Annotated in this window: 52 protein-coding genes and 4 pseudogenes (2 of these 56 only partly in view); 22 read left to right on the top strand and 34 right to left on the bottom strand. The window is 55.9% G+C overall.

Annotation, left to right across the window (positions count from 1 at the left end):
* Both F7R06_RS30975 and F7R06_RS02495 read left to right on the top strand, forming a co-directional pair.
* Window positions 1-95: pseudogene (locus F7R06_RS30975) on the top strand (SAM-dependent methyltransferase); its annotated part reaches 125 nt to the left of the window's first position; the annotation flags it as partial.
* 207 nt (window positions 96-302) lie between these two features.
* Window positions 303-1,034, top strand: coding sequence for a purine nucleoside phosphorylase YfiH/LACC1 family protein (locus F7R06_RS02495; protein ID WP_090321813.1), 732 nt, complete (start codon window positions 303-305; stop codon window positions 1,032-1,034).
* Window positions 1,035-1,213: 179 nt separating this feature from the next.
* On the opposite strand, the gene F7R06_RS02490 is transcribed toward F7R06_RS02495, so the two are convergent.
* Window positions 1,214-2,143: a LysR family transcriptional regulator gene (locus F7R06_RS02490; RefSeq protein ID WP_090321816.1), complete on the bottom strand. Its 930-nt coding sequence runs from the start codon at window positions 2,141-2,143 to the stop codon at window positions 1,214-1,216.
* A gap of 102 nt (window positions 2,144-2,245) precedes the next feature.
* Here F7R06_RS02490 and F7R06_RS02485 point away from each other — a divergent pair, with 102 nt between their 5' ends.
* Entirely contained in the window at window positions 2,246-2,572 is a 327-nt protein-coding gene (locus tag F7R06_RS02485; RefSeq protein WP_090321819.1) for a nuclear transport factor 2 family protein, read from the top strand.
* Window positions 2,569-3,351 carry an SDR family oxidoreductase gene (locus tag F7R06_RS02480; RefSeq protein ID WP_090321822.1) on the top strand — a complete coding sequence of 261 codons (783 nt, stop codon included), beginning with the start codon at window positions 2,569-2,571 and terminating at the stop codon, window positions 3,349-3,351. Before F7R06_RS02485 ends, F7R06_RS02480 begins: the two co-directional genes overlap by 4 nt.
* 315 nt (window positions 3,352-3,666) lie before the next feature.
* On the opposite strand, the pseudogene F7R06_RS02475 reads toward F7R06_RS02480, so the two are convergent.
* Window positions 3,667-5,097: pseudogene (locus F7R06_RS02475) on the bottom strand (aldehyde dehydrogenase family protein).
* 122 nt (window positions 5,098-5,219) lie between these two features.
* On the opposite strand from F7R06_RS02475, the gene F7R06_RS02470 reads away from it, so the two are divergent.
* From F7R06_RS02470 to grxC, 5 genes are all read left to right on the top strand, one after another.
* Entirely contained in the window at window positions 5,220-6,122 is a 903-nt protein-coding gene (locus tag F7R06_RS02470) for a LysR family transcriptional regulator (protein ID WP_162842374.1), read from the top strand.
* A gap of 417 nt (window positions 6,123-6,539) precedes the next feature.
* Window positions 6,540-7,007, top strand: coding sequence for a cyanase (gene cynS, locus F7R06_RS02465; RefSeq protein ID WP_075944500.1), 468 nt, complete (start codon window positions 6,540-6,542; stop codon window positions 7,005-7,007).
* Window positions 7,008-7,110: 103 nt separating this feature from the next.
* Window positions 7,111-7,359, top strand: a complete 249-nt coding sequence (locus F7R06_RS02460; protein WP_075944499.1) for a DUF2790 domain-containing protein — start codon at window positions 7,111-7,113, stop codon at window positions 7,357-7,359.
* Between the two features lie 36 nt (window positions 7,360-7,395).
* The gene (locus tag F7R06_RS02455; RefSeq protein WP_085702112.1) at window positions 7,396-8,058 is read left to right on the top strand and encodes a carbonic anhydrase; all 663 of its coding nucleotides are present in this window, start codon (window positions 7,396-7,398) and stop codon (window positions 8,056-8,058) included.
* A gap of 30 nt (window positions 8,059-8,088) precedes the next feature.
* On the top strand, window positions 8,089-8,352 hold the full coding sequence (gene grxC, locus F7R06_RS02450) for a glutaredoxin 3 (RefSeq protein ID WP_085702113.1): 264 nt from the start codon (window positions 8,089-8,091) through the stop codon (window positions 8,350-8,352).
* A 17-nt stretch (window positions 8,353-8,369) separates the two neighbouring features.
* On the opposite strand, the gene F7R06_RS02445 is transcribed toward grxC, so the two are convergent.
* From F7R06_RS02445 to gorA, 8 genes are all read right to left on the bottom strand, one after another.
* A complete protein-coding gene (locus F7R06_RS02445) occupies window positions 8,370-10,442 on the bottom strand; it encodes a 2Fe-2S iron-sulfur cluster-binding protein (RefSeq protein WP_090321827.1) in 2,073 nt (690 codons plus the stop codon).
* Between the two features lie 250 nt (window positions 10,443-10,692).
* The gene (locus F7R06_RS02435) at window positions 10,693-11,238 is read right to left on the bottom strand and encodes a cysteine hydrolase family protein (protein WP_085702114.1); all 546 of its coding nucleotides are present in this window, start codon (window positions 11,236-11,238) and stop codon (window positions 10,693-10,695) included.
* Window positions 11,239-11,282: 44 nt separating this feature from the next.
* On the bottom strand, window positions 11,283-11,906 hold the full coding sequence (locus tag F7R06_RS02430; protein WP_075944494.1) for a DJ-1/PfpI family protein: 624 nt from the start codon (window positions 11,904-11,906) through the stop codon (window positions 11,283-11,285).
* A gap of 158 nt (window positions 11,907-12,064) precedes the next feature.
* Window positions 12,065-12,976, bottom strand: coding sequence for a LysR family transcriptional regulator (locus F7R06_RS02425; RefSeq protein WP_075944493.1), 912 nt, complete (start codon window positions 12,974-12,976; stop codon window positions 12,065-12,067).
* A complete protein-coding gene (locus tag F7R06_RS02420; RefSeq protein ID WP_075944492.1) occupies window positions 12,976-13,896 on the bottom strand; it encodes a LysR substrate-binding domain-containing protein in 921 nt (306 codons plus the stop codon). Before F7R06_RS02420 ends, F7R06_RS02425 begins: the two co-directional genes overlap by 1 nt.
* A gap of 205 nt (window positions 13,897-14,101) precedes the next feature.
* Window positions 14,102-14,728 (bottom strand): glutathione S-transferase family protein, encoded by a 627-nt coding sequence (locus F7R06_RS02415; protein ID WP_085702115.1) that lies wholly within the window; start codon window positions 14,726-14,728, stop codon window positions 14,102-14,104.
* 142 nt (window positions 14,729-14,870) lie between these two features.
* Window positions 14,871-15,755, bottom strand: coding sequence for a transcriptional regulator CynR (gene cynR / locus F7R06_RS02410; protein ID WP_075944490.1), 885 nt, complete (start codon window positions 15,753-15,755; stop codon window positions 14,871-14,873).
* A 326-nt stretch (window positions 15,756-16,081) separates the two neighbouring features.
* Window positions 16,082-17,443, bottom strand: coding sequence for a glutathione-disulfide reductase (gene gorA, locus F7R06_RS02405; protein WP_075944489.1), 1,362 nt, complete (start codon window positions 17,441-17,443; stop codon window positions 16,082-16,084).
* Window positions 17,444-18,021: 578 nt separating this feature from the next.
* On the opposite strand from gorA, the pseudogene F7R06_RS02400 reads away from it, so the two are divergent.
* A pseudogene (locus tag F7R06_RS02400) lies at window positions 18,022-18,305 on the top strand (aldehyde dehydrogenase family protein); the annotation flags it as partial.
* A gap of 77 nt (window positions 18,306-18,382) precedes the next feature.
* Here F7R06_RS02400 and F7R06_RS02395 read toward each other — a convergent pair.
* The 3 genes from F7R06_RS02395 to F7R06_RS02385 form a co-directional block, all read right to left on the bottom strand.
* Entirely contained in the window at window positions 18,383-18,640 is a 258-nt protein-coding gene (locus F7R06_RS02395; protein ID WP_083659280.1) for a DUF2790 domain-containing protein, read from the bottom strand.
* Window positions 18,637-19,212, bottom strand: a complete 576-nt coding sequence (rclC, locus tag F7R06_RS02390; protein ID WP_085702117.1) for a reactive chlorine resistance membrane protein RclC — start codon at window positions 19,210-19,212, stop codon at window positions 18,637-18,639. Before rclC ends, F7R06_RS02395 begins: the two co-directional genes overlap by 4 nt.
* Before the next feature lie 174 nt (window positions 19,213-19,386).
* Window positions 19,387-19,728 (bottom strand): carboxymuconolactone decarboxylase family protein, encoded by a 342-nt coding sequence (locus tag F7R06_RS02385; protein WP_075944486.1) that lies wholly within the window; start codon window positions 19,726-19,728, stop codon window positions 19,387-19,389.
* A 111-nt stretch (window positions 19,729-19,839) separates the two neighbouring features.
* Here F7R06_RS02385 and F7R06_RS02380 point away from each other — a divergent pair, with 111 nt between their 5' ends.
* On the top strand, window positions 19,840-20,736 hold the full coding sequence (locus F7R06_RS02380; RefSeq protein WP_085702118.1) for an AraC family transcriptional regulator: 897 nt from the start codon (window positions 19,840-19,842) through the stop codon (window positions 20,734-20,736).
* A 367-nt stretch (window positions 20,737-21,103) separates the two neighbouring features.
* Here F7R06_RS02380 and F7R06_RS30970 read toward each other — a convergent pair whose 3' ends face one another.
* The 3 genes from F7R06_RS30970 to F7R06_RS02370 are packed head-to-tail and all read right to left on the bottom strand — an operon-like array spanning window position 21,104 to window position 22,437.
* Window positions 21,104-21,355: a hypothetical protein gene (locus F7R06_RS30970; protein WP_331717017.1), complete on the bottom strand. Its 252-nt coding sequence runs from the start codon at window positions 21,353-21,355 to the stop codon at window positions 21,104-21,106.
* Between the two features lie 29 nt (window positions 21,356-21,384).
* On the bottom strand, window positions 21,385-21,522 hold the full coding sequence (locus F7R06_RS30965; RefSeq protein WP_231977881.1) for a hypothetical protein: 138 nt from the start codon (window positions 21,520-21,522) through the stop codon (window positions 21,385-21,387).
* Window positions 21,523-21,525: 3 nt separating this feature from the next.
* On the bottom strand, window positions 21,526-22,437 hold the full coding sequence (locus tag F7R06_RS02370; protein ID WP_425530738.1) for a DNA-binding protein: 912 nt from the start codon (window positions 22,435-22,437) through the stop codon (window positions 21,526-21,528).
* Between the two features lie 100 nt (window positions 22,438-22,537).
* On the opposite strand from F7R06_RS02370, the pseudogene F7R06_RS02365 reads away from it, so the two are divergent.
* Both F7R06_RS02365 and F7R06_RS02360 read left to right on the top strand, forming a co-directional pair.
* Window positions 22,538-23,633: pseudogene (locus F7R06_RS02365) on the top strand (site-specific integrase).
* A gap of 980 nt (window positions 23,634-24,613) precedes the next feature.
* Window positions 24,614-25,048 carry a DNA-binding protein gene (locus F7R06_RS02360; protein ID WP_090321830.1) on the top strand — a complete coding sequence of 145 codons (435 nt, stop codon included), beginning with the start codon at window positions 24,614-24,616 and terminating at the stop codon, window positions 25,046-25,048.
* 19 nt (window positions 25,049-25,067) lie between these two features.
* Here the strand turns inward: F7R06_RS02360 and F7R06_RS02355 are convergent, their stop codons facing one another.
* On the bottom strand, window positions 25,068-25,895 hold the full coding sequence (locus F7R06_RS02355) for a hypothetical protein (protein WP_139204785.1): 828 nt from the start codon (window positions 25,893-25,895) through the stop codon (window positions 25,068-25,070).
* A gap of 250 nt (window positions 25,896-26,145) precedes the next feature.
* On the opposite strand from F7R06_RS02355, the gene F7R06_RS30700 reads away from it, so the two are divergent.
* The 5 genes from F7R06_RS30700 to F7R06_RS02330 are packed head-to-tail and all read left to right on the top strand — an operon-like array spanning window position 26,146 to window position 30,695.
* The gene (locus F7R06_RS30700; protein ID WP_159437798.1) at window positions 26,146-27,135 is read left to right on the top strand and encodes a hypothetical protein; all 990 of its coding nucleotides are present in this window, start codon (window positions 26,146-26,148) and stop codon (window positions 27,133-27,135) included.
* Entirely contained in the window at window positions 27,087-27,989 is a 903-nt protein-coding gene (locus tag F7R06_RS02345; protein WP_159437800.1) for a Mu transposase C-terminal domain-containing protein, read from the top strand. Before F7R06_RS30700 ends, F7R06_RS02345 begins: the two co-directional genes overlap by 49 nt.
* A gap of 1 nt (window position 27,990) precedes the next feature.
* On the top strand, window positions 27,991-28,884 hold the full coding sequence (locus tag F7R06_RS02340) for a TniB family NTP-binding protein (protein ID WP_090321838.1): 894 nt from the start codon (window positions 27,991-27,993) through the stop codon (window positions 28,882-28,884).
* A gap of 1 nt (window position 28,885) precedes the next feature.
* A complete protein-coding gene (locus F7R06_RS02335) occupies window positions 28,886-29,731 on the top strand; it encodes a hypothetical protein (protein ID WP_139204786.1) in 846 nt (281 codons plus the stop codon).
* On the top strand, window positions 29,697-30,695 hold the full coding sequence (locus F7R06_RS02330; protein ID WP_139204787.1) for a hypothetical protein: 999 nt from the start codon (window positions 29,697-29,699) through the stop codon (window positions 30,693-30,695). The genes F7R06_RS02335 and F7R06_RS02330 overlap by 35 nt, the downstream gene beginning before the upstream one ends.
* A gap of 2,306 nt (window positions 30,696-33,001) precedes the next feature.
* On the opposite strand, the gene ppsA is transcribed toward F7R06_RS02330, so the two are convergent.
* The 10 genes from ppsA to F7R06_RS02275 all read right to left on the bottom strand — a co-directional run bounded on the left by ppsA (window position 33,002) and on the right by F7R06_RS02275 (window position 44,703).
* Window positions 33,002-35,437: a phosphoenolpyruvate synthase gene (ppsA, locus tag F7R06_RS02325; protein WP_245706691.1), complete on the bottom strand. Its 2,436-nt coding sequence runs from the start codon at window positions 35,435-35,437 to the stop codon at window positions 33,002-33,004.
* Window positions 35,438-35,450: 13 nt separating this feature from the next.
* A complete protein-coding gene (locus F7R06_RS02320) occupies window positions 35,451-36,032 on the bottom strand; it encodes a Spy/CpxP family protein refolding chaperone (RefSeq protein WP_090327318.1) in 582 nt (193 codons plus the stop codon).
* Window positions 36,033-36,192: 160 nt separating this feature from the next.
* Window positions 36,193-36,963 (bottom strand): ABC transporter permease, encoded by a 771-nt coding sequence (locus tag F7R06_RS02315; protein ID WP_090327323.1) that lies wholly within the window; start codon window positions 36,961-36,963, stop codon window positions 36,193-36,195.
* A 5-nt stretch (window positions 36,964-36,968) separates the two neighbouring features.
* A complete protein-coding gene (locus F7R06_RS02310; protein ID WP_245706692.1) occupies window positions 36,969-37,739 on the bottom strand; it encodes an ATP-binding cassette domain-containing protein in 771 nt (256 codons plus the stop codon).
* 304 nt (window positions 37,740-38,043) lie between these two features.
* Complete coding sequence (locus F7R06_RS02305) at window positions 38,044-39,240, bottom strand: MFS transporter (protein ID WP_090321853.1); 1,197 nt, start codon at window positions 39,238-39,240, stop codon at window positions 38,044-38,046.
* Between the two features lie 132 nt (window positions 39,241-39,372).
* On the bottom strand, window positions 39,373-40,422 hold the full coding sequence (locus tag F7R06_RS02300) for an NAD(P)-dependent alcohol dehydrogenase (protein ID WP_090321855.1): 1,050 nt from the start codon (window positions 40,420-40,422) through the stop codon (window positions 39,373-39,375).
* A 276-nt stretch (window positions 40,423-40,698) separates the two neighbouring features.
* Window positions 40,699-41,598, bottom strand: coding sequence for a LysR family transcriptional regulator (locus F7R06_RS02290; protein WP_090321857.1), 900 nt, complete (start codon window positions 41,596-41,598; stop codon window positions 40,699-40,701).
* Between the two features lie 114 nt (window positions 41,599-41,712).
* Window positions 41,713-42,855: an FAD binding domain-containing protein gene (locus F7R06_RS02285; RefSeq protein ID WP_090321860.1), complete on the bottom strand. Its 1,143-nt coding sequence runs from the start codon at window positions 42,853-42,855 to the stop codon at window positions 41,713-41,715.
* 53 nt (window positions 42,856-42,908) lie between these two features.
* On the bottom strand, window positions 42,909-44,021 hold the full coding sequence (locus tag F7R06_RS02280; RefSeq protein ID WP_090321862.1) for an alkene reductase: 1,113 nt from the start codon (window positions 44,019-44,021) through the stop codon (window positions 42,909-42,911).
* Window positions 44,022-44,058: 37 nt separating this feature from the next.
* Window positions 44,059-44,703, bottom strand: a complete 645-nt coding sequence (locus tag F7R06_RS02275) for a DsbA family oxidoreductase (RefSeq protein ID WP_090321865.1) — start codon at window positions 44,701-44,703, stop codon at window positions 44,059-44,061.
* A gap of 286 nt (window positions 44,704-44,989) precedes the next feature.
* Here F7R06_RS02275 and F7R06_RS02270 point away from each other — a divergent pair, with 286 nt between their 5' ends.
* The 3 genes from F7R06_RS02270 to F7R06_RS02260 are packed head-to-tail and all read left to right on the top strand — an operon-like array spanning window position 44,990 to window position 48,977.
* Entirely contained in the window at window positions 44,990-46,255 is a 1,266-nt protein-coding gene (locus tag F7R06_RS02270; RefSeq protein WP_090321868.1) for a cytochrome c, read from the top strand.
* Window positions 46,256-46,260: 5 nt separating this feature from the next.
* On the top strand, window positions 46,261-46,725 hold the full coding sequence (locus F7R06_RS02265) for a (2Fe-2S)-binding protein (RefSeq protein ID WP_090321871.1): 465 nt from the start codon (window positions 46,261-46,263) through the stop codon (window positions 46,723-46,725).
* The gene (locus F7R06_RS02260) at window positions 46,722-48,977 is read left to right on the top strand and encodes a xanthine dehydrogenase family protein molybdopterin-binding subunit (RefSeq protein WP_090321874.1); all 2,256 of its coding nucleotides are present in this window, start codon (window positions 46,722-46,724) and stop codon (window positions 48,975-48,977) included. The genes F7R06_RS02265 and F7R06_RS02260 overlap by 4 nt, the downstream gene beginning before the upstream one ends.
* Window positions 48,978-49,206: 229 nt before the next feature.
* Here F7R06_RS02260 and F7R06_RS02255 read toward each other — a convergent pair whose 3' ends face one another.
* From F7R06_RS02255 to F7R06_RS02225, 7 genes are all read right to left on the bottom strand, one after another.
* Window positions 49,207-50,544, bottom strand: a complete 1,338-nt coding sequence (locus F7R06_RS02255) for an OprD family porin (protein ID WP_090321877.1) — start codon at window positions 50,542-50,544, stop codon at window positions 49,207-49,209.
* 136 nt (window positions 50,545-50,680) lie between these two features.
* Window positions 50,681-52,336 (bottom strand): cation acetate symporter, encoded by a 1,656-nt coding sequence (locus F7R06_RS02250; RefSeq protein ID WP_090321879.1) that lies wholly within the window; start codon window positions 52,334-52,336, stop codon window positions 50,681-50,683.
* The gene (locus tag F7R06_RS02245; protein ID WP_090321882.1) at window positions 52,333-52,695 is read right to left on the bottom strand and encodes a DUF485 domain-containing protein; all 363 of its coding nucleotides are present in this window, start codon (window positions 52,693-52,695) and stop codon (window positions 52,333-52,335) included. Before F7R06_RS02245 ends, F7R06_RS02250 begins: the two co-directional genes overlap by 4 nt.
* A gap of 31 nt (window positions 52,696-52,726) precedes the next feature.
* The gene (locus F7R06_RS02240; protein ID WP_090321885.1) at window positions 52,727-53,947 is read right to left on the bottom strand and encodes an FAD binding domain-containing protein; all 1,221 of its coding nucleotides are present in this window, start codon (window positions 53,945-53,947) and stop codon (window positions 52,727-52,729) included.
* Window positions 53,944-54,435, bottom strand: coding sequence for a VOC family protein (locus F7R06_RS02235; RefSeq protein WP_090321888.1), 492 nt, complete (start codon window positions 54,433-54,435; stop codon window positions 53,944-53,946). Before F7R06_RS02235 ends, F7R06_RS02240 begins: the two co-directional genes overlap by 4 nt.
* A 288-nt stretch (window positions 54,436-54,723) precedes the next feature.
* A complete protein-coding gene (locus F7R06_RS02230; RefSeq protein WP_245706693.1) occupies window positions 54,724-55,329 on the bottom strand; it encodes a TetR/AcrR family transcriptional regulator in 606 nt (201 codons plus the stop codon).
* 242 nt (window positions 55,330-55,571) lie between these two features.
* Window positions 55,572-56,783: an MFS transporter gene (locus F7R06_RS02225; protein WP_090321894.1), complete on the bottom strand. Its 1,212-nt coding sequence runs from the start codon at window positions 56,781-56,783 to the stop codon at window positions 55,572-55,574.
* A gap of 263 nt (window positions 56,784-57,046) precedes the next feature.
* Here F7R06_RS02225 and F7R06_RS02220 point away from each other — a divergent pair, with 263 nt between their 5' ends.
* Window positions 57,047-57,108: the 5' portion of a transporter gene (locus F7R06_RS02220; protein ID WP_090321897.1), read on the top strand. The gene runs 871 nt beyond the window's last position; only the first 62 of its 933 coding nucleotides appear in the window; the start codon lies at window positions 57,047-57,049; its stop codon lies beyond the right edge, outside the window.

Below are 57,108 nucleotides of genomic sequence, written 5' to 3'. Positions count from 1 at the left end.
TCTGAGGCGGCTGTTCAGAAGCTTTTGCATGATGCGGTTTTTGGGGACGCTACCCGCTTTTCAGCAGTCTGTTCTGGGGTGCTTGGTTAACGTGAAAAACAGTCTTAATGGTGATCTGAGTAGCAGTTCCTGGCCGTTTTCAGCCTTTCGCGACGGATAGCAATCGGCCAGGAGCGGACGGTCATATCAAGCAGCTTCAGGCTGTGAGCGTAAACGTCCAGCAGGGCTCTCTGCGAGCTTGACCCATCCCTACTACGGATGATATGCCAGTACCCGGGATTGCCATCGATAGGACCTGCTCTATGACCTACCTGTCTTCGTTGCTGCTCGATATCCCCGGCGTGGAGCATGGTTTCGAGACTTCTGGAAATTTAACGCTGCCGGAAGGAACACGTTACTGTGCTCAGGCTCACGGTACGCACATCATCGATGCTGACGTGGAAGGGCGAGATGAACGTCCTGTCGCCGATGCACTGTTCTCGAGAGGAGTCCGGGGTGCGGTAGCGGTCATCACTGCCGATTGCTTGCCGGTTCTGGTTGCGTCGGTTGATCAACCATTTGTCGCGGCAATCCATGCCGGATGGCAGGGTTTGAAAGCGGGCATCCTCGGTAATTCGATAGGCCGGTTAGAGAAAGAAGGTGCTTCTCTTGCTGGATTGCGAATAGTGATAGGCCCATCCATCGGCCCCTGTTGTTATGAGGTGAACAGGAAGTTTGTCGAGGGTATTGAATATGCCGACAGCCATCTTTGGCAAAACGATTCTCCGCCGTGGACGCCCCACAGAGTGCCACCCGCAAGTGCGCCTTGGGTCGAACCTGAGGTCACACATAATGAAGCCTGGTTCGATCTACGAAAATATGCGTTGCACCACTTGGTGGCGAGTGGCGTGAGTATTGAACAGATTCAGGTGCTTGAACATTGTACTTATTGCCACAGCGCTGATCTGGGCAGCTATCGGCGGCGGAGCCATCAAGCCGAGCCTAAATCCTTCCAGTATTCCTGGATAAGACGTTATCGGGATCCGATTTGCTGAATGGCGATTTCAGCCAGTCGCGACAGGCAGAAATCGGCCAAAAGCTGCCTATGGCCAGAAATTAAGCTTAACCGCGTAAACACCCGCGACAGTAAAACAAGCGCTCAAAAACTACCGCTGCGTACTCTGTCGGTTTGAGATGCTCAATGTTGCCCGCTCCCCAATTTACCTGGCGCTTATCACCGATGGTTTTCGGAACAGGGCCGATCGAACGAGTTGCGATCCAATAGACAGTCTATGAACGCACCTAGGGCGGCTGGTCGATATTTTCTATTCGGGTAATAGAGGAAAAGCCCTGGGCGCGAGATCGACCAATCAGCGAGAACTTGGACCAACCGCCCTTGGGCCAAGAGTTCACCCACGCCTTCTTTCTTGAAATGATAGGCAATGCCGAGTCCCTGCAGGGCTGCAGCGATACCGATGTCAGGATGATTGGTGACTACGGGGCCGTTGACCGACACCTCCATTAGCTGGCCTCGCTCCTGGAACTCCCAGCGATATGGTCTGCCGTCCATCTGCAACCGCCAGTTTATGCAGGCGTGATCCTGCAACTCGGCAGGTGACCGGGGCGTGCCACGGCGTGCGAGGTAGTCCGGAGATGCCACAGCGACCATGTTCAGGTCCGGGGTGAGGCGGATGGCCACCATGTCGTTCTCAAGCCTGCCACCTACACGGATGCCCGCGTCAAAACGGCCGAGCACGATATCGGCCAGTGCGTCGTCCACCACGATGTCGAGCAGCACATTAGGGTGGGCCTGATGGAAGCGTGACAGCCGAGGCGCGATAAGGGTTCTGGCGGCGATCCCCGGCGTATTGATACGAAGCGTGCCGCTTATCTGCCCTGTCGCCTCACTGGCTTCTGCGACTGCAACAGCCATCTCTCGAAACAAGGGGGCGATACGGCTGTAGAGCAGCTCACCACTCGCCGATGGAGCAACGCTGCGAGTGGTGCGATTGAGTAGCCGTGCGCCAAGGCGAGCTTCGAGATGCCGAATGGTCTGGCTTAGCGCGGAGGCTGAGAGACCCAAATGCTCTGCCGCGCGGGCGAAGCTCTGGCGCTCAACGATGGCCACGAAGGCTTTTAGCTCAGCAAATTCGGATCCACGCATTATGCATTTTTCTCTACATAGCCAATGCTGATTCTAGGTTATTTAATTAATTCTGTCCGGTACGCATCCTAGGGCTTTCACCGACCCCATGGAGCCGACAACATGCCTACCTTGATCCTACCCGAGACAATCGCCGCCTACTTCGCGTCTGAACATAGCCCCGAAGCACTGGCGCATTGTTTCACGGCGCAAGCCGTCATGACGGACTTCGGTCACACCTACACCGGTATCAACGCCATCAAGGCCCTCATGGCCGAGGCATCGCTCAAGTACAGCGCTACCACCGTTCCCCTTACAATTGAGCGAGAGGACGGATTGCAACTCGTCCGCGCCAAGGTCAGCGGCAATTTCCCTGGCAGCCCGACCGTTCTGTCGTACCGCTTTCGTCTCGAACGCGGCCTGATCGCATCGCTGGAGGTAACAGCATGAACTTCGACCTTCAACTCGATGGCCTGCGCGCAGTGGTCACCGGCGGCACAATGGGCCTTGGCGCTGCAGTCGTTCAGACTCTCGTGGAGGCAGGCGCCAAGGTAGCGACATCGGCGCGCGACGTGTCAGTACGACCGGTGGATGGCGTAACCTATATCGGTGCAGATCTGACCACGGCAAAAGGTGTTGCTCACCTCGCGCAGACTGTCCTTGATAGGTGGGGTGGTATCGATATCGTGATCAACGTGGTCGGAGGCTCAAGCACTCCTGGTGGTGGTTTTGCCGCCATCAGTGACGAGCAGTGGCTAGCAGAACTGAATTTGAATCTGATGCCTGCTGTACGCCTGGACCGCGCATTACTGCCATCCATGCTGGCCCAAGGCTCAGGTGTCATCATCCATGTGAGCTCGATCCAGCGCATGATGCCTCTGCCTGAGTCCACTACCGCCTACGCCGCCGCCAAGGCGGCGCTCACCACTTACAGCAAGTCCCTTGCAAGAGAAGTAATGCCCAAAGGCGTTCGCGTGCTGAGTGTCGCGCCGGGGTGGATTGAGACCGAGGCGTCCGTAAGGTTTGCCGAGCGGTTGGCTGAACAAGCTGGAACCAACTACGAAGGCGGCAAACAAATTGTTATGGAGTCGATAGGCGGAATCCCACTGGGTAGGCCGGCCAAGCCTCAAGAGGTTGCCGACTTGATCGTCTTCCTTGCGTCCTCCCGGGCTGCCTCGATCTCTGGATCCGAACACCGTATTGACGGCGGTACCATCTCAACGCTGTAATCGATAGCCGCAATCAACTGAACGACAGCGAGCCCTCAGGGCTTGCCGCTTCCCTGCATCTCGCGGGATGTTCCCGGCGACATGGGCCTATGCCATTGCATGTTTCGAGGATGTCGGGCCTATACCCTCAAGCCTGCAGCACCGCATCTGTTCCTAAGTCCAGAAGTCCTCTAGTGGCTCACCCTGTCTATTGCTTTCGGCGGCCATTGGCCGCTTTTGGCCGCTTTGTGCCCCTCGCGACAGGCAGTAATCGGCCATTAGCGGACGCTAACTGCCCATCCCCATCCAGTGCTCCCAGACAGGGACCTGACCCAGTCATTTCAACGGGTCATACCTGATCAACGTCTTCGGCTCCAAATACGCGCTCATCCCCCACCTGCCCATTTCGCGCCCAAGGCCTGAATGCTTGAATCCACCGAAGGGGGCACGTGGTTCGTGGGCCAGCGTGTTGATGAGCACGCGCCCCGAATCGATCTGCCGGGCGACGTTCATACAACGTTGGGAGCTTTTTCCCAGCACCAGGGCGCTCAGTCCATAGTCCGTATCGTTGGCAATGCTGATCGCATCAGCATCATCCTCGTAGGGGATGATCGTCAGCACGGGGCCGAAGATTTCCTCACGCGCGATGCGCATCCGGTTGTTGGCATCAGTGAAGATCGTGGGCTTCACGAACCATCCGGCGTGCAAGCCTTCCGGGCGACCTTCGCCACCCGCCAGCAACCTCGCGCCTTCTTCCTGGCCGATACGGATGTAGCGCTGCACCCGTTCCCACTGTTTCTGGCTCACCATTGGACCGATCTCGGTGTCGGCGTTGCCTGGATCGCCCGATTGAATTTGTGAGACACCCTCCTTCGCAATCCGCTCGAACTCTGCCAGCCGGCTGCGCGGAACGAGGATGCGAGTGCCCGCGATGCAAGCCTGGCCGCTGTTGAGAAATCCGGCTTGCAGCACCAGCGGCATGACTGCCTGGAAATCCGCATCGTCAAGCACCACGGTGGGCGACTTGCCGCCGAGTTCAAGCGTCACGCGCTTCATGGTGTCAGCACCGGTTTTTACCAGATGTTGGCCGACAGCGGACGACCCCGTGAACGAGATCTTGGCAACGTCGGGATGACGGACGATTTCCTCGCCTACCACATCGCCTCGTCCGTTGACGATGTTGAATACACCCGGCGGCAGCCCCGCTTCGTGCAACGCCCTGACCACCACCTGCGTCTGCAACGCGCTCATCTCGCTGGGCTTGATGACCGCGGTGCAGCCTGCCGCCAGCGCGGTGGCCAGCTTGTTGCAAATGAAGCCCGCATTGCTGTTCCAGGGTGTGATCAGACCGGTCACGCCCACGGGCGTCAGAATGACCCTGGCCATGCCGACCTGCTCCTCGAAATCGAACGCCTCCAGTGCATCGATTGCTTGCGCGATCACGTCAGCCGGATAAGTCGCCATCCAACGCCCGCGAACCGCAGGTGCGCCGTATTCCACGAGGATGGCTTCCAGCAGCTCTTCCTCCTTTGCCGCCACGGCCTGGTGCATGCGTTGCAATGCCGAAATTCGTTCTTCCCTGCTTGTACGAGCTCACGCCGGGAACGCAGCCTTGGCGGCTGCGATGGCACGCTGAGCGTCCAGTGCATCGCCCAATCGAACCTGACCAATGACTTTCTCGGTGCTCGGGTTATGAAGGTCGAACCATTCCTGACCGTGTGGAATGACGAACTCGCCGTTGATGTAGATATGTTCAATGCGTTGCATGGCGACTCCTCGCTCAAAATGACTCGCCTGAATCGAGCCTCTGTGATCAAGTCTAAGAAGGGTTCATTATTCCGATAAGCCATCCTTTGGCTTATGAAGAATCCTTATATTCAGGACAATCCATGCACAGAACAGGAATGACCGAGCTGGAAGTGGTTCTGGCCGTTGCGCGCCGCAGCAGTTTTCGCGGCGCAGCACAGGAGTTGGGAATGTCCACTACCGCCGTGAGCAGCGCGGTGGCCGGCCTGGAAGCACGCCTGAAAGTTCGCCTGTTCAATCGCTCCACGCGCAGCGTTGCCCTCACCGACATCGGGCAACGCTATGTGGCACGCATCGCACCTGCGTTGGCCCAGATCAAAAGTGCCGACGAAGAAGCCAGCGTCGGCCTCGATGAACCCAGCGGCACATTGCGCATCAATGCACCGCATGGGGCGGCCTATCTGCTGCTGGAGCCGCTATTGAAGCAGTACGCTGAGCGCTATCCCGAAGTGCGCATCGACATCGTCAGCGAATCAAGCATGGTCGACATCGTCGCCGGTGGCTTCGACGCCGGGATTCGCCTGGCAGAGTCTGTGCCGCAAGACATGATCGCCGTGGCACTGTCAGGTGACATCCGGATGCTCGTGGTCGCAACGCCCGAGTACCTCGAACGCCACGGCGTGCCCGAGCATCCGCGAGACCTGCTCACCCACCGGAGCATCGGCATGCGCATGGCCCATGGTGGCCTCTACCAGTGGGAATTGGAGCGCGATGGCCAAAAGCTGCAGATGGATCTGCCGGTGCGCTTCGCCTCCAACGAGTTGCTGGCCATCAAACAGGCCGTGTTGTTGGGCCTTGGCATTGGATTTATTTCCGAGTGGTTCATCGTCGATGAACTGGCAAGCGGCGCACTGGTGCCGGTGTTGATGCCGTGGTGCCCTTCATTTGGCGGGTTGAGGCTCTACTACTCGGGCCATCGTTTCGTACCAGCGCGATTGCGCGCACTGATTGAACTGGCGCAGAAGTTGCGGCCCACGGTGGGTTGATTTTTATGCCCCCTTGTATCGTCGAACATAACTGTAATACCCCATATAAACCCGCCTCCTGCGTCGCTTGCTCCTGGGAACAGCCGAGTGTCATTGCGCTGTCGAGTCATTCACTTTCATATTTGAGGCTTGCGTCGAACTTGTGTCGATTCGCAGGAATGATTGCTGGTGGTCGTTTCGGGTCCGATGAGTGCGTGGTGACGCTTTCCTCAGCCACGTCAATCCGAACCGGGTAGCCGTTGAAGGTCAACGGTAGCGTTTCTGAGTCTTCAACGTTTGTGAGCACTCCGGGATGCACCTATAGGTAGGACTTATGCGATGGATTGTTTATCGGTCTTGGACGCTATTGATCGAATGGCAGAAGATTGCTTCACACCCAAGCAACAGCAACCGAGCCAACCGGACAGGAGAAACACCATGCAACAGTCCCACGCTTACAACGACACCAGCCTCGAACTGACCGCGAAAATACTCGACGCCAAGGCGCGCAAGAATCTGTCCTTCGAACAAGTGACTGAAGGCACCGGCCTCGGCCTCGCTTACGTCACCGCCGCCCTCCTCGGCCAGCACCCGCTGCCTGAAGCCGCTGCCAAAGTGATCGGTGAAAAACTGGAGCTGGATGCCGATTCGGTGGCCCGCCTGCAAATCATCCCGCTGCGTGGCAGCCTCAATGGTGTCCCGACCGACCCGACCATCTACCGTTTTTACGAAATGATCCAGATCTACGGCACCACGTTGAAAGCCCTGGTTCACGAACAGTTCGGCGACGGCATTATCAGCGCAATCAACTTCAAGCTCGACATGAAGAAAGTCGAAGACCCTGAAGGCGGCCACCGCGCAGTGATCACTCTCGACGGCAAGTTCCTGCCACTGCGTCCTTTCTAAGGATGCAACCACAGCTGTAAATCGGCCCGCAGCCTTGCGGGCCTGCTTCAAAAAACGACTAAGCCCTTTCGATCAATCACCACATTTGAATGGAGGATTCATCATGAGAAAAATTCTGTCGCTGGCCCTGTCTCTGACCGCTTCGCTGTCGGCCTACGCCCAGCCAGCCGTGGTCGCACCCGAGGCCGTTCCATTTGCGTACGGCATGCATCTGGATATCGCCAAGGTCGTCAATATCACGTCGGCGGCGGATGTCTGCGGCCCGACACCGGTGCAAATGACCTACCGCGATTCCCATGGTGAAACCCATGTTCTGGAATACAGCGTGATCGGCAGCGGTTGCACCAACTGATCGTTTCCCACACACCACTTATTGAAGGCACACACCATGAAAGCGCTCATCGAAGGATTCTTGAAGTTCCAGAAAGAAGCATTCCCACAACGCACTGACCTGTTCAAACACCTGGCCACCACACAACATCCAGGCACGTTATTCATTACCTGTTCCGACAGCCGGGTTGTTCCGGAACTGCTGACGCAGCAAGAGCCAGGCGAGCTGTTCGTGATCCGTAACGCTGGCAACATCGTGCCGTCCTACAGCCCGCATCCCGGTGGTGTGTCTGCCACTGTCGAATACGCTGTCGCCGTACTGGGCGTGACCGATATCGTGATCTGCGGCCATTCCGATTGCGGTGCCATGACCGCTGTCGCCAAGTGCAAATGCATGGATCACCTGCCTGCGGTCGCCGGCTGGTTGCAACATGCCGAGTCGGCGAAAGTCATCAACGAATCGCGTCCTCACACCAGTGAAGCCGCCAAAGTCAGTTCCATGGTGCGTGAAAACGTCATCGCCCAACTGGCCAACATTCAGACTCATCCAAGCGTGCGCCTGGCTCAGGAAAAAGGTCAGGTGAATCTGCATGGCTGGGTCTACGACATCGGGACCGGTTCAATCGACGCCCTGGACGCCGACAACAAGACGTTCAAGTCTCTGGTCAAGCATCCGAACACCGTTGCCGTTCATGCCCGTCCAGCCAAAGCTGTTGCCTGAATCAGCCTGTCATTTTCAGGAGTACTGAACATGCTGGAAGTCACTATGTACACCACCACGACATGCCCCTACTGCCGCAAGGCCAAGCGCTTGCTAGACGGCAAAGGGATTGCGTACAAAGAAATCGATGTGCGCCCGCTCGGCGTGAAGAACGAAATGGTCAGCCGAAGCGGTCGCCGTACGGTCCCGCAGATTTTCTTCGGCAATAGGCTCGTTGGTGGCTTCGATGACCTGGCTCAACTTGAAAGCGAAGGCGGCATCGACGTGGTACTCAGCCCGCGCATGGCGGGATGAGTACGGATGACGCCAAATCACAAATCCAGCACCAGGGGGGCCTCGCCCTCCTTGGCTTGCGCTGGCACCGCACAGCAAATCAGTACCTCCCCTTCGGCCGGCATCTCAGCCGGCAGGTTCAGATAATGCACTTGACCACTGACCAATCGGGTCCGGCATGTACCGCAGGATCCGCCCCGGCAACTGAAGTCCGGGTTCAGGCCACGGCTCTCGGCCAGTTCCAGTAAACTCCCGCCACCCGGCTCCCAACGAGCTTCCTTCGCCGACGCCGAAAACAGCACTTTGACCGGGCTGCTTGCCGCGGGTACCTGCTCGACCGCCGGGGTTAGATGATCCCGTTGGCGAACCAGAGTCGAAGGGCCGAAAGTCTCCGCGTGAATACGATCATCGCCAATACGCAACTGACGCAGGCCGTCGTACAGCGCCTGGGTAAAAGCACCAGGGCCACACAGGTAAAAATCGTAATCGTCCAGGGGCAGCAATGCCTTGAGCAGCTCGACATCCACCCGCCCCGCCACCTCAAAATCCTCACCAACGCGAGCGTGAGTTTCCGGCTGACTGAGCAGACGCAGCGCATGAATTTTATTCTTGGCACGGGTCGCCAGTTCGTACAGCTCATCGCGAAACCCGAGTTCACCCAGGCTGCGCGCACTTTGGATGAACCAGGTCGGTCGAGTGCGACGGATACGTTCGCCTTCATAAATCACTTCACGCAGCATCGACAGCAGTGGGGTCACGCCCACGCCCGCGGCCAGCAAAACCAACGGTCGATATTCATCGGCTTGCACCGTGAAACGCCCTTGAGGGGCACGGGCTTCAACCAGATCCCCTACCTGAACGCGGTCGTGCAGATGCGACGAGATGAGTCCGTCACGCTTGACGCTGATGCGGAAAAAACTGTCCGACGGCGCACTCGACAGGCTGTAGGTTCTGACCAGAGGCGCCTGTCCTTCAGCAAGGCAAAAGCGCACCGGCAGATGTTGGCCCGCCTCGAACCGCGGTACGCCCGCGCCATCGGCCGGTTCAAAATAGAAGGAGCGAATGGAGCTGCTCTCGTCAACGATCCGCGTCACCCTCAGCGGTCGCCATTGATCGCGCAGGTTATCGGCTTGCAATCGGCCCTCAGCTTGCTCCCAACTGCCAGTCATCAGGCTGTTAGGCGAAAAACCATCAAACCGCCAACGGAGAGCCAACACAGCCTGACGTCGAACCACCTGCTCCACGGTCAGCGTCCAGAGCCGCTCAGCCCCCTGAAAGGCGGCAATCTCCGGTCCCTCGAGAATGATCTCGGTACGCCCGCTGACTTGCAGCATGTCGCCTGTTTCAAAATCGATGAACACCAGCCCCGCGCGCGGGTTGAGCAGGAAATTACCCAAGGTGTTGAAGTGCAGGTTGCCGGCGAAATCGGGAATCGTCAGCACGTTGCCTTCGATCCTGACGAAACCTGAATTGCCACCCCGGTGAGAAACGTCCACCGAGCGCCGGGATGCATCGTCATCCAGGTCGACATAGCTGGCGATGAAAAAGGTATCGGCCTTGGTGATGGCCGCCTTCGCGGCTTCATCCAGTTCGCTGAGACATTCGGCCGCAACATTTGCTGAGGCTTGGCCAAGGCTGACCGGCTCAACGCCTCGCAACTGAATGTATTGCGGGCAGTTGCCGAAAGCGTGCACCACAGAAACGGCAAAACCGCCTGACGAGGCGGTGCTGATGTTACCGTTCATGCGATTGCGCCTTCGGCTCTTCAGGTCAATACCCAGCAGTCCCACCGCAGCGCCCTGCTTAAGGGCTGCCCTGACCGGATCACCCTCGGCAGGCAGGCGGTCGAGTTGCAGCATTCGCGGATCGGGTGAATGGATGAAGCCAGGGGGGCCTTCGACCAACGTGGCCCAAGGCATCCCTTGTTCATCGACCGCGCCCACCACCAGGTAAGGCAACTGGTTGTAAAACAATCGATGCTGATCAGGCATGAAGTCACGTACGACCTTGCGCCCGAATATCTCCATTTGATCGGCGACACCGACGCTTTCCTGCAACTCACGCTCACCCGCATGCCAAGAGGATGCTCCTGGCGCGTCCGACTGATTCATGATCACCTCTACGCATTCGTGAACAGGTGCCCTTCACCCGCCGCCCGGCGAGGAATGGTTGAATCCCGGTACCGGGGGCTAATTCGCAGTTGCCGGGAATCATCAACTCTGTGCTTTACAGCCTCATGAAGCGTTCCGATTCTTCCAGAAAAATGGCGACTTTCTGCCCGTTGGGTGTTGGCCAGTAGTAATCGACAGCATTGGAAAGACTGAACATTGGGTCACCCTTTTCGCCAGCAGAATCGAAACCCTAGGCCACATACTCGTCAGTGCTCAGCACTTCGGCGTACCCGAACTTTAAGGCGGCCATGAACGCCGCATGCACCAGAAGCGCAGGAACCTTGACGTTGTTGAATTCCAGATCGTGGGTCGTACAGGCATCGTGAATAACGGTCGTCTCAAACCCGAAATCGTCAGACGCGCGGGTGACTGCATCGATGCACATGTGGCTCATGTTGCCGACCACGGTGACCCGTTCAATCTCGTTGTGCTCAAGCACTTCGAGCAATTGAGTTTCGCGGTACGGGTTCATGAAGTGTTTGACGATGACCAACTCGTCCCCAAGATTGCGCACATTCTCGTGCAATTGCGCGCCGTCGGAGCCTGGAACAAAAAACGGTGCATTAGGGGCTAAAGTCTCGTGACGGATATGGATGACCAAGTCACCCCGCTCACGTGCTGCTCCAATCACACGAGCCGCATTGTCAGCAGCCGCGTCAGTAGCATTGAGTTCCCATTTGCCGCCGGAAAAATAGTCGTTCTGAATATCAACGACGATGAGTGCTGTGTTAGTCATACGGTTACCTTGGTAAAAAGTCGATCAGGAGTGGGTTGATCATTTCAGGGCACTTGCGGCGTGTCATACCAATCACGGTCGGGGGTGGCGAAGCGCATTTTCTTGCGGATAAAAGCGGCGTTTTCGACGCTGGTTATTTTTTCCAGCAGTACGAATGCAACTTCGGTGGCAGTCCCCGGCCCGCTTGAAGTGATGATCTGGTCATCGACAACCACCGGGCGATCGACAAAGCGTGCACCGGTTTCCAACAGTTGGTTTTTCCGCTTGCCGCCCTCTTGGTGGTAGGTCGTGGCGTTCCTGTCACGCAGCACGCCGGCCACGCCCAGGCACACGGAAGACACGCAAACGCTGGCAACGGGTTTACCGGCTTCGACGAAATGCCGGATGGTCGCCAGGAAGGGTTCGCTCAAGGCTTCCTCGTAAAAACCCGACGGTTCAAAACCACCCGGCAGTGCCAGGGCATCGAAGCTGCTCACGTCCAGATCGCTCAATAAAAAACTCGGATTGAGCATGAGACCGAAGGTGGTCACGATCTTTCTGCGAAGGCCGGCGTTGACCAGTTCCACAGGGTGATCACCCAGCAGGTTGGCCCAGCCAAGCACATCGGTAAAAGCGGCCATTTCCAGGGGCTCTACACCGTTGGCCAGTAACATAAGCACGCGTTTCATCGGTCATGAACCTCTGCTGTGCAGCATGGAAGAGCGTGTGCTTATGCTCCGCCTTAACTGCCGTACAAAGAACGACCACAAAATACAATCCACTATTTCGCTCACTGAAATACCCGATGGGCATCTGTATCAGTGCAAGTTGCGTGCGCTGCACACGCTTAATCAGCATCCGGCTGCATCGCCGGATGTTCGCGCAGGCCTTCGACGATGTGGTCAACGAAGCTGCGTACCCGCATCGAGGCCTTGCGCCCCTCGCGGTACACCACATGCACCGGCAGCGCCGGTAATTCAAAGGGCTGTAATACACGGCGTAATCGCCCAGTATTCAAATACTCGTACAACGGATAGCTCAGGCAGCGGGTAATACCGGCGCCATGTGCGGCCGCATCGATGGCCGCCTGCACTGTCGCGCAACTGATCCGTGTCCGGGCTTTCAAGTGATTGACCTCACCGTTGTGGTGAAAGCCCCACTGGACCCTGTCTCGATAAGCATGGGTGGCGACCAGGCGATGATCTCGCAGATCCTCCGGTACGCCGGGCTCACCGTGAGTAGCCAAATAAGCAGGGCTGCTGCAGACCATCGCGCGCACATGGCCTACCTGTCGTGCGATCAATGACGAACTGGGCAGATGCCCGACCAGCACAGCCACATCGATGCCCTCTTCGTTCATGTTCGGAAAACGATCATGGTATTGCGCAAAAACCTTTACCTCGGGGTACAGATTCATGTAGTCCGAGAGAATCGAGGTCATGACGTAACGGCTGAACAGCAAAGGCATCAGCACCTTGAGATTGCCTTTGGCCTGAACGTGCAAGCCCTTGGCCGAAGCCTCCGCGTCTTCGATGGCCTCGATAATGCGTGAACAATCGGCCATGAAGCCGGCACCGGCCTCAGTCAGCGATACCCCGCGGGTACTTCGAAGTAACAGCTGCACGCCAAGACGTTCCTCCAGCCGTGCAATGGCGCGCACGACCGTAGGTCCTGACACGTTCAAACGACGGGCCGCAGCAGCCAGGCTGGGTCGCTCCGATAATGCTTCGAACATCAGCATTTCATGGTAGCGATCCATCAGTTGGAACCCCTCACCACAGCCTTGAGCGCCGAATCCTTTGCGAGTCTATCCGCGAGAAAATCCACGAAGGTATGAACCTTCGCCGCAATTCTGGCGCTCTTGAGGTAGACCACTTGAATGGGCAACGCAGGCGGTTCGAAATCCTCCAGCACCAACTCCAGTTCACCAGCTGCCACCTGATTGGCCACCTGGTAGGACAACACCCGTGTGACGCCCCAGCCCAGGCTGGCGATATTGATCGCAGCCTGATTGGCAGTAACCACCAATCGCGGTTCGAATCGAAAGCTCAGTGCGTTGCCGTCGTTGACGAATTGCCAGTCACTCAGCAAATGACTGGCCGAAGACATGACGATGTTGGCGGTACTGAGTTCACCGGGATGACGCGGCCTGCCGTTGCGCTCGAAATAATCGGGCGTACCGCAGATCACCTGGCGTACCTCGCCGACTTTGATTGCGTGCTGATTTGACTCATGCAAATGGCCAATGCGTATGGCCACATCGATACCCTCATCAGCCATATTCACGACGCGATCCACCAGCAAGGCATTGATGTGCACCGAAGGAAACTGATCCACGTAGTCGGCCAGCAGCGGAGCGATGAACAACTCGCCAAATAGCACCGACGCGGTCACGGTCAAATGCCCGCACGGTATCGAGTAACTGCCGGCGGCTGCTTCCTCCGCCTCGTCGATATCACTGAGGATACGCCGACAATCCTCAAGATAGCGTTGACCCGCTTCGGTGAGGTGCAGGCTGCGAGTGGTTCGAGAAAGGAGCTGTGTGCCGATGCGCTCTTCCATCGCGGCGATGGCACGGGTCACGCTGGGGGGAGAAATGTTAAACCGGCGAGCGGCCGCGGCAAAACCTTCTTCCTCGGCTACTGCCATGAATATCTGCATTTCTTGAAAACGATCCATAGACGACCTTGTCTTTATGAGAGAACCGCAAGGAGTCTGGCCGCTTAAGCGGTAAGACCTGGTTGCCAGTATCGTCGGCCAAAGCAACTTTCGCACGCGCCGTCGGGCTGGCTGCATGTACGCAAAGTAATCCTGAGGGATATGCGCAACCCGTGAAAAGCAGCTTGCCGGAAGTATTCTCCCGGCAAGCGCTTTGAGGATCGAATCAAGCCGTCTGCAGGCCTACCGCGGTACGTTGCATGCCAACGAAGTTTGGCAATGCTTCGATGCTGCTCAGCCAGGCACGGACATTCGGGTAGTCAGTCAGCGCCACGTTACCTTCGGGAGCGTGAGCCACGTACGTGTAGGCGGCAACATCGGCCACGGTCGGCTTGTCACCGGCCAGGAATTTGCTTTGACCCAGCCCATCTTCCATGACTTTAAGCAGGGCGTGAGAACGTTTGATCGCTTCTTCTGGGTCATAACCGGCACCAAAGACGGTAATCAATCGCGCGGTGGCAGGGCCCGAACTGATTTGACCGGCGGCTACTGACAACCAGCGTTGAACCTTGCCCAGCGCTACCGGATCGGTCGGCAGCCATTGGCCGTTGCCATATTTGGCGGCCAGGTAAACCACGATGCCGTTGGAGTCGGCCAGTACGGTGCCGTTGTCATCGATCACCGGTACTTGTCCAAAACTGTTGATCGCCAGGAACTCGGGGGTTTTGTGTGCGCCCTTCATCAAGTCCACAAAGACCAGTTCTGTCGGCAGGCCGAGCAGGGACAGCATCAATTCAACCCGATGAGAGTGGCCGGACAATGGGTGACGATAAAGTTTGATCGCTTGGGACATGACGTACTCCGATTGTTTTTGAGTTCGACCCGGTCATCGCGTCGATGGAGCTATCTTCCCCTGCCCTCCCAAACTGAGGAATGACCAGCAATTACAATCCAGCATTTCACGGGAAGTAATAATCAGCACTCTTGCATCGAGTCTACTGACCCACTGACACGCCTACCATCAAGTCCATGAAGGCCACTGACGCCGCGCTGTGGTAGTTGTTCTTGCGTCGCAGCAACGAGGCGCCCCGTTGCGGTCCCTTATCCAGCAACGCGATCTTGCGCAGGGCGCGGTCCTGGGTAGCGATGGGTTCCGGAAGAATGGTGGCGACCGCCGTGTGCCGAATCACTTCCAGCAAGGTATTGACCGAGTTGACCTCGATCACCACTTGGGGAGTGATCTGCGTCTTGACGAAATACTCATCGATGCATACGCGGGTGGCGAAGTCCGGCGTCAGCAGTGCGAATTGCAGTTGCGCCACCTGCTCGGCGGTCAACGGCGTCCTGCAGTCGTACAACGGGTGATCGCGTCCCACCATCAAACCCAGGGTTTCGGTATAGGCCGGGATCGTTTCGATGTCGGCGTTTCTCACATCATCGAACGCAATGGCGATATCCAGCGAATCATCCGCCAGGCCGGTTTCGATATCGTCCATCGACAACTCGAAGATTTCCAGATGGATGTTGGGATAGAGGGCCATGTAGTCGCGCATCAAAGGCCCGACCAGATACGCCATGAACGTCGGCGTCATGGCCAGGCGCAGGGTGCCGCGCGACAGGTCCTTTACATCGTGCAGCGCCCGCTTGCCGGCCGCAAGTTCCACCAGCACGCGACGCGCGCATTCGATGTAAGCCTGCCCCGCATCGGTCGGTTTGACGGTACGCGAGGTTCGGTCGAACAGCACGACACCCAGGGTTTCTTCCAGTTGCCGGATCTGTTGCGACAGGGTCGGCTGGGAAACATGCAGCGCCTCTGCAGCGCGGGTGAAGCCGCCGTTATCGGCGACGGCCAACAAATAGCGCAAATGGCGCAGCAGCATAAGAACTCTCCTCTATAGGCACTGCTTATGCGCTGCATTGTATAGCGGAGTGGACTGTTATTGATTAACTGCAGGCAGGTTGGCCCCTGTAGGAGCTATCGAGTGAAACGAGGCGGCGATCCTTTGATCTTGTTTTAAAAACAAAATCAAAAGATCGCCGCCTGCGGCAGCTCCTACAGGGCCAATACTTGCTCGACCTCCGGGTCATCGACAGGTGAGCGCAAGCTGGTGCCAGATGCAGGTCGACGAGCTCAGGTCCTTCGTGACGAGATAAGTGGACTTCATAGCAAGACTGTTAGTAAAAGTCGTGAGTTGGTTGCCTGCCATCATCTGCCGGATACAGGCGTACGTAGGGTCACGAACTCTTCTGCCGAGGTCGGGTGGATGCCGATGGTTTCATCGAACAGGCGCTTGGTAGCACCGGCCTTAAGCGCGATGGCCAGCCCCTGGATGATGTCGCCGGCGTCGGGGCCGACCATGTGGGCGCCCAGCACACGATCCGTCTGGGCGTCCACCACCAGTTTCATTAGCGTCTGCTCGGACGATTCTGTGAGCGTCAGCTTCATCGGCTTGAACCGGCTCTCGAAAATCAGCACTTTGTGGCCATGCTCCAGCGCCTGTTCCTCCGTCAGCCCAACGGTGCCGATGTTGGGCTGGCTGAACACCGCGGTGGGAATGTGGCGGTAATTCACCGGGCGATAGTCTTCGGGTTTGAACAGGCGACGCGCGACCGCCATGCCTTCCGCCGTGGCGACCGGGGTCAATTGCACCCGGCCAATCACATCGCCCAATGCCAGAATCGATGGTTCGCGGGTTTCAAAGTTGTCGTTGACGTCGATGAAACCCTTGTCATTGAGTACGACGCGGGTGTTTTCCAGGCCCAGATTGTCGAGCATGGCGCGGCGGCCAGTGGCGTAGAAAATGCTGTCGGTCTCCAGTTGACGACCGTCGTTAAGCGTCGCCAGTAAACTGCCGTCTGCTTGTTTGTCGATCTGCACGATATCGGTGTTGAACTGCAATTGCAGACCCCGTTTAGTCAGCTCTTGCACCAGGTGCATACGAACCGATTTGTCAAATCCGCGCAGGAATAGCTCACCGCGATACAGTAGGCTGGTGTCGGCACCCAGTCCATTGAAGATGCCGGCAAATTCGACGGCGATGTAACCACCGCCAACCACCAATACTCGCTTGGGCAGTTGTTTCAGAAAGAATGCTTCATTCGAAGTGATTGCGTGCTCATGACCTGGAATATCCGGGATCTGTGGCCATCCGCCGGTGGCAATCAGAATGTGCTCAGCGCTATAACGTTGGCCGTTGATTTCAACGTGATGGGCATCGGCCAGCCGTGCATGGCCTTCGAGCAAGGTCACGCTGCTGTTGATCAGCAAATTGCGGTAAATCCCGTTGAGTCGTTCGATCTCGCGATTCTTATTAGAGATCAATTTTTCCCAGTTGAATTGCGCCTTGCCGGCCGTCCAACCAAAGCCCTCGGCCTGTTCGAAGTCGTCAGCGAAATGCGAGCCGTAGACCAGCAGTTTCTTTGGCACACAACCGACGTTGACGCATGTGCCACCGAGGTAGCGACTCTCGGCTACCGCTACTTTCGCGCCGAACGCGGCGGCAAAACGCGCTGCCCGCACACCGCCGGAACCTGCACCAACTACAAATAAATCAAAATCGTAGGTCATCTCAATTCTCTGCAAGGCACACAACACATGAACTGTTGATTGTCGTTAAAGGGGAGGAAAACGAAGTTTCAATGCACGCAAAAACGTCGCGCGTGGTGTCAAGAGCGAAGTATCGTTCTGATACTTACTGGATCGGTGCGTAACAGGGGCCGCTCTGGACTCGCTAGCCAGCGCTCCCATCAATTGGGGCAGCAGAAAGCCACCTTCGTATTCGGTATCGGCCATGGCTGGGGCGTCCAACCAGCGGTTACCGTCGCAGGAATGAGCGACATCAATCATGTGAAAACTCCCTGGATGGACACTGCATTAACCCGAAATGAGTCAATTGCTTCTGAATTAAGTCTCCCCATCTATGGACAATTAGAGAACCAGCAGGGATGTCATGACTTAATTGTGCTGGGTGAAATAATCTAGCGAGGCGTTGTCATAAGGCCCGAACATCAGCGTCTTATGCGAGGTCATTGATATTCAAAAAAGTCCAAGCCTGCAAAACGCTTTCTGAACGCATCGCGCCGCCAGTCAGTTGGGCAGCATCGCGCAACAGGCCGGCACCGCCGTCAGCCTGCACGGCATTGGTGGCGCTTGGTCGGTTCAATCGCTACAGCCCGCAGTTCGCCGTATCGCTGATCAGCGACGATGCCGCGACGAAGGAGCGCGCTTCTACAACGCCGTCAACGCGCCTTTTGTTGGCAACGGCATCACCCGTCGGGTTGATGGTTAAAACGCGCTCAACAAGCCGGAACTGGGTTTGTCGAACTGGAAGAGCGGACATTTGCTTGCGCGCAGTACGATTCTCTCGGGTGATGACCTGTTCACCATTCGCAGCCACATGACCCAGGTCGATCTGGGCGTCAAAAGCTGAGACCGTCGCTTCCAGCGACCATCCACTATGAGGTCGCTGGAAGGAAACGGAGGCCTATCGTGTGTTGCCAGGGACGCTTAGCCACCGCTGCACGCCGTTCCCCAGACTTGATACGTTACGGTGTGACGCTGTCCATGTGAATCGTCATACGTCAGCTCCACGGGGACGATTCCGCATGCATTACTGACATCGGTAATGCTAATGGTTTTGGCAATATCCAAGGGAACCCCGGGACGTGCGACCTCCTCGGTCGGTTCTGCCAGGATGCTGCTGGATACGATGGCAAACGCCAGAGCAACCGCGGGTTTCAATATGTTTTCCGATAAGCGATTCATGCGCGACTTTCTCGCAGCAGATGACGAGCGGAGTCGGCCATCACAGTGAGAGAGCCTGCCAGCATCAATACGTCTTTAAGCACCAGACGACCGCCACCGGACAGGTAGGGAAAACCGTGCTGAGCGTCGCCTAGGGCACCCACCCAGGCTTCGGGCGTGGTGATCAGAAAGCTCAAAGTCACCAGCGGCGTACCGAAGGCCAACGCACCACCGAGCAAGCCGGTGCGTCGTGAGATCGGGTTGGATAGAACCAACAGCCCAATCAGAAGTTCGACAATGCCCAGACCGGTCGAGAATCCGTAGGTGTTGTTACCTGTCTGCCAGGCGCGCTTCTCGACGTTCAGTTCACCTTCATGTGTCAGGTGAGCGTTGTACTCTTGCGGGTGTTCGTAGAAGAACGACATGAAGGGGCTGTTGGCGACAAACGGCGTGATGCTATCGGCCTCGTATGGGACGAATTTTAGTGCGCCAATCCACAGGAAAACGATGCCGATGGCCAGTCGCATGAGCGAAGCGCCAAAGGTATCCACTTTGCTGAGGAACCGTAACCAGGTTGTAAATGAGGTGAGCATGGGACTTCTCCAGAACATTGAATGTGGAGCTAGTCTGCTGGTTTGGAGACCGGTGCTTTTGTTCGTCATGCTCAAGTTGTTGCTTGATCGTCTCAACGTGACCTTAACGTTTCAATGACGTAAAAAAGCCTCGGCTCTTTGTAGTGCCGAGGCTGCGGTGGACGCGATGTCAGACTAGTTTTTCAGCGTATCAAACGCTTCGAGCGTGCGTAGCGAATAGATGTACGCAGCACCCGCGTTCATCGAGATAGCCGTGGCCAGGGTCGCCGCCACCTCTTCGCGGCTCGCGCCTGCCTTGATCGCTGCGTTCGTATGTGCGGCGATACAACCATCGCAACGAGTAGTGACAGCGACGGCGATCGAGATCAACTCGCGTGTCCTGACATCCAGCACATCGTTTTCGGCAGCGGCTTCACCGAGTGCCATGTAGGCTTTGACCATCTTAGGGTTGCTCTTGCCCAGTGCGCCGAAGGCTTTCTGGATAGTGGGCAATAATTCAGACCAATTATTGAACATAGCGTTAATTCCTGAACAGGTTGAGTGTACTGTTTCGACAGACTCAGTTTTCTCCAGTGGCGCGATTCAGGTTTGTTCAATCGGCTCAGCTTTTATTGCGAAAGACTCAAAATGAATTCAATCGATAAACTCATCAGCTTGGCCAACGTACGCGGCAGCCTGGATTTACGCTGCCAGTTCGAGGGGGATTGGGCGCGCGAGCATGAGCAGGAAGCCTTGGGCAAGGCGCCCTATCACATCGTGTTGGCCGGAGAGTGCCAGGTTTATTTTCCCGATGGCCAGCGTGTTCCCATGAAGACCGGGGACATTTTGTTGCTTCCACGAGGCGCGCCGCATGTCATGCACAGCACAGGCAAAACCGTAGCGCCGACCGTGCCGTACGTTAGCGAAGGTGGTGTCGTGCCGATGCATCGTATTGGCGGGGCCAGTCGCGATTTTGACATGCTCTGTGGCGGGTTTCACTTCAATCGCACGTCACTACTCTTCGCCGCGCTGCCCGAGTATCTGGTCGTCCCGCCCACCGCCAGTGGGCAGCTGCCTGCGCTGGTGGAGATGCTGCGTGGCGAAGCGGACGGCCACCAGGTCTGCTCCAGATTCATGCTCGACGCGCTATCCCAGGCGCTGTTCACCCTAATCCTGCGAGCGCACTTGGCAAGCGATGGCCAGACCGCCGGCTCATTGGCCTTGCTCAGCGATAAACGCCTCGGACGCGCCTGGCAGGCGATGCTGGCCGACCCTGCATTCGAGTGGACCGTTGAAGGGCTGGCGGAAATGGCGAGCATGTCCCGCGCAACTTTTCTGCGCGCATTTGCACGCTTGGCGGGCGCATCACCCTGGGTGCTGTTGACTCAGGTTCGCATGGAATTGGCGTTCAACTTGCTGAGCCACTCCCATCTGGGTTTGAGCGATATTGCCGTACAGGTCGGGTATCAGTCGCAGTCGGCGTTCAGCAAAAAATTTAAAGAGTTTTACGGGGAAGCGCCGGGAAAACTACGTCGTCAGAAGTAGTTTGTGGAACTGTCGCGAACCGTGACAGCGGGGTCAGAGTTTGATTCTATTCTAACAGGAGTCAACTTCTGGCCTAGCTGCGCCGCTTGGTGTGGCCGGTGAACCTCTCCTATGTGTGGCGTCGGCACCAGTCCCACAATTGTGACAAGAGCTATTAATTCCCACGAGAGCATCGCCCAACCGCAGAGTCATCAAAGAATTTTTGTAGTCCGGCCCCCTACGACCTCTCAGGAGAGACGGATCCAACATCTTGCGCTCGGACTTTGATCACTTCGGGGAGCGCGTTGGATGGCCTGCTCTTAAAAAGAAATTCTACGTGTCCTGAACAGATTTTCCCGCAAGTAGTATGCCCTCGCGGAGCCGGTTTTTACCAGACCGGTAGGTAGCGGGTCATTCCGTCCACCAACTCTGCGCTGGCATTGATCCGTTGCCCATACTGGCGCAGGACCTTGGCCAGTTTCTTGCCGTCCTTGCTTTTGTCCTTTCGCCGAATGGCACGCGAGACCTCATCGGAAAACGACGCGCTCAGTTTTTCCTGGCCAGTCCACTCCCTAGGGTTGTACTCAATGACGTCAAGCTGAGGCGTTGCGGTTAACTCCTGAATGGCCAGATTCTTGATCGAACTCTTGCCGCTGCCCCATAGCCCCGTCAGGGCAACGACCAGGCTCTTTGGTTTTTCCAGCCGACAATCGCCGCCGCTAGGTTTTTAGCAAATGTGGATCGCCCTAGTAGATCCTGCTCGGCAGCTTTGATCGGTCGGTCATTCGCGAAACCCAATTCATCCATCGCTCATTCCCTGTGTCGTGTCATGTCCAGCCGTTGAAGCGTAGGCGCCGTATGCTGAAGATGTAGCCTGGGGTGCTTACTTCGCTGACTTGGGTTCGGGCTTTTTCCTCGCGCGTGTCTTGCGTTCGCTGACCGGCGATGAGCGAGATGCACTAACTTCTGCTCCAGCGTGTCGCCACGCGCTTGCTGTGCTGCGGCGTTTTGCAGTGCTTGACCCAGCGCGGCCTGCGCACCTTCAATCTTTTGCTGCAACTGCTCAAGTTGGTTGCCTGCTTCCTTCACTTGGGGGGCATGGCTTGCTCTCTTCTCTGGCACGATCGACTTCACGATGCGCACGATCCTCGACCCCGCGCACGTAGATCTCCTGCGCGACGCGTTCCTACTCGGCCTTAAGTCGCAACTCCTGCAATTCCTGCTGCAAGGTCTGGCTTTACTGCTGCGCGTCACCGCGTTCCCGCAGCAGGCTGTCGCGCTGCTCAGGTCTTGAATCTGCGTCGCACGCTGTTCCAGCAGCAACTCCAGGTCCGCCAAGCGAGTCTCGCTCACTTGCTGGGCCGCCTGCGCAGTCGTCGCATGTTGCCGCGCTAGTGCGGCGACTTGACGCGCCTGGCCCTCCACCGCGGCGACTCGCTCGCGTTCGGCAGCCAAGACCTGACGTTCTTCGGACAACGCCTGCTCAGCAACGCCATGGGACAGATGAATCGCCTGTTGCCACAGGGCGACAAAGGCCTGCGAGACCTCCGCCGGCAACGTCAGCAGGCGAGTCTCGCCGCTCAGCCGTTCGGCCAGCCTCACCCAAGATTGAACGAGCAACCCGCCGACGCACGTCGGACTGCCGCCCCCCAGTTCCAAGCGCACACGTTCCACCGTTGGCCGCTCCCCACGGGCCAGCACCGCATCCGCGGCGGCAAACACGTCGCTTTCCGGCCCCCCTACTGCCATGGCCCGCCTCCGGCTATATTGGGTCTGATAAGGGAATGTTATCCGGACCTATTGAAACGTTGAACGAGATGAAATTGACAGAGCCGGTACAGATGCCCTCCTCCCAGCCGCCGAGGTATTCATTGCCGCCGGTACCGCGGCTAATACGGTGCGCAGCTACCAGGGCGCCCTTGCCTACTGGTCAGCCTGGCTGTAACTACGCTACAGGCGCTCACTCGGTGACGGCGCCTTACCGCCAGAGGTGGTGGTGCAATTCATTGTCGACCACCTCGCCCGACCGGACGGCACAGGCAGCTGGAGCCACCTGCTGCCACGATGCTGCGCTGGTCGCTGCCAAGATCAAGGGCAAGCCAGGGCCGCTGTCGTTCAGCACCGTCAGTCGTCGGCTGGCCGTCCGGGCTAAGTGGCATCGCCTGAAGCAGTGGGTTAATCCGGTAGAGTGTCAGTCTGGGAAAACCCTTTTGCGTGAAGTCCGCAAGGCCCAGACCCGCCAAGGCGTATCCGTAAGGAAGAAAACCGCAGTGTTGCTCGAGCCGCTGTAGGCGATGCTCGCCACCTGCGACGACGGCGTACGTAGTGTGCGCGATCGCGCACTGTAGCTGCTGGCCTGGAGCGGTGGCGGACGACGGCGTTCGGAGGTCGTAGGTTTACAAGTCGGCGACGTGCGCCAACTGGATGCTGATACGTGGGTGTACGCTTTGGGGGTCAACAAGACCGATACCGGCGGCATACGTCGTGAAAAGCCATTGTGTGGCCCCGCGGCACAGGCCCTCACTGCCTGGCTGACTGCCGCTCCTGCTGATAGCGGCCCGCTGTTTCGGCGGCTGTATAAAAGCAACCGGGTCGGTACCGCGCCCCATTCGGCAGATCAAGTGGCGCGCATCGTCCAGCGTCGGGCGAAGCTGGCTGGCTTGGATGGGGACTGGGCGGCGCACAGCTTGAGATCCGGCTTCGTCGCCGAAGCCGGGCGCCAGGGCGTGCCGCTCGGTGAAGTGATGGCCATGACTGAGCACCGCAGTGTTACAACTGTGATGGGCTACTTTCAGGCGGGCTCCCTATTAAACAGTAAAGCAACCTTTTGTTCACCGGCGCCAAAACATCAATCGATCACGCTGAAGACGAGTTCTAATAGTTTTCTGTTTGGTGCAGATTGTTCCAAGGCAAAATGATCGGATGGCCACTCTCACGCTCACATTGGCTGGGCAGATGGAGGAACTGAAGGGGGACTGAGACTGTCACACCCGTACTCAGCTGGGATCCGTAACAGTCCCAGCGCAACGTTCCATTTTTTGCGACTGTGACTGCATATCGTTTATTACTAAATTGACTTGTCATTCGCATAAAATTAAAGCATACAAGTATTGGCGCCCACGCAGCCATGACAACTCTTAAAGCTGGCGAAATCATAAATTTCAAGAGGTGCTCTTTCTTGGCCGATGAAAATATCTTGCCAAGTGAAGCTTGTCTGTCGAAATACAACGCCCAGCAGGATGTGGCAGTACTCGAATCAAAGGGCAGTCGGGGATGCGTTCTAGCAGATGACTGACCTTCAAAAGTGCCCGCGCCCACATGGCACGCCGAGCAGACCGGCTCCACATCTTAAAGTGACACTGCGTAAGCTCAACATTGAGCAGCGAGGCAACCTGCCCGTAAAAATGACGACGCCATAGCCTCTATTGGTTGAGAACTGCAGGACTCGCTAAATCTGACTCAGCCGTTTACTTACTTCCTTGAACCGCTCGACCCGCACAGATAAGAAAACAGCCAATACTGGAATTAACTTGAACGTCACGCTACCCCGTTACCCCAAGCAGAATTTATCCATTAGTTCAATATTGTATCCATCCACTACCCCAAACTAGATGCTGGGATTATGAAAACTTCGCAATTGGAATCACGCAGTTCGACTCAGCAGGCTTAAAATTGAAACAGAGTCCAACAAAGCAAGGCACAGAAAACCAAGAAATTATAATATTACGACCGAGCAGCCACTGTCAGTCGTGTAAAACGCTGCGACTTTTAAACCGCATTACCACCTACACACGATAGTAGAACTTTAGCTTTAGATGATCTCATCGTATTGAAGACGCCACCTGCACCTTCATGTTAAGATGTGAAACTAACTACCACCCCTTCAGGGTTTACTGTTATGAGAAGAAAAATATCTCAAGCGGACGTTGAAAACGCGCTGGCACGATTGGAGTCAATGGCCACACCGCCGACGCTTGACGCCGTGCGTACCGCTTTGGGAAATCAAGGGTCAAGGTCTACCATTGTCAAGCTGTTAAAAAACATCAGAGAAACGCCAAACACGACTCCCGCTCTTGAGAAAAGCATCATGCCTATGCCCTCCTACCTGTCGCGGACCGACTTTTATGAAAAGGTCGACGGTGCCGAAAACATGGAGGGTGCAATCAACTACCTCATCACTGAAAAAAGTGACCCTACCGGCATCATGAGTGACTTGTGCGTGGTCATTCAACGCTTGCGACTCGAAGTAACGCAGTGTCAATCCGAAGTTGTCCACATTCGGAACCTGCACAAAAGCATGCTGAATGCCATGCAGTCCGCGATTAAAGAATGACGTCCCGTTGACGTTGGTGTTAATTGAGTGCTCGATACATTTTGGCCCTAACCTTTTTGTACACACGGAGCGCTAAAACATTGCAGGCTGAAGGTGCTGCATCTTTCCGTCCATCAATGTAAGTAACCAGTCGCTCCCGATCTAGCCACCCCAAAGCCAAGACTGCCTCTCGCCAGGCACACCATCCTTCGAAGCTTGCAGAGGCTTCATGAGCAAAAAAATCGTTTTTCACTAAGGTCCAAAATTTTCTTTCATACGTAACCTCCGGCTCCGTCAGCCGCCTTGTAACCTCACTGCTATGGGCCAGCTTAACGTTGATGATGAGCCATAGATCATTGGCAAATGATTGCCAAGGCTCCTCGGTGCTGATTTCGATGTACGCAACACACAACCGGCGCGCAATCTCCGCGCAGTAAGTGGGTCGACTGCTACAACCTAGCATCGCTAGGAGACAGGCCAGTTGGTCGAGTGCTGATAAACTATAGATGCCTTTGAACCATTTCCCACCGTATCGCGTCCCGTCCCACCCAAAGGATTTGAGGATGCAGAGGCTTTGGCTGTCGGTACAAGACAACCCCGCCGCCTGCCAAACAGGGTGTTCGTAAAAAGCCCGTACGGAAGGTACCGCATGAAAGATTTTGTCGAGGCGCGATTGATGGGGCTGATGCCCGTTTAGGAAACGACGCCATGCCTTTTCGTCAGCCGATCCCTTCGGCAAGTGCTGATCTTTCTCGAACCATCTAGCTAAGGCAAACCCTGCTCGAGCGACCCCCAAACAGTCGGCCAGATGTGCCGCTGTAACCATTGAGCGAAAGTATTCCGTCAGTGGTTTTGCATGTCGCCCCATCCATTCTCACTCTTAAGTGCTTAGTACGATTCTAATCAAAATTTCCTTAATTTTTACAATGCGGAATGTTTTCAGCCCTATGAAAATCATTCATCACGTTGATAAATATAGCTTTATTTTTATTAGCTAAATTTTTTTATGCCCGTTTTATGCCCGCCAAATGGACGCTAAGCTGGAATTAGTAAGGAAACGTACCGTACTAAATGCGGTCCGTTCGTACTCTTGCGTTTCGAATGGAAGGGACTTGGTAGTGAAACAATCCATAGCGGCAGGAACAGTTGTGATCGCGCTGGGTAAGCTGGCGGTTATCACGGAAGTAAAAAATGCTGAGCAGGTCAGCGTCAGAATTAACGACACAGGTGAAACGAAAATTGTGGCGGTCGCAGATGTGGAGATCATTCCTGAAGAGCAGGAAACCATCACTCAGCTCACAACCTACGATCCCGCAGACCCCAAGGAAGCTATGAAGCTGATCGCAGCCGCGGAGCAGGCAGTGATTCTCAAAGAATATTTCAACGGGGACATGACGCAAAACGAGGCGGCTCAAAAACTCTCGCTGAAGAAATCCGCCTTTTACAAACTGGCATCACGCTTCAATCACGCCTTGGGCGCACTGAGCATCATAAAAAACTCCCCTGGCGCCAAAACAGGAAGCCATCGAATTCCCGAGGCAGTGGTTGCTGTTGTTGAAGAGTGTTTTGACCGCCATTACCAAGGAGCGGCAGCCTCCTATTCCCATGTTTGGAAACAGACTCAAGCCGCATGTGCAGAAAAGGGGCTCCCGCCTCCAGGTCTCTCAACTGTACAGCGATTGATTAAAAAGATGGATCCCAAAATTGTGTTCAGGCAAAAGCACGGTCTGGACGCGACAAATCAGCGATTTCAAACCAGACCAGGGTACGTCCACACGGACTACCCGCTCCAGCACGCGCAAATGGACCATACCCGAGTTGATCTCATTCTTCGCGCCGAGCATGACCGCAGTCTCACCATCGGCAGGCCATGGGGAACGTTGCTCATCGATGTCCATACCCGAATCATTCTCGGTTTCTACCTGAGCATGTTCCCTCCCTCGCTGGTTTCAGTGCAACAGACTGTCTGCATGGCGGCACTGCCAAAAAAAAAGAGTCCCCCAACTCTCCCACCCATGGGATTAGCTATCCCTATTACGGGATGCCTGAAAAACTGGGCATGGACAATGCCGCAGAATTTCATTCTCCGGTTTTGGAGGCAGGATTAAGAAAACACGGCTGCAAACCACATTGGCGCAAAATCGGCAAGAAACACATGGGAGGGACCATTGAGAGCCTTATTGGCACGCTGATGACCACTTCCGTTCATTTCCTGCCTGGCACTACCTATTCCAATGTTAAACAGCGTGGAGAATATGACAGCGAAAAACACTCGGCCCTGACGTTCAAGGAATTTTGCGCCTGGTTTGCCGGGCAAGTTCTGATCTACCACGGAACGGTTCACTCCGAACTCAGGAAGTCGCCTAAAGATGCTTGGGAGGAGTTCTACTCCCACAAAACAATGGCGCTCCCTCCGATAATTATCAATAAAAGAAACCTATACATTGATTTCTTGCCCGAACGGCACAAGCCCGTACGGAACAGCGGAATCACAATTAATGCAGGGGTTTATTATGCCCCAGAATTGGCGATCAAGCAGGGCAAAGGCAAAACAACTGTAAAGTATGACCCCAATGACATGACGCACATCTGGGCAAAAATACATGGTGACTATATTCGTGTGCCCCTTATTCGATCCACACACAACTTCATTAACTATGAGTACTACCGGGTAGATCGCGCATTCAACCAAGGGCGACCTGCTGGAACCATCACAGATCCCGAAGCGCTTCAGCAACTGATAAAAAACAACGAATTGGTAAAAAAATCGAAGAAAAAAACCCAACAAAAAAAACGCGAGACGACTCAGACCGAGGCTCAACGTCAGCACAAGGATCGTTTTTCTAATGGTGTACCTAAGCAAATACCGATCAATGACGAATACCATCAGGTCCTGGCTCGTCAGCCAAATGCCGCGGTAAATTTTTCCAAACCACCCGCTTTGTTCGACGATAAGGATTAGCATGAGCGATCAAATCAAACCGTACGCCCACCTACGTAAATCTTTACAGCATCTCACCCTGCTTCCAGACGAACAACGGGTCATGATCTGCCTGCAAGACGTGTTCATTGACTATCCAACGTCCCAATCAATTATCGAAACGATTGGCTACATGCTCAAGGTTGAGAACAAGGTACAAGCACCGTGCATGTTGGTTTGGGGCAGTGGCGGATATGGCAAAACAAGCATCATCAAACGTATAAAAGCCATTAACGCAGAGAAAAAAGAGAAACTAATATTCATGAGTTTCCGTCAAAACCCTAATAACTATAACTTCCGGGAATTACTGTTTGAGTCATTCGGCATGCCAATTACACGCAAATTCAGCGGGTATGATGCCTCGAAAGAATTCGCACTCACTGTACAAAGGCTAAACATAAGAGGCATCGTCATCGACGAAATCCACGACGCACTGACACTCACCCCGTTTCAGCAAAAAATAAACTTATCATTGCTCAAAAACCTTTCGGGTGACCCTTACAATCTCAGCGTATTTGCATTTGGAATCGACAAAGCAAGTGAAGCGCTTCGTCTAGATCCACAACTGGAACGGCGATACATGCAACTGCCCCTTCCGACCTGGTCCTTGGACGAGAATTTCAGAGCGTTTCTGGCAGGTTATGAGCGCGTTTTGCCGTTGAAGCTGGAATCAATGCTGTGGTCCGAAGACCTCGCAACCCGCTTGTATGCCCTCTCGGCAGGCATTATGGATAACGTGGCAAAAATCATTCAAGTGTGCGCTGCCGAAGCCATCATCTCAGGCACCGAAAAAATCACCCCGGAACTCGTTGATCGCGCGCCATTGCTCGCCCTCAAATTTGGCGTGTCTATTTTGATCAAGTCGCCTTCGCATTGACATGAAACGACAAGACGCCCTGATCCGACGGGTCGCTGAAGTGCACGAGCTTTTAACCCTGAGCACACCTCAAGCGACAGACACAATTAAGAAGGCAGCGTACCTCCTGCAAAACCAGGAACCTCCACCACCCATATTGTATATCACTGGCCGTTCAGGCTCAGGGGTATCGACAGTAGCGCAAGGCATCTACCTATCACTACGAACGGATGACGGTGGTGTATTCATCATGCCACAAACAGGGGTTGACCCTGGATTACCACCAATAGCAAGGCTATTACGTCACTTTGGATTCGAATGTACTTATGAGGTACTCGAAGTATCTGCCATGAATCAACTGCCCGCGCCCGTCATGAATCTTGCGCAGATGTTGGGCTTTTCTGTCGTGATAGTCGAAGATTATCTGACGGGCGTTGCGAGTCCTGAGCAGAAGCGAAGGCATATAGAACAATGGAAAAAATTAACGGCCTTTCCGTTAACCTTAAAATTGGTGTTAGCCGCACCGTTAGACCAGGTCAAGCACTCTTGGGATAACCAGGAAAGTACGCTGGAGCACCTTCATATAAATGAATGGGAACGCGGCAACCTTTTATCAAGTTATCTAGACGATTTGTCAAGCCTGTGCGGAGAGACGTTAAGGTTAGATGCTCCCTTATCAAACCACATGAAAGAAATTCATAAACTCAGCAAAGGCAACACAGCCCACATGCTAATACACATTCGGCAGTGTGCCATTCACAGCATACTTTCCAATGTAAGCCATATCCCATCTGAACTCTTCCGATTGTCGCTTAAGGAGTTGACTGAATCGAATGCCCGACTATACAGCCAGCTTACCAGCGTGTGACGAGTCGTTCTCCTCTTGGCTTCAACGACTACCTGCAGCAACGCTCTCGCAGGCAGACATCCTGCAAACCGTTTCCGAACGCCAATTGGCGGGTCTCGATGGTCTAGATACGGTCGATCCCGACTTCGACCTGCCATACCACTTTGAATCAAGAATGCGTGAATCATTTCATTTGAAGAGATTTAGCTTTGAACAATTTCGTGCCCAGGCTTCATGGATATTGCCTCACAGCTTTGCAGACTACGCTTGCCTGTCGTGTATTGCCGACTCACTCAGAAAACATGAAAGAATTGTATTTCAGAAGAACTGGAGATATGTCGTAGCACCTATATGCCCCGTTCATTGCGAGATCTTGACTGGCTTTAGAGATCGTCAGAGTGGGTACCTGCAGTATCTGTTTCCGCCTACAACTCCTTTGCGTATGAATTTGCCACGACACGCAGCTGCTGAAGTCGTCAAAATCGCACTCAAGATACAGATCCAGATGCTCCGAATGGAAATGCAATTGAGCGCAGGGTCTTCATCGTTCATCAGTCCGCTCGTGAAAACCTACAATGCACGGAAGCTTTTGATAGAGTTCTTTTTGCAAGCTGCTCCTGCAGGTGCTGGCCTGGCATCTCAATTCATCACTACGCCACGTCCAAAGGAACCCTCATTGAGGGTCCACGGGCTTAAGTTATTGATGAAAATCGGCGCACTGCAAAGCAATTGTGCGGAACGTGCATGCGCACTCGTGTTGATGGGAGTTGTCACGGGCTGGGTCACGGCAAAACAAATTAAAATACTTAATGAAGAGGTACGCTCAGAACGTATCACGTGGGGCTGGAGGCCTATAGATATTGGTCGCTCTTGTCGTCAAATTTACGATCATCACATGTTTAGCAACATGACTCAAATAGGACCCGCGCTCGAAATCTTAAACAACCGCCATATCGCCTTATTCAAAAAAGGGCTCGGAGTATGAAAAAATACGTCAACCTATCAAAAATACACCACTGCTACTTCAATCTTGGAATTCCCGTAACACCTTCAAAAGGGACTCAACTAGGGCCGCTTCATGTTATCTGTTCCATGAACATTGAAACAAATAAAATAATAGGCTACATTTTTACAAATAGCCACCCCACTCTAATGGATCGATTCATCCTACTTTGTAAGATTCACTCAAACTCAAACGACATTAAGGCGTGGAATATTTCGCCCAACGGTGGGGTTCCTTGGTTTCCGAATTCCACGAGAATTTTCAGTGAGACGCAGTGTTCTATTCAGCTGCGTTTATGGAGAGAAATACGGGAAGGCGACCATACGTTACTAAATTTCTTGATGGACATCCCACTCAACTACATGAGAGTGCTCATACACAGACGATATCTCCCGACTTACGCTGTGGAACGCTATGTCAGTGAGAAAGTTAGCGAATACAACTCAACGGGCTCCTAAATCGATCACCACATAGTTGCGCCATCCTCACCTTTACCCCCCCAATCAATGTCTCATCTATTACCACAACCGGTTATTTTCCCCATCCTGGTGATGAGAAATCAGCGCCCCCACGTCCTGCGCGAAAAAAGTTCATCAATCGGCGGAAAAACTGTCAATCATTGGCTATTTTTCCGTCTATTAGTGACTAATACGTGGAAACACATGCAAATCAACTAGTTATAAATTCCGTTTATTAGTGAATGCTGACAGCTCGGAAGTAAATCTTTGAAATTTCCGGAAGTAAAAATTTGAAACGATGGTTTCGTCCCCATTTCAATAAATTACTTCCGTACCCTCTATGTCGCATGTTTCGCATTGTATCTGATGCATTTATGGTTGGTACGGTCACCCGATGGCCTGCACTGATAGATCCACAACGTGTTCAGTTTTGGTCTCCATTGGTCCTCGTGGTCTCCGTTTAAAGGTTTTACTTGCTGGGCCCGCGCGGGTCTACTTCCCAAAACGACGCTGTGTGAAATCTGAAGCCTGCAGCATAGAGTTGATGCTCGGATTTCAACGGCTGTCACTCGTGGTAAGGATCGACGGCTGAGACATTCCATTCAGATAAGGTCATATAGCTAGTGCGATCACCTGGCAGCCTAGGGGCTGCATTGCTTACGACACAGGTCCACCTGCAATCACGTCGCTGTGTGAAATCTGTAGCGTTCAGCGTGGAGTTGGTGCGCAGATTTCAAGGGCTGCCACTACCAGTATGGGGAAAAGACAAACGTCGGCAGTTCTCAGAAGTAATCGTGTAAAAAAATGGGAAGTAATCGTGTAAATCGAGTCTTTCGCCTCACGTTCACGGATTTGCTTACAGGCCACTTGTCTGGCAATCATCAGCGCGCTGAAGGCTCTGGCGCAGCCTTTGGGACCGTCATTGTTCGTGATTTTACGTCATGAGCGGCGAATCCAGAAATGTCGCCCTTGATGAACGTGATCGCGGACCGTATGCGGATTCGCCTATTCGTTTGATTAAAGGAGCTTTTTGGGGACGAGTTCGCTCGTTTACGGCATTACTTACGCGGCAAGCCCATCCGAAAACACGTCGCTGTGTGAAATCTGAAGCGTTCAGCGTGAGTTGGTGCGCAGATTTCAAGGGCTGCCACACATGCAAAAGCGCCGCCGGATTTACTTGCAAATACTGACGGTTTGGCGGTGAACACCTTGCGTTTGAAGGCTTTCTAGCTTTCCTCCCGCCAAACACTCTGGAAACTCTCCTGAATCTGGCAGATTAAAAGCTCAGTAAAATGCCAATTCGGTACCGTTGTTAACCACAATTTTGACTTGTTAACTACGGTGGTTAACAAGTCAAAAAACAAGTTAGCACCGTAATTCTGACTCTGCATGTTCGCCTTGATTTGTCTGGCGCGCCTGGGATTTCAACACTCTGTAATACTGTTCCAACTCCGGGATTTGCCGCTTGGAACTGTTACACTTATCATTGCTCGCGCTGGTCTGTCAGTCGTGACTTCCAGTTTTTGGCAACCCGCGAGATAAGGGGACTACATCAAAGCGCCCTGACACCACTGTCTGACGAGAGATATGTGCTATTGAAAGTGGTCTACCGCCTATGGCAACGTAACGACCTTTACGTGAAATAATTTACTAGCTCAACTAAACATCTATTTAGTTGAGCTATTTCCCAAGTGCCCTCTGATCATTATGGTCCGATCTTCCGCCTGCCCTCCATTTCCATTGTCGATGACATTTCAATGAGTTGCAGCTCATCCTTCACGCGGGGTGGCTGCTCTCTGATTCATGGCTGAACGCCCTGCGCCATAGGGTTCACGATGTGCGATTCAGTGGCAAGTGCTGTTCCAGTGCAAGCACATTCCGTGTCGTGGCGAGTACTGCGTCTGGATTGAGACTCATCGAATCGATGCCAATCTCCACCAGATACGCGGCCATCTCGGGATAATCAGACGGCGCCTGCCCACAGATTCCAGAATGCCGGCCGTTGCGCTTTGCGCCTTCTACCGCCAGACGAATCAGTTGCTTCACACCAGGATCACGCTCATCAAAATCGCAGGCGACGATCGCCGAATCCCGATCCACGCCAAGCACCAGTTGAGTCAGGTCGTTGGATCCGATGGAGAAGCCATCGAACAGTTTGGCGAACGCATCAATCTGGATGACATTGTTAGGTATCTCGCACATGACATAAATCTCCAGACCATTTTCGCCACGCTCAAGGCCGTGGCTGGCCATCGCCTGCAACACCCTTTCCCCCTCCCCCACGGTGCGGCAGAAAGGGATCATCAACTTGACGTTCGTAAGGCCAATCTTGTCGCGCGCCCATTTCATAGCCGCGCACTCCAGTGCAAAACCTTCGGCATACGCCGGGTGGGTATAACGGATAGCGCCACGAAAGCCGATCATCGGGTTGTTTTCTTCGGGCTCGAAGTACTGGCCACCCAGCAGCGTCGCGTATTCATTGCTCTTGAAATCGCTCATGCGCACTACGCACGGTTTTGGATACACCGCTGCTGCAATCGTGGCGACGCCCTCGGCCAGGGTCTTGACGAAGAATTCGGTAGGGTTTCCATAAGCGACACTCAGGGCAGCGATCTTTTTACCCGTTGCGTCATCCACTTTTTCCGGGTGCACGAGCGCCATCGGATGGACCTTGATGTATTCACTGATGATGAACTCCATGCGCGCCAGGCCGATGCCATCCACGGGCAGCGAGGCAAGACTGAAGGCCTGATCGGGGTTGCCAAGGTTCATCATGATCCTGGTTCGAGGGTGTCCCAATTGGCTGAGGTCGGTTTGCTGAATGTCGAACTCCAGAATGCCTGCATAGATGTTCGCGGTTTCGCCGTCGGCGCAACTGACGGTAATCGAGGCGCCCGTCTCGATCTTCTCGACGGCATCTACGGCGCCGACGATGGCCGGAATACCCAGCTCGCGGGCCAAGATGGCGGCATGGCAAGTACGACCGCCCTGGCTCGTCACTATCGCCGCGGCGGTTTTCATTACCGGTTCCCAATCGGGTGTCGTGGTGTTTGCAACCAGCACTTCGCCGGCTCGAAAATCACTTAAATGTGCAGGGTTACTGATAACCCGCGCCTTACCGGCGCCAATTCGAGTACCGACAGCCTTGCCGCTGAGCAGGACGGTCGATCGACGCTTGAGATGGTAGATTTCAAGCACACTTCCTGTCTGTTGCGATGCCACGGTTTCCGGGCGCGCCTGCACCATATACAACTGACCATCGAGTCCATCCTTGGCCCACTCCATATCCATGGGCTTATACGCACCGGCTTTTTCCGAGTAGTGGGTTTCCACCTTGATGGCATAGTCGGCCAATACCATGACCTCCGTATCAGAGATACAAAAGTGCGCGCGCTCTTCGGTTGGCGTGTCGATGTTTTTGGTGTATTCCACCGCGATATTGCGGGTATTGAGTACGTTGGTAAAAACCATCTTCTTTTCTTTGCTACCCAGGCTTCGCTTCAACACCGCACGATAGCCCTTTAGAAAACCGGGTTTGTGCACATAGAAACTGTCGGGGTTAATCGTGCCCTGTACGACATTCTCGCCGAGTCCCAGCGCAGCATTGATGAACACCACATCCTTGAAACCTGTCTCCGTGTCCAGCGAGAACATCACGCCACTGGCCCCAATGTCGCTACGCACCATTTTCATGACCACAACGGCCAGATGGACCTTGTAGTAATCAAAGCCACGGTCGTATTTGTAGTGGATGGAGCGGTCAGTGAAGTTGGAGGCCAGGCAGCGTTTGTAGGCATCGATCAGGGCATCGTCAGTGGCGACATTGAGGTAGGTGTCGTTCTGCCCGGCAAATGAAGCCTGCGGTGAATCTTCAGCGGTCGCCGAGGAGCGTACTGCCAATGAAATGTGCTCACCGTATTGCTGCCTGAGTTGGGCGTAACCCTGCAATATCGCCCCCCTCAGATCTTCGGGTATTGCACAGCCGTAGACAATCGCCCTCGCCCTTTCCCCTCGCGCCTGCAAGTCCTTGACGTCAGAGGGATCAAGCCCGTCGAGTGCTTCATGCAATGGCTGCCAGGCGTCATTGTGATCAAGCACATAACGATACGCATCAGAGGTAATGGCAAAGCCGTTTGGAACGCGTACCCCCAATGCCGTCAGGTTCTGGTACATCTCCCCCAGCGAGGCGCTCTTGCCACCGACCAGTGGAACATCGTTGAGATCCAGCTCGCTGAACCAACGGATATTGTTGTTGGAATACGTCACGGTTTCTCTCCGATTATGGCGTGCCTGCGTCGTCCGGCTCGTCATCCACTGCCGACCAGGGCATGTGGATCGGCATCGGCCAGTCATTTTGCTCGTTGGCCCTGTGATGTATCACCGTCCAGAACAGGTCGAAAATGGTTTTCTGTTCCTTATCCAGCGTTTCGTAGAAGGTTTTGGTCCGCACCTGAGCAGCGTCCAGGCGTACCAGATGGGCCTGCATCCAGTCCGCTTGCGCACGTAGAATCGCGATCCCCCTGGCCATCCGTTCCGGTGTGGTTTCATCGTTCAGCATGTTCTGGGCAGGTGCCATTGCGCCAACTGCGCCTGTACCCTTTTCCAGTTGCTGATGGGCATCGGCCATCACCGCTGTTGCCCACGCATCCCAGGCAGGCAATTGCTCGGGTTTGAGGTCAAGTTTGCCCTTGAGGCCATCCAGGGTTTGCTGTGTCTGTTCGAGCCAGTCGAAATCAGGCTGTTGTTGGGCCATGGCGCCTGGCATTGTCATGGACGGGTTGGCGAAAACGCTGGTCGATGGCGACAGTAAAACGCTTGCCGCAATCAATACGCACAGCCCGATCAGCCTTGATCTGTTCATGTTCAGCTCATCTCGATCCTGTGGGGTCGACTCGAGCATAGGACCCGCATTGGCGGGCAGTCTGATCCATGTCAGAAACCACGGCGATACACGAACAATGGGATGGTCGGTCAACGCTGACGGGCGCTTGTCTTGAATCCTTAACGGTACGTGCGTCCCATCAGTGCGCCAACCCAGGGTAGAGTCGTGTGGCGAGAAACAGGAGCAGAGCAAACACAAACAGCATCACCGCAAAGCTGGTACTCACCGCGTAGATACTCTGGCCACCGACGATCATGGCTCCGCGCAATGCATCCACCAGGTAGGTCAGCGGGTTACACACGGCAACGATCTTCAACCAGCCCGGCATCAGCTCCAGTGGGTAAATGGCGTTCGATGCAAAGAACAGCGGCATGGTCAGCACCTGGCCGATCCCCATGAAACGCTCGCGGGTTTTGACGATGCAGGCGATAACCAAAGAAAAGGTCGAGAAAATACAGGAGCCGATAAACACCCCGGCGGTAACGGTCAAGACAGGCAGCAACTGCCATCTGATTTCCACATGCAGTGCGATGGCAATCAGATAAACCACGAGGGCTTGCACCAGCCCCCTCAGCCCGGCCGCTAAGGCTTTACCCATGATGAGCGAACCGCGATGGGCCGGTGTGACCAACAGTTTGTGCACGATTCCCAAGTCGCGCTCCCAAATAATGGCGATGCCATAGAAAATGGCGCTGAACAGGATGCTTTGCGCAAGAATGCCCGGCGCCATGTAATCCAGATAGCGCAGGTTGCCGGTCGGGATGCCGCGCACTTGGCTGAACACCTGACCGAATATCGCCATCCATAACACTGGCTGCACAGCCCGTGACAATAACTCGGTGGGGTCACGAATCAGCTTGCGCACTTCAGCATCAGCGACGGCGAAGGTCTCAAGGATAAAATCAAACATGCGGATCATCCCAGTCGGTGGATAACATCTCGACTCTCGCGCGTGTCACGATAGTTACCCCCCTGTTCAATGACGACGCCGCTGAAATAGACGAACACATCATCCAGACTGGCGTTTTCGCCGACCTGGGCCTTGAGTACATCGGGTTTTCCTGTCACGGCAAGGCGTCCTTGGTGCAGGATCGCCAACTCGTCGCACAGTACGTCAGCCTCCTCCATGTCATGGGTTGTGATCAGGATGGTCATGCCTTGGCTGGTACGCAGTTGCTGCAACCGCTCCCATACCGTTCTGCGCGCGATGGGGTCCAGCCCCAGCGCAGGCTCATCCAGAAATAACACTTGTGGGTAATGCAGCGTTGCCTGGGCGATTTCGAGCCGGCGTATCATGCCGCCTGAATAAGTTCGTACCAGTTTCGAGGCCACCTCTTCCAAGCCGGCAAATGCCAGTGCTTCCTTGACTCGCGTGACGCGGCGGACACCTCGCAAGCCGTACAAGCGGGCCGAAAGGTTGAGGTTTTCGGTAGCCGTCAATGCCCCATCGGCCGACAGCATCTGTGGCACATAGCCGATACGCCGCCTGACTTCGATCGGTTGCCTGGCAATATCGAAGCCCGCCACGGTGGCCGAGCCGGAGCTGGCATCGAGCAACGTAGTGAGGATTTTGATTGCCGTACTTTTTCCCGCGCCATTGGGACCGAGCAGGCCGAAAATATGCCCCTGGGTCACTTCAAGCGTCAAACCATCAAGTGCCGTGAGGTGATCGAAACGCTTGCTCAATGCCTGGGTGGTGATTGCGAATGACGCATGTGTATCAGTCATGCTTACACCACTCTGCTCGGTGAGGTCAGTGACAGGAGCAACTTACTGTCATCTGACCACGCCGGCCTGCTGTTGATTTAAATCAAATCAAGGCACAACCGCCCTCCCGTTGGACCTGACGCCTCAAAGGCTTTTGGGGTCGTGCCAGGACCGTCAGTGCGCAGCAAGGTGATGCACAGATCAAAATCGTTGAGAGACTCAGTCACACAGTGGATCGAGCGTCATTTTTTCGAATCCAAGTGCCGGGCGTTTCCTGATCTGATCAGGCCGTCACGTTCGACTCGGGGAGATGAACTTCATTAGCACTGCGACCCGCTAGCCAAGCGAGCACAGACGCCGCAACCAACACGGTTGCGCTTAGCTCGAATGTGGCTTTATAACCGCTCAGATCAAAGGCCAGGCCACCGATGATGGCCCCTGCGGCGATAGCCAGTTGGACAATGGCCACGAGCAGGCCCCCACCGGCTTCAGCATCATCCGGAAGCGTTTGCGCCAGCCATGTCCACCATCCAACGGGAGCAGCAGTAGCGACCAGCCCCCATACGCCGAGCAGCACGGCGGTCAGCAACGGCGAAGCGCCGTAGTTCACTAGCGCCAGTGCTATGACAGCCATGATCAGAGGTATAACCGTCAGCGTGCGATAGAGACCATTGCCGATGAATCTTTCGATCAGAAAGGTCCCGATGAAACCTGCCAGTCCCAGACCCAACAGCATCAAAGACAATGTTGAAACGCTGACGCCGGTGACGACCTCAAGAAATGGGCGCAGGTAAGTGAACAGCATGAACTGCCCCATGAAAAATACGCTGACGGCGACCATTCCCAATGCTACTGGCAACCGCTTCATCAGCCGCAGGGCGTTGCCGCTACCTGCCTGGCGCTCGGCCTTGAAGGATGGAAGGCTTATCAGCAGCCACACGGCCGCCAGCGCTGCGACAGGAACAACACAGAAGAATGCGCCACGCCAGCCGATCAGCGAGCCAAGGAAGCTGCCCGCCGGGGCTGCGATTACCGTCGCCAGAGCATTACCACCATTGACAATGGCCAGCGCTCGGGAAATCTGGTCCGGCGGTACCAGACGCATCGCGGTCGCCGCCGACAATGACCAGAAACCGCCGATGGCTATGCCGATCAAGGCACGCCCAAGCATGAATGAGGGGTAGCCTGGCGCGAGCGCGACGACCGTACCTGACACAATCATCAGCAAGGTCAGACACAGCAGCAGCTTCTTGCGTTCGACGCGAGCGGCGATCGCTGCAATGACCAGGCTTGTGATCAATGCGAATGCGCCGGACACGGAAATACCCTGGCCGGCCTGACCTTCCGTGATATGCAGCTCGGCCGCAATGGGCGTCAGCAGGCTGACGGGCATGAATTCTGACGCGACCAGGGCGAATGCGGCCAACGACATGGCCAGCACGGCGCTCCAGCCGCGTTTTTCCGTAGAACGAGAGGTCATTGGAACTACCTGTGGTGCGAAAGGCGTGTTGGTTTTGCGAGGTGGCAAACGAGGCATGAGTCGTACGCTTCGGTTTACGCGAACAGCCGAAGTCAATACACGTCCGGGCGAAATGCCCGGACGTGCGTTTTTTCACTCCGCCAGTGTCGCGTTGTCGATCACGAAACGGTATTTGACGTCACCCTGGAGCATCCGCTCGAACGCCTCATTGATGTGCTCTGCACGTATCAGCTCGATGTCCGAAACGATGCCGTGTTCGGCGCAGAAATCGAGCATCTCCTGGGTTTGCGGGATGCCGCCGATCATCGAACCGGCCAGGGTGCGACGTTTCATGATCAGGTTGAACACGTTGGGCGATGGATGTGGCGAGGCTGGCGCTCCCACCAATGTCATCGCGCCGTCGCGCTTAAGCAGCACCAGCAAGGCGTCCAGGTCATGGGGGGCGGCGACTGTGTTGATGATCAGGTCGAAGCTTTTAAGGTGCGCGGCCATTTGCTGCGCATCGCTTGAGACCACCACTTCATCGGCGCCAAGGCTTTTGGCCGCCTCACGTTTGGATTCGGACGTGGTGAAAGCGACCACATGCGCGCCCAACGCATGGGCCAGTTTGATGCCCATGTGACCCAGGCCACCGATGCCCACCACACCCACTTTCTTCCCGGGGCCCGCGTTCCAGTGACGCAGCGGCGACCAGGTGGTGATGCCCGCGCACAGCAGCGGCGCAACGGCAGCCAGTTGTGCCTCGGGGTGGCGAATACGCAGTGCGTAGCGCTGATGCACAACGATCGCTTGCGAATAACCACCGAGCGTCCAGCCTGGTGCGTCCGGAGTCGGAAAGTTATAGGTGCCAACCACGCCGTCGCAGTAGTTCTCAAGACCTTCAGCACATTCTTCGCAATGTTTGCAGCTGTCGACGATACAGCCCACTCCGACCAGATCACCCGGTGCGAACCCGGTGACCTTCAGGCCTACGGCTGAGACACGGCCGACGATCTCGTGACCGGGCACGCACGGGTATTTCGTACCTTCCCATTCGGCGCGCACCTGGTGCAGGTCCGAGTGGCAGATACCGCAATAGGCAATCTCGATCTGCACATCTTCCGGGCCGGGATCGCGACGAGTGATGCGCAGGGGTTCAAGCGGTTTGTCGCCCGCATGGGCGCCATAAGCGAAGACTTGCATTGAGGCTCTCCTGTGACTGATCGACACATTCTCCCGGTCGATCCGCCTCTGTCCCTAGTGCATTCCTCTTGAATGCTTGCCTAATCCTGTGGGGATGCAGGGTGGTGGAGAGGAAACGCCTTTTCAGCGGATTAAAGTTCGGTCAACAGGAGCGCCCCGACATGATCCCTACCCCGCTGCGCCATGAATCACCTTTCGTCAGCCCTGGAAGGCGCCCTCGCTCGCAGTTCAGCGGTGAATATGGCCGCCTGTTCGGTACCGCGACCAGTCGTGACATTATGGGGCGAGTATTTCCTGAAGAAATTCAATGAACACATTGATGCGACTGGAACCACGATGATTGGGCAGGTACAGCGCATTGATGCAAGTGCTCGCACTGCCAGGGTTGACTTCATACTGTTCCAGCACGCGCGTCAGGCGACCTGCACTGACATCATCACGCACCAGCCAATCGGCCAATAGCGTCACCCCTCCCCCGGCTAACGCCGCCTCGCGCAGAATGTCGGCGTTGTTGCTTTGCAGCCGTCCCTGCACATTCAAGCGAATGATTTCCTCATCACCCTGGAATGTCCAATTGTGGTGGCCCGTGCGGTAATCAAAACGCAGGCATTGATGCTCCAACAGGTCATGGGGGTGTCGGGGCAGCCCGGTACGCGTCAGGTAATCGGGGCTCGCCACCACCCAACGCTGGAAATCGCCCAGCCGCTTGCTGACGATGTCATCACTGACGACCGATGAACCCAGACGCACTGACACATCTATTTGCTCGCTGAGCAGGTCACTGACCTCGTCGCTCAACGAGAGGCTGATCTCAAGGCCAGGATGACGATCCAGCAGTCGCCCCAGATGAGGAGCAATGATGCGTCGGCCGAATTCCACCGGGACGCTGGCCCGTAAGCGCCCTTGAGCTTCGCTGCCACGATCGGTCACGACGGCATCGGCTTCATCGATGGCCTCCAGGATCGCCACTGCCTTTTCGAAGTAGTTCTGTCCCGCCACCGTGACGCTCGTGTTGCGCGTGGTGCGGTTCAGCAAACTGGCGCCCAGCTCGCTTTCCAGTCCCGCTACCTGTCGGGTCACAGACGAAGTGGAGATGCCAAGCTTGCGCGCCGCTGACGAATAACCACCACAGCGTACGGTTTCGACAAACATTTTGAGCGCCAGCAACTTATCCATAAGCGGAGTCCAGGATCGAAAAGGAACGGTAATGACTGTGCACGAACAGGCGTCGTACGTCTTGCATGGCTGTGCTCAATCAGTCGTGGATTAAAGTCGATAGGCGCCGCTGAATCAGGATGGCGTGATGCCCATGATCCGATTACCCATGTTCACCCCCCAGTCGCCCATGCGCCTGCCCTCTGCAAGTTGCTGGCTTTGCCAGGCCTGCAGGGCTTTATCGAGGTCGCCAATGTCGTCGATTGCCTGAGCCAGGAACAATGCATTGCGTGCCGCTTTGGCCGTGCTTCCGGCGGTATGAGGACGCGGTACAAAAGCGGCATCGCCGGTCAACAGCACTCGTCCGAACACCATTTGTGGAACATTCAGATCAAGAATCGCCTGGACAAAAATGTCCTTGGTCTGGCGAATCAGTTCGCGAAAAGCCGGGTTTGCATGCCTTTCGCCAATTTCCCGTATGTAAGCCTCCTGATCCGCCGCCAACGCCCCTGGTGGAATGGAGTGACTACGCCGCAGGCCGTCGCGATCAGTGAGTACGGCGTCCAGCTCCGGCCCTTGCGTGGCTTTCAAATACCATAGCCAGTTGAACCGTCGCTCGCCAGGCTCAACGGAGCCATTCAAACCCGGCACCATGTATTCGAGCATCAGCGATCCAGGGTCCTGTTGAAAGACAAAATCCTCGTAAAGCTGCGTCTTGGCGAAGTCTGTAAGTCGATCCTCATCAACAAGCCCACGCCAAACCACATAGCCCGAATAGCCAGGTTGTGCCCCGGGCAACACCATGCTGCGCACGGATGAACCGGCACCGTCGGCCCCGACCAGCAGGTCTGCCTCGGCACGACTGCCATCGGCAAAAAAAGCGGTCACTCGGTGCTCATTCTGAGCCAGATCCACCAGCGTCTTGCCACGGTGATAATGCTCGGCAGGAAACGCAGAAGATAATGAGCCGTACAGTGTGTTCCAGGACGTCTGCGTTTGCGGCATCGGTTCTTTATGTACGACGGTACCGGCTCGATCCAGATACAGACGATCATGGGACCGGACACCCAGCGCACGGGAATGCTGGATGCCTGCATAGCGAAAATGCTGCAAGACATCCCCTTGCAGAACAATGCCACCGCCACGGCTATCCATTGCCGCGGGGGATCGCTCGAAAACATCGACTTGCCAGCCAATTGCCCGCAACGCCGTGGCGGTAAACAGGCCGCCCAGTGAACCACCGATGACCAGGGCCTTCGGACTATCCGGACTCTTCATTACCTTTCTCCTTGCGAAGTGGTGATTCCCGAACCAACCGGTTTTGAGCTCCGTTATGCCAGCGCCGGATAGTCGATGTAGCCCTTGGCGTCGCCGCCAAAAAAGCTGTTGCCGTCCGCCGGGTTGAGTTCGGTACGCCCGCGCAGGCGAGCCGGCAAGTCGGGGTTGGCAATGAACGGGCGACCGAAAGCGATGAGGTCGGCACGCCCCTGCGCGATGGCCTGTTCAGCGGTTTCTCCGGTGTAACCGCCCGCCAGCATCAGCACACCGTGGAAGTCAGCACGCAGCTGTTTGATGATGGCGTCCCAGCGCGGATCATTACTTTCATCGAGCACCGTGCCGACCATCATCGGTTCCACCAGGTGCAGGTACGCGAGATTCCATTGATTGAGCCGCGAAGCTATGTAGCCAAAGGTCTGTTCCGGGGTGTCATCGCCCATCCCCATGAAACGTCCCATCGGTGTCAGGCGTACGGCAACGCGTTCGGCACCTATTTCTTCGGTCACCGTCTGCACGACTTCGAGCAGCAGCCGCGCACGGTTTTCAATACTTCCACCGTAGCGATCGCTCCGCTGATTGCTGTCGCTGTTGATGAATTGGTCCAGCAGGTAGCCATTGCCCGCGTGGATTTCCACACCGTCCATTCCGGCCGCAAGCGCATTGCGCGCGGCCTGGCGGAAGTCGGAAACGATCGCTTCGATCCCCTTAATGTCCAGTTCCTGAGGGACAGGTACATCACCCCAAACTCCCTCACCTTTCTCATTGAGGATAAAGGTCTTGCCGGGGACCGGCTGCGCGGTCGGTGCTACCGGTAAGCCGCCGTCGGGTTGAAACACCGGGTGTGACACCCTCCCCACATGCCAGAGCTGCAGGAAAATGCGCCCGCCCTCTGCATGCACAGCATCGCTGACCGCTTTCCAGCCCTGAATCTGCTCGTCGCTATGGATGCCCGGCGTCCAGGCGTAACCCTGACCCTGCTGCGAAATCTGGGTCGCCTCGGTGATGATCAACGCGGCACTGGCGCGCTGACGGTAGTACTCGACACTCATCGATGTCGGTACGTTGCCGGGCTGCCCCGCCCGCGAGCGAGTCAGAGGGGCCATGACGACACGGTGATTGAGGTCCAGTTGACCGAGTTTGATTGGGCTGAACAAGTGATGGGACATGATGATTTCCTGTAGGGATCGGGATTGAACAAGCGGCTCAAGCGGCCTGGTTTCGTTTCAGTATCTGAATCATGATTTCGCTGGGTTGCGCGCCGCTGATCACGTCACCCGCAATCTGGATACTCGGCACCGAGCGCACCCCGGACGCCTTGCTTTGCGCTTCGAGCTTCAAGACTTCAGCCGTGCCTGCATCGGTGTTGAGAAAGTCGACAATGGCCTTCCGGTCCAGTCCTGTTTCGCCAGCGATATCGGCCAACACATTGAGGTCACCGATATTCCGCCCCTCGCCGAAGTAAGCCCTGAAAATGGCCTTGACCAGGCATGAAGCGTCTTTACCCGCCTGTTGCTCGCGCCATACCAAGCGATGCGCTGCCAGGGTGTTGGGGGTTGTTTCGACACGCTCATAATGGAAACCAAGACCAACGGCCTTGCCGGCGTGGGTGACCTGCGCGTCCATGGCCTGGCTGCGCGCCCAACTGCCAAATTTGCCCGAACGATAGGCTTTGCGATCCACGCCTTGAACAGGCATGTCCGGGTTCAATTGGTAAGGCAGGAAACTGATTTGACGGTCAGTTGAATAACCCGACGCGGCCAGTGCGCGTTCGAGATTCACCTCACCGATCCAGCACCATGGGCAGATGAAGTCGTAAGTCACCTGAATAGTGGTTGAGTGCACACTCATGACGGCCTCCGTGGTTGAATGTTTTCACACCCCCAAGGTAAGCGTCCGACGCCCGCCGGAGTATCCACCTGCCGCGCAACGTTGCTTTTCGCAACACGCAACGCTGGGGTGATCTGCGCGTCGGCTCATGGCCGTCGTTGCGCCCAGCGCAATGTAGCGTTGCGCCTTGATGGGCTACTCGATCCCAAGCGCCCTGTCTAAGCTCACCGAGCTGAAAGTCGCCGTACGCCAATCGCACGCGGCGGATTGAAAGATCTGTCGTTCACTCGGTTCGAGAGGTAAGGCGATGAAGCGCAAGACGATCATCGGTGCCGTTCTGGCGCTTGGCGTGGTGGGGGCAGGGTTCGCGCTCTGGATGATGTGGAGGCCGGAAATCGCTGCTGTCAGCCCGCCTCAGAGCGCTGGACGCGAATCCCTGGACAGAGGCCGGCGCATCGTCGAAGCGGGCGACTGCGCGGTCTGCCACACGCGACCAGGAGGCGATTACATGGCGGGCGGCTTGCCATTGATCACGCCCTTCGGAACACTCTTCACCACCAACATCACCCCGGACCGGGAAACCGGTATCGGCAAGTGGTCGCTGCCGGCCTTTGAACGAGCCATGCGTGAAGGCATCGCCCGCGACGGTCACTTCCTCTACCCGGCCTTCCCCTACGTGCATTACCGAAAGTTGAGTGATGCCGATATCGCGGATGCCTACGCCTTCCTGATGAGCGTGGACCCGGTCAAATACACCGCACCTGATAACCATATGGTTTTCCCCATGAACTTCCGTGCGCTGGTGTCGTTCTGGAACTTGCTGTTCCTGCATGGGGATCCGCTGGAACCGCTTCCCGACCGGTCTGCGCAATGGAACCGCGGACGCTATCTGGTCGAAGGCGCGGGACACTGTTCGTCCTGTCATTCGCCCTTGAATCTGATTGGCGGCGAAAAGAGCAGCGAGCTGTTCAACGGCGGTATCGTCGACGGCTGGACCGCCCCTTCGCTGCGCGGGATGGCCGAAGCGCAACACCCCTGGAATGAAACCCAGCTAGTCGCCTATCTCACGGGCAAGGTCGCCGAAGATCACGGTGCGGCGGCGGGCCCGATGCTGCCGGTCAGCCTGAGCATCGCGCAATTGCCGGCCGAAGATGCCCAGGCCATCGCCCACTATATTCTCGACCTCAAGCAATCCTCCTCGGTCGCGACGTCACCGCCCTGCCCGCCTGTGGCCAACTCCACTGCCAAGGCTTTGCCGGGCGCGTCGCTGTTCGACGGTGCCTGCGCAAGTTGCCATGGCGCCGCCGCCCCCATGCGCGCCATTGAATCGAGGCCTGCGCTGGCAAGCACCAGCGCAGTCATGGCGGACTCGCCACGAAACCTGATCCAGACCGTCCTGCAGGGCATCCCGATGTCCACCTCCGACTCCAGCCACTACATGCCTGGCTTCGCCGACAGTCTGGATGACACCCACCTCGCCGCCATCGCCGAGTACTTGCGCAACGAGAGCTGCCCGACCAGACCCTGGACGGACCTCGACAAGACAATCAAGAGCATTCGAGCTCAGGAGTAGCCACCGTGATCACACTCGACATCAACGGCAAGACACATGAACTGGACATCCCGCAAGACATGCCGCTGCTGTATGCCCTGCGCAACCAGGTTGGGCTCAATGGCGCGAAATACGGCTGCGGATTGGGTCAGTGCGGCGCTTGCACCGTTTTAGTCAACGATAAACCGGTGTTTTCATGCCTGACGCCTTGCGGCGCGCTGGAGGGCAAGTCCGTGCGCACCGTGGAGAGCCTGGGCAGTGCCGACAAACCGGGGCCGTTGCAGAAAGCCTTTATCGACGAGCAGGCAGCCCAGTGTGGTTATTGCATCGCGGGGATGATCGTACGGGCGCAGGCTCTATTGGAGGCAAACCCTCATCCGGACGATGACACGATTCGTCGCCACATGGCGCCCAACCTGTGCCGCTGCGGCACCCATGTGCGGATCCTCGCCGCCATCAAATCGGTCATCGCGCAGGGAGCCAAGGTATGAAGTCCTCAACGCAAAGCGTCGATCTGAGCCGCCGCGCCTTTGTGATAAACGGCGCGTTGGTGATGGGGTTCGCCATGCTCCCGGGTATCCCGCGAGCCTTCGCCGACACCGAAGTGGACACCTTGGGTACGGCGATCCTGGCGCCTGATTTGCCCGGCAGCCTGCGGGCCACGCCGTATCTGGACGCCTGGATCCGCATTGATGCGAAAGACGGCATTACCGTCTACACCGGCAAAGTGGAACTGGGCACTGGCGTCAAGACCGCGCTCCTGCAGATCGCCGCGGAACGCCTGGAAGTGTCACCGGGTCTCATTCGTTTTCTCACGGCCGACACTGCGCTGACGCCCAATGAGGGTTACACCGCCGGCAGCCATACCATAGTCGACAGCGGTACTGCACTGTTCAACGCTGCGGCCCAGGTGCGTCAGTTGTTACTCGAATCCGCGGCACGCCAATGGCAATCCAACATCGACAGCCTGAGCACACGGGACGCGGTGATCCACGATGGTCAAGGCCGCAGCATGACCTACGTACAAGCGGTGGTCGGGGTTCAATTGCATCGCTTCGCCTCGGCCAGTTCCCCCTTCAAGCCAGCCAGCAGCTTCACCCTGATCGGCCAGTCATTGCCTCGGCTGGACATCCCGGCCAAGGTCAGCGGAGGTGCGGCCTATGTGCAGGACATACGCCTGCCGGACATGCTGCATGCCCGCGTGATACGTCCTCCCCGGCGCGGCAGTCAGCTACTGGACATTGACGAGGCCGCCCTCAACAAACTGCCCGGTGTGGTGAAGCTGGTCCGCAACGGCAGTTACCTCGCTGTGGTCGCCACCGATGAGTGGCTGGCGGTCAAGGCCATGCGCGAAGGCTACGCCGCTGCCCGCTGGACCGAAGGTAATCCGCTACCTGACTCGACACACATCCATCAACTGCTTACCGAGCTGCCAGCGCGGCGCTACCCGGTGAGCGCCAAGGGTCACCTCACGCAACCTGAGTCCCGTGGGTACAAGGCACGGGTGACCAAGCAATACCTGATGCACGGTTCCATCGGACCGTCTTGTGCGGTGGCGTGGTTCAAGGATGGGACGCTGACCGTCTGGACCCATACGCAGGGTGTTTATCCGCTGCGCAATGGCATTGCCGAGATGCTGGGGCTGCCCGTGCAGCAGGTGCGCTGCATCCATGCTGAAGGCTCCGGCTGCTATGGTCACAACGGCGCCGATGACGCTGCCGCCGATGCCGCGTTGATCGCCATGGCCCTGCCTGGCAAACCCATACGGGTGCAATGGATGCGCGAACAGGAAAATCTCTGGGAGCCCTACAGCTCGGCAATGCTGGCCGAAGTCGAAGCGGGACTGGACGACAGCGGCCGTCTGCGTGTCTGGAAATACGAACTCTGGAGCACTCCGCACAACGAACGCATCGTCAATGCCGGGCGCCTGCTGCCGGCGTGGCTATTGGCCAAACCCTTCACCCCTGCGCCTTCGGTTCCGATCGCCCAACCCGAGGGTGACGGCGACCGTAACGCGGTTCCGTTGTATGAGATTCCCAACCTGCAGGTTGACCTGAATTTTGTGCTGAGCATGCCGTTCAGGACCTCGGCCATGCGTTCGCTGGGTGCCCATATCAACGTGTTCGCCATCGAAAGCACGGTGGATGAACTGGCGGCCCGGGCCACTGTGGACCCGGTGCAATTTCGCCGGAATCACTTGAGCGATCCACGTGCACGGGCGGTGGTGGATCGGGTGGCCAGTGCGTTCCGCTGGCCGCAAAAAGCAACAGGCCCTGGCAGCGGAATCGGATTCGCCTTCGCCCGCTATAAAAACATCATGGGTTACTGCGCCATTGCCGTGCAGTTGCATGTGCAGCGCCAGACCGGGCAAGTGACGATTGATCGGGTGGTGGCGGCCGTCGATGTGGGTCAGATTGTCAGCCCCGATGGGCTGCTCAATCAGATTCAGGGCGGCATCGTGCAGTCCGCCAGCTGGACGCTCTATGAACGAATCCTCTATGACGCCAGTGGCCTGCATAGCTTTGATTGGAGTGGCTATCCGATCATGCGTTTTCCCGAGGTGCCGAAGCAGGTCGAGATCCACATGCTCGATCAGCCGGACCAGCCATTTCTCGGTGCTGCGGAAATCGTCCAGGGCCCTATGGCCGCAGCGCTGGGTAATGCCATTAAGGATGCCACCGGCAAGCGTTTGCTCGATTTGCCACTGGCTCGACGAGGCTGGCAGGATGCGTTGGGATCGTGAGCGGTCCTGACGGTCTGAATCGCTCGGCTGTCGCACACTTGGAATAAAAAAGCGGTGGAGGATCACTCGCACCGCCCTACCCCATTCAAGGGAAATGTTTCTCTTCTATAAAACATGCCGTTGGAAGAGAACGGCATGTACACGCAACACTTCTTAAAGCGCTGCCTGTCGGTTAAGCGGGCAGTTAACCCGCTAAATATAGTTTCAACTCCACTCTACCGAATACCGCTTAAAACAATGCCAATTGGTAATTAATGATGATCCGGTTTTCATCCTGTTGCCGAGTGTTCGGAATGTTGTTTCGCACCATCGCGTTTTTCCACATGAGGCTAACCCCTTTCAACGGTCCCGATTGCACGACATAGGCCAGCGTTATATCGCGTTCCCACTCACTGGAATGGCTGGACGCGATGGTATTGATGTCATCTCCTTTAACGTATACAACCCCCGCCGTCGCACCAGGCAAGCCCAGTGTCGCGAAGTCATAGGCGTAGCGTGCTTGCCAGGACTTCTCGCCCGCGTGCACGAACTTCTGAACCTGCATTTCCGTGATGGTGTAAGTGGACGGACCGTCACCCTGGTTTAAATAAGGGAAATCGCTTTTTCCGTTGCTGACCTCATAGCCGGCTCCGAAGGTGTGACCGGCAACGGCATAGGTCAATAGTCCACTGAACAGGTTGTTGTCGACTTTGCCTTTTATCGTATTACCGCCGTAGTAGCCTGTCGTAAAGTACGCAGGGTCATGACCGTTTGCACCATCGTCCCGGCTATTGAAATATCGAAGATCGCTGGTCAGAACGCCCGAACCGATGGCCCAATTATGAGTCAGCCCGAGAAAGTGTTGCTTATAAAAGTCTTCAAGGTTGCCGTAATAATATTGCAAGGTCAGATCTTTGCTCAGTTTGTAATCTCCGCCCGCATAAAGGAATTTATTACTAAAGCGCCCGGTGACAGGGTTGTTGGCACCCGCAATGGACATGTTTTCGTTATTGCTGGAGTTACGCCCCTTGACCCCGTCAATTTGCCCTCCTGTCAGGGTCAGGTCCTTGATGTCCGCGGAGGTCACCTGGGCCCCTTGCCAGGTTTGCGGCAGCAGACGCCCGTCATTGCTGAAGATAACCGGCAGTTTCGGGACCAGAGTGCCTAGCTTCAACTCGGTCCTGGATATCTTCACTTTCCCGGTCAATCCCAAACTGGAAAAATCGTCAACCGCATGGTCGCCGTCGCTTGGAAACACTACGCCTCCGAAGTTGTTACCCGTTGGATTGCCATGTTTACCAGTGCTTGAATCGAGCTTGACACCCAACATGCCTAACGCATCGACACCGAAGCCTACAGGCCCTTGGGTGTATCCGGAGATATATTCCAACTGGAAAGCCTGTCCCCATTCCGCTTGATAACTTTGATTGGCGGCTTTCTGCGCGGGTGTAGCGGAATCACGATAATCGCTGTTGATATAGTAATTACGCAATTTAAGCGCTGCCTTACTATCATCAATGAAACCAGCCGAATGGGCTTGCTGCGCCAATACACACAGGGCAGCCGCAAGGGTCAAAGTACCTTTCATTTATGAGCACTCAAGTTGTGGTTATTGTTTTTGTATTCACGGTTCAGCGGTTTTTCAGGCGCACATGCCCCAGCCGCACAGGCAGCATGAGCGCCGTTATTCAGAAGTTATTTAATGAAGACAGCCACTACCGGGATCAATCCGCCTTGAGCTGGGACTTCCATGTTGCCGGCGTACCCAGTTCAGAGTCGACCAACTGATTTTCGAATTGATTGCGTTCACTGATGGCACTGGCGGAGCGATCGGTCATGGAAAACCAGAAAATACCGATGAATGCGATGGCCATTGAAAACAGGGCCGGATATTCATAAGGGAACCAGGCTTGCTGATGATGAAGGATCTTGACCCAAACGGTTGGACTCAGAATGCACAGGGTGATGGCCGAGACGAGTCCCAGCGATCCGCCAATCACGGCGCCACGGGTCGTCAAGCCTTTCCAGTAGATCGATAACAACAGCACCGGAAAGTTGGAACTGGCGGCGATGGAGAACGTTAAGCTCACAATGAAGGCGATGTTTTGCTTTTCAAACGCAATCGCCAGGAGGATCGACAACACACCCAGTACGATGGTCGTCACACGAGAGACGCGCATTTCGTCACCGTCGGTGGCGGTGCCACGGCGCAAAGCATGGGCATAGAGGTCGTGAGAAACCGCTGACGAGCCCGCCAGGGTCAACCCTGCCACCACCGCCAATATCGTCGAGAACGACACCGCACACATGAATCCGAGGAAGACATTACCGCCGACGTTATGGGCAAGGTGAATCGCGACCATGTTAACGCCACCCAATATTCCACCGGATGCATCGTGATAGGCCGGATTGCTCGCCACCAGGGCGATGGTGCCGAAGCCGATAATCACAATCAGCGCATACCCGATGCCTACAAGACCGGAAGCATAAAGAATGCTTTGGCGCGCGGCTTTAACGTCACCGACGGTGAAAAACCGCATGAGAATGTGTGGAAGACCCGCCGTACCGAAGACCAGTGCCAACCCCAGGGAAATGGCGGATACCGGGTCGGTGATCAAACCTCCGGGGCTCATGATTGCGCCATGGGATGGATGAACCTGGGTGGCTTGAGTGAACAATTGGTTCAGGCTGAATCCGAACTCGGACAACACCATGAACGCCATGAAGACACAGCCGGTCAGCAGTAACACGGCCTTGATGATCTGAATCCAGGTGGTTGCCAGCATCCCGCCAAAGAAAACATAGATGACCATCAGCGTGCCGACGAGCAGTACGGCCGCGGTGTAATCGAAGCCGAACAGCAGTTCCACCAGTTTGCCGGCGCCAACCAGTTGCGACACCAGGTAAAGCAACACGATCACGATGGAGCTGGACGCCGCAAAAGCCCGTATGGGTCTTTGCTTCAGCCTGTAGGACAGAACGTCCGCCAGGGTGTAGCGCCCAAGGTTGCGCAGAGGCTCCGCGATCAGAAACAGGATAATTGGCCAACTGGCGAGAAAGCCGATCGAGTAAATCAGTCCATCGAAACCACTGGTAAACACCAACGCGGAGATGCCCAGTAAAGACGCTGCGGACATGTAGTCTCCGGCTATGGCCCAACCATTCTGGAACCCGGTGATTTTCCCCCCTGCGGCATAGTGATCGGCAACGCTATTGTTCTTGCGCGCGGCCCATCGTGTGACAAATAGAGTGAACACGACGAACGCCAGAAACATGCCTATGGCAATGGAGTTATGTTTGGGCACTGCGGCAGGGACATCGCTCGCGTATACGGTTGCCGAACCAAGGACGGCCGAGAGTGCAATAAGAAGACGCTTCATTTGTTGAAGCTCCTGATGATTGTTTTTATTTTGGGGTCATAGCAGGTGTTGGTGCGCCATACGTAGACAGCCACGAGAAGCACCGTAAAGGCGAGCATTCCGAAACCAATCGGCACGCCCCACGTCATGGGTTGGCCTTCGGTGATCGGTGTACCCAGGCGGGAAGGAATAAAGGCCAGCGAAAGAATAAAACCGAAATATACCGCCAGCATGAGAGCCGTCATGCTCCACGAGAATATTCGTCGCTGTTTGACCAATGCACGAAACTGCGGGTTTTCCAGAATCGGATTTTGAAGAGTGTCTTCAAGCTGTTCAGCGGACACGGCCGGGCCACCGGCTTGCGGATATGCATGTTCCATGGTTCTCTCCTGCGAAGGACGTGTAACTGAATTAAAACTTCACGGGCACTGCCGTTTCGCGCATCACGGCTTCTGGAGTCCGGTACAACTCAGCCATTTCGCGTTCTTGCTCGCTTTTCAATTGCGCCTGCATATACGCGCCAAGATGCCTGGCGTGCTGAACGATCGAGGCGCCGAAACGGCAACGTTGTTGGCTATAGTCCGCCAGGGCATCTTCAACGGATGCATGACGCTCAAGTGCTTCGACGATGGCCAAGGCATCACCGGCCGCCTTGGTGACACCCATACCGCAATGGGGACGGACCACGAATGCAGCGTCGCCGAGCAAGGCGATGCGTCCGAAATTCATCTTCGGTACTTCCAGGTCGTAAATCGGCTGGAACAGCGGTTGCGTTGCTTTCTTCACGACTTCGGCAAACTGCGGCGCCAGTAGCGTATCGGCGGACTTATACATATTGGCGAGCACATCACGGCGTATCAGTGCCGGAGGAATTCCACCTTCAAACTGCTTGCCGCTCTCATCCCGGAGCAGATCCTTCAACTCATCGTCGCCGCTGGTGCGGTACCAGACAAAGTTGTACCGACGCTCTCCTGCATGGGTGCTGTTCGACTGTCCGGCAACCGGATACCCCAAAATCTGCTCGCGCGGAGGTAGACAGAACGCAAATTTATCGAAGAGCGATGCGTGAGCGGAGTCGGAAAGAACAGCTTCGTCGACCAAGCCGCGCCATGCGATATAGCCGGCGTACTGCAGGTGTAAGTCAGGCAGAAGCTGCTGGCGAATCGTCGAGCGAAATCCATCGGCAGCGATAATGATGTCGGCTTGATGAGTGGTGCCATCAGCCAATGTGACACTGGCGTGGGACTCTGTGCTTTCGACCGAGACGACGCTGCCACCGCTACGATAGAGCGAGTCTGGAAACGCGCCGCGAAGCACCTGGTACATCTTCCCCCATGCCGTCAGGGTTTGCGGCAGCGCGTTCTCGAGTACGACATCGCCGTCCTGGTCCAACGTGACGCGCGACAGCACATCGATACCTACCGACGCATCCAGCGGGATGCCCGCTGCGGCCATTGCTTCGAACAATTCAGGGTGTGTAACGATCCCAGCGCCACGTCCGGCCAGTTCATCCGGCACACGCTCGAAGACCTCTACATCCCAACCCTTGCGAAGCAACATGTTCGCCGCAAACAGACCACCCAGCGAACCACCCACGACGATAGCGCGACGTTTGTCCGAGATATGAGTCATGGCTGCACCTCCACAGCCCCAGCGGCATGGGCGGCATGGGCGGCGTAGGAACCGACGGCTTCAAATTCGGAGGCCGGGAAGTTGAGTTCGATGGTGACGCCGGAAGGGTCTTCGATGAAGACCTGATGCAGGCCCAGGCTCGGAACCGTGCGATCACGCCAGGCGATGCCTTCGACTTCCAGGACACCCCAGAACTCAACCAGGCCTGTTACCAGAAACGCAATGTGATCCACGGTTCCAGTGCCCTTCAGCGGGATTTCCTTGTCGCCGAGGTACTTCTGCAGACCCTCGGGGTTGGAGGGATCGATCCCGATAATGTGGACCGTACCAAAATCTTGCTCGTCCCCTCCCATGTACAACCACACGCCGGGAAAGTCGAACGGCGGCCGGTAGCCGGGGGTGAAACCGAGCACCCTTTCATAAAATTGGCTGGACTTCTCCAGGTCGAACGACCGGATCGAGTAATGAGCGAGTTTTCGGACTTGCATGATGCCTCCAACGTTTTTTTGTATTTATTTATCGGTTGATAAACAGTAAGGCCTGACGAAATTGAAGTAAATAGCCGCAGGACCAGATTTTTTGAGGACTGCCCTTTAAACACGTCGTGGTGACGTCTCTACAGGACGAGTTTCAGGCGTTGGGAATGGGCGTTTCAGGGCGAAATAGCGAGGTGCGCGCCCTCCCACCACCCGTACGGCCAAAGGCTGAAACAGGTGATGAGTGGTCGACAAAAAGAAGGGGGAAGCAAGATGCCAGGAGGCGGGAAAACCGAAAAATCAATTCAAGCGAGGCGTCTCGCCGAGGTCGTTGTCGACCTGAGCCAATACATGCGGACCGCCATTGAGGAACGCATCGACCATCTGCTCTATCAGCGCATCAATGTCTTCGGTCACCGGCAGATCGTAGATCCACTTGCGCACGCCGATATAGAAAATGCTGGCATGCAAACTCCAGATCAGTTCGAGCTCCTTTTCATTGATCGTTTCACCGCAGGATGGCGCCAGACCATGGGTATGGCGAATTTCGGCAATAACAGGAATGAAGACTCGCTCACGCAATTTGGCCAGATAGCGATCGTTGATGCCTTCACGGGTCAATCCGGCGAAAACGAAGATGCGAATCCATTCTCGGCGCAGAATCACGTTGGCGTATGAGGTATAGAAACGCACCAGGCGCGCCTGAAGGGGTTGCGAACGATCCTTGATCATCGTCTCCCAAGAGGCATCCCACTGATACACCTCGTCGTAAACACGGTCGATCAAGGCTTCTTTGCTGGGGAAATAGCGATAAAGCAGCGGCTGGGTAATGTCCAGTTGTCGCGCCAGCTCACGGGTGCTTCCAGAGAATCCACACGTCGCAAAGTGCTCAATGGCCTTCTGCACGATCTGCTTTTCCCGGACCTCTGGCGAAAGGCGCCGAGTCGTCGCTTTGACAGTGCCCTGTGAGTCCGCTGAAGTTTGCGGCGCTTTCTCGTCTACGTTTTTTGAGTCTTGCATAACGCCTCACTAGAGCTTCGTCGAGGCATCATACAAAACAAAAGAATGCGCTGGCTATGAACCCCGCCCCGGCGTCTGAGGACGTGAGCAGATCAGTTCCCGGGCAGGAGTCCAGGCGGCGCGATGACTCAGTGGCTCTGCCTGTCTCTACGGGACACCACCAGGAAGATGATCAAGGTCACCAGCGACAATGCACTGCCGACTGCGGCAATCGCCAACCAGCTAAAGTGTTCATAAAGCGAGCTGGCCACCGAGGAGCCGGTCGCCCCGCCAATGAAAATGCTGATCATGTACAACGCATTCAGACGGCCTCGGTTGGCAGTGCCCAAGGCGTAGACGGCTCGTTGTCCAAGCACCATGTTCATCTGCACTGCAAAATCCAGCGCGATACCTGTAACCGCCAGGCCAATCACACCGTAAAAAGGATTGATGAAGGCCGGCAGAAAACTCACTGCGGCCAATATCATGGCCAACTGTGAGGCGCGTCGAGTGTGTCCTGCATCAGCGAGACGCCCACTGAGAGGTGCGGCGATTGCACCGATGGCGCCGACCAGAGAGAAAATCGCAATCTGACTTTGCGTGAGGCCGAACTCACGGCTCAATACCAGCGGCACAGCGGTCCAGAACAAACTGAAGGCGGCAAACATCAACCCTTGATAGAGCGCTCGCTGACGCAATACCGGCTCGCGGCAAAACAGTTGTCCAAGGGACTTCAGCAACTGACCATAGGACGCGCGATGGGTCGGTTGCCATTTGGGCATGGTCATGCCGATCACCATGGAGATGATGAGCATCAACGCAGCCGCGCCGATAAATACGGCCCGCCAGCCAAAATGATCAGCAACCAGGCTCGACAGCGGCCGCGCAAGCAGGATCCCCAACAGCAAGCCCCCCATGATCCCGCCCACCACTCGGCCGCGCGACTCTTCCGGCGCCAGATGCGCGGCCAATGGAATCAGCATTTGCACGGAAACAGAGCTGAAACCGATGAGTGCCGAGACGACAAGGAACACACTCGGCTGCCTGGCCAAACCCGCGGCGATCAGGCTGACGATGGTGACCACGATCGTCGCAATCATCAGTCGGCGGTTTTCCATGAGGTCCGCCAACGGAACCAGGAAAAACAAACCCAGTGCGTAACCAATTTGAGTCAGCGATACGATAAAGCTGGCGCTGCCATTCGACATGCCGATATCCGGGGCGATCAAGCTGATGATCGGTTGTGCGTAATAGATGTTGGCCACGATGGCCCCACAACAAAACGCAAAAAGCAGAACCATCCCTCTCGTCATTGAAGCTTTTGTTAAAGCCGCTGCTGTGCCGCTTGCTGAAACACTCATGCCATGGACTCCTGAAATTCGGCAGCAGTGACTTTCCAATGAAGGTCACCCGCTGGATGTTTGTCAGGTCACAAAGTAGGCGGCTCGCTCCACCGAGAGAATATGGACATGGCGCAACGTCTTGTTGCGTAGTGCGCAAAAGCTGCGCGGGCGCCATCAACGAAGACCAGCCAGCCGAGCGCCAAGGCAACCAGCAATACCAGTCGAATCCAGATGCGCTACTACAATACTTAGAACTTCAGGACCTGACAGGAAGCGAGCGAATGTGGATGAAACGCCAACTCTGCGTCGTTCGGCTGATTCGTTTCGCATCCGCTTCGCTCAT

The sequence above is a fragment of the Pseudomonas moorei genome, assembly GCF_008801475.1.
Lineage (GTDB): Bacteria > Pseudomonadota > Gammaproteobacteria > Pseudomonadales > Pseudomonadaceae > Aquipseudomonas > Aquipseudomonas moorei.
Note: the sequence above shows the minus strand (reverse complement) of the source record. Positions and strands in the feature narration are given on the sequence as shown.

What these genes read in the sequence shown, in the direction of transcription:
- F7R06_RS02495 (WP_090321813.1), top strand. Translation starts at nt 303, where the DNA reads ATGACCTACCTGTCTTCGTTGCTGCTCGATATCCCCGGCGTGGAGCAT.
- F7R06_RS02490 (WP_090321816.1), bottom strand. Translation starts at nt 2,143, where the DNA reads ATGCGTGGATCCGAATTTGCTGAGCTAAAAGCCTTCGTGGCCATCGTT.
- F7R06_RS02485 (WP_090321819.1), top strand. Translation starts at nt 2,246, where the DNA reads ATGCCTACCTTGATCCTACCCGAGACAATCGCCGCCTACTTCGCGTCT.
- F7R06_RS02480 (WP_090321822.1), top strand. Translation starts at nt 2,569, where the DNA reads ATGAACTTCGACCTTCAACTCGATGGCCTGCGCGCAGTGGTCACCGGC.
- F7R06_RS02470 (WP_162842374.1), top strand. Translation starts at nt 5,220, where the DNA reads ATGCACAGAACAGGAATGACCGAGCTGGAAGTGGTTCTGGCCGTTGCG.
- cynS (WP_075944500.1), top strand. Translation starts at nt 6,540, where the DNA reads ATGCAACAGTCCCACGCTTACAACGACACCAGCCTCGAACTGACCGCG.
- F7R06_RS02460 (WP_075944499.1), top strand. Translation starts at nt 7,111, where the DNA reads ATGAGAAAAATTCTGTCGCTGGCCCTGTCTCTGACCGCTTCGCTGTCG.
- F7R06_RS02455 (WP_085702112.1), top strand. Translation starts at nt 7,396, where the DNA reads ATGAAAGCGCTCATCGAAGGATTCTTGAAGTTCCAGAAAGAAGCATTC.
- grxC (WP_085702113.1), top strand. Translation starts at nt 8,089, where the DNA reads ATGCTGGAAGTCACTATGTACACCACCACGACATGCCCCTACTGCCGC.
- F7R06_RS02445 (WP_090321827.1), bottom strand. Translation starts at nt 10,442, where the DNA reads ATGAATCAGTCGGACGCGCCAGGAGCATCCTCTTGGCATGCGGGTGAG.
- F7R06_RS02435 (WP_085702114.1), bottom strand. Translation starts at nt 11,238, where the DNA reads ATGACTAACACAGCACTCATCGTCGTTGATATTCAGAACGACTATTTT.
- F7R06_RS02430 (WP_075944494.1), bottom strand. Translation starts at nt 11,906, where the DNA reads ATGAAACGCGTGCTTATGTTACTGGCCAACGGTGTAGAGCCCCTGGAA.
- F7R06_RS02425 (WP_075944493.1), bottom strand. Translation starts at nt 12,976, where the DNA reads ATGGATCGCTACCATGAAATGCTGATGTTCGAAGCATTATCGGAGCGA.
- F7R06_RS02420 (WP_075944492.1), bottom strand. Translation starts at nt 13,896, where the DNA reads ATGGATCGTTTTCAAGAAATGCAGATATTCATGGCAGTAGCCGAGGAA.
- F7R06_RS02415 (WP_085702115.1), bottom strand. Translation starts at nt 14,728, where the DNA reads ATGTCCCAAGCGATCAAACTTTATCGTCACCCATTGTCCGGCCACTCT.
- cynR (WP_075944490.1), bottom strand. Translation starts at nt 15,755, where the DNA reads ATGCTGCTGCGCCATTTGCGCTATTTGTTGGCCGTCGCCGATAACGGC.
- gorA (WP_075944489.1), bottom strand. Translation starts at nt 17,443, where the DNA reads ATGACCTACGATTTTGATTTATTTGTAGTTGGTGCAGGTTCCGGCGGT.
- F7R06_RS02395 (WP_083659280.1), bottom strand. Translation starts at nt 18,640, where the DNA reads ATGAATCGCTTATCGGAAAACATATTGAAACCCGCGGTTGCTCTGGCG.
- rclC (WP_085702117.1), bottom strand. Translation starts at nt 19,212, where the DNA reads ATGCTCACCTCATTTACAACCTGGTTACGGTTCCTCAGCAAAGTGGAT.
- F7R06_RS02385 (WP_075944486.1), bottom strand. Translation starts at nt 19,728, where the DNA reads ATGTTCAATAATTGGTCTGAATTATTGCCCACTATCCAGAAAGCCTTC.
- F7R06_RS02380 (WP_085702118.1), top strand. Translation starts at nt 19,840, where the DNA reads ATGAATTCAATCGATAAACTCATCAGCTTGGCCAACGTACGCGGCAGC.
- F7R06_RS30965 (WP_231977881.1), bottom strand. Translation starts at nt 21,522, where the DNA reads ATGGATGAATTGGGTTTCGCGAATGACCGACCGATCAAAGCTGCCGAG.
- F7R06_RS02360 (WP_090321830.1), top strand. Translation starts at nt 24,614, where the DNA reads ATGAGAAGAAAAATATCTCAAGCGGACGTTGAAAACGCGCTGGCACGA.
- F7R06_RS02355 (WP_139204785.1), bottom strand. Translation starts at nt 25,895, where the DNA reads ATGGGGCGACATGCAAAACCACTGACGGAATACTTTCGCTCAATGGTT.
- F7R06_RS02345 (WP_159437800.1), top strand. Translation starts at nt 27,087, where the DNA reads ATGGACAATGCCGCAGAATTTCATTCTCCGGTTTTGGAGGCAGGATTA.
- F7R06_RS02340 (WP_090321838.1), top strand. Translation starts at nt 27,991, where the DNA reads ATGAGCGATCAAATCAAACCGTACGCCCACCTACGTAAATCTTTACAG.
- F7R06_RS02335 (WP_139204786.1), top strand. Translation starts at nt 28,886, where the DNA reads ATGAAACGACAAGACGCCCTGATCCGACGGGTCGCTGAAGTGCACGAG.
- F7R06_RS02330 (WP_139204787.1), top strand. Translation starts at nt 29,697, where the DNA reads ATGCCCGACTATACAGCCAGCTTACCAGCGTGTGACGAGTCGTTCTCC.
- F7R06_RS02320 (WP_090327318.1), bottom strand. Translation starts at nt 36,032, where the DNA reads ATGAACAGATCAAGGCTGATCGGGCTGTGCGTATTGATTGCGGCAAGC.
- F7R06_RS02315 (WP_090327323.1), bottom strand. Translation starts at nt 36,963, where the DNA reads ATGTTTGATTTTATCCTTGAGACCTTCGCCGTCGCTGATGCTGAAGTG.
- F7R06_RS02305 (WP_090321853.1), bottom strand. Translation starts at nt 39,240, where the DNA reads ATGACCTCTCGTTCTACGGAAAAACGCGGCTGGAGCGCCGTGCTGGCC.
- F7R06_RS02300 (WP_090321855.1), bottom strand. Translation starts at nt 40,422, where the DNA reads ATGCAAGTCTTCGCTTATGGCGCCCATGCGGGCGACAAACCGCTTGAA.
- F7R06_RS02290 (WP_090321857.1), bottom strand. Translation starts at nt 41,598, where the DNA reads ATGGATAAGTTGCTGGCGCTCAAAATGTTTGTCGAAACCGTACGCTGT.
- F7R06_RS02285 (WP_090321860.1), bottom strand. Translation starts at nt 42,855, where the DNA reads ATGAAGAGTCCGGATAGTCCGAAGGCCCTGGTCATCGGTGGTTCACTG.
- F7R06_RS02280 (WP_090321862.1), bottom strand. Translation starts at nt 44,021, where the DNA reads ATGTCCCATCACTTGTTCAGCCCAATCAAACTCGGTCAACTGGACCTC.
- F7R06_RS02275 (WP_090321865.1), bottom strand. Translation starts at nt 44,703, where the DNA reads ATGAGTGTGCACTCAACCACTATTCAGGTGACTTACGACTTCATCTGC.
- F7R06_RS02270 (WP_090321868.1), top strand. Translation starts at nt 44,990, where the DNA reads ATGAAGCGCAAGACGATCATCGGTGCCGTTCTGGCGCTTGGCGTGGTG.
- F7R06_RS02260 (WP_090321874.1), top strand. Translation starts at nt 46,722, where the DNA reads ATGAAGTCCTCAACGCAAAGCGTCGATCTGAGCCGCCGCGCCTTTGTG.
- F7R06_RS02255 (WP_090321877.1), bottom strand. Translation starts at nt 50,544, where the DNA reads ATGAAAGGTACTTTGACCCTTGCGGCTGCCCTGTGTGTATTGGCGCAG.
- F7R06_RS02250 (WP_090321879.1), bottom strand. Translation starts at nt 52,336, where the DNA reads ATGAAGCGTCTTCTTATTGCACTCTCGGCCGTCCTTGGTTCGGCAACC.
- F7R06_RS02245 (WP_090321882.1), bottom strand. Translation starts at nt 52,695, where the DNA reads ATGGAACATGCATATCCGCAAGCCGGTGGCCCGGCCGTGTCCGCTGAA.
- F7R06_RS02240 (WP_090321885.1), bottom strand. Translation starts at nt 53,947, where the DNA reads ATGACTCATATCTCGGACAAACGTCGCGCTATCGTCGTGGGTGGTTCG.
- F7R06_RS02235 (WP_090321888.1), bottom strand. Translation starts at nt 54,435, where the DNA reads ATGCAAGTCCGAAAACTCGCTCATTACTCGATCCGGTCGTTCGACCTG.
- F7R06_RS02225 (WP_090321894.1), bottom strand. Translation starts at nt 56,783, where the DNA reads ATGAGTGTTTCAGCAAGCGGCACAGCAGCGGCTTTAACAAAAGCTTCA.